Consider the following 57,671-nt stretch of genomic DNA (forward strand, 5'->3'; position numbering starts at 1 on the left):
CAGCGGACATGTTCCATTCCGACAATTCACCTAACCGATTGATATTGAATACGGCAACAAACGGAGAACCTGACGGAACAGTCGTTGAAAAAATAGGGTAAAATGCGGCCTTAAAATCCGCCTTCCCCTGGAAATGCGGGTTCAAGTCCCGCCGTCCGCACCATTTTTTTAAGTCTCAAGCGCCAGCGCAGGCATCCGCCCGCTTGGCTGTCCTCGCATTAAATCGGGCGGCCGTTCGACCTTGCGAACCCTGACGGGTTCGAAAACTCGCTTATATTCCTCACCAGCATCCATAACGGTATTTCCCGACATAAGCGCATCGCAGGTCTTTTGGACGCTCGCTGGATGGTTCAAGCCCTGCGCGAAGATTGTGCGCGGCCGATGGCCATTACTGAACCAACCCGCCCGCCATCCCTGCACCTGCCTGCCGGCGACTCAGCGCACTAAAAGGCCCATTTCCATGCGCCTTAATATAAATCAATATTCGATATTATAAATCAGACAGATTTTACAGATGCAGACAATAGCCACTAGCACAAATCCATGTGCTATTCGGCAAAAATGCTTCAAATCGAAATAGTCCTGCTCTCAAATGTTAACTCATGATTAACCGCGTTGACACTCCACATCGAAGTCTACAGACGAATTGTCGGGACGCATGACTTGGGGAACTATTCATGGCTGTTAGCGTTAAGCCTGTTGCAGGCGATGACTATCTGACTTTTTTCGAGAATGAGGCGATTGGCGCCAATCTGCTCGTCAACGATACCGCCGGGGCGAACGGCAATAAATTCTTGCGTTTCTTCGACAACATCAGTGTCGGCGCCAAGACCGCCGGGCAGACCACAGCAATTGCGGGCGATTATGGCACTTTCTTCGTCAAGGCGGACGGTTCGTTCACCTATGAGCTGAGCGCAGCATCAAAGGCTGGCTTCTTTGCCGGCATGACGCTGACCGAAAATCTGAGCTACAAGATTTCCGACGGCAGCGGCAACACGGATGTCGCCACGTTCAGCATGGACATCAAGGGCGTCACCGTAAAGCCGGTCGCCGTTGACGACAATTTCAGCTTCGCCGAAAATGACGTGATTGGCGGCAACGTGCTGACCAATGACATCGCCGGGGAAACGGGCGTGCTTTATCTGCGTTCCGTCGAAGGCACGGGCGTTGGGGCCAAGATTGCCGGTCAGGTTACGGATGTAGCCGGCGAATTTGGCGTTTTCCACTTCAAGGCTGACGGCAGCTTCACCTATGACCTGAATGCCACGGTCAAGGCCGGTCTGGACGCGGGCGAAACCGTCACCGAAAAGCTGGAATATTACAAGATTTCGGACGGCCAGGGCCATACCGATGTCGGCATTCTGACCGTCACCATCGACGGCGTAACTGATTCTTCGACCAAGACGCAGGTTTTGCTCGATTTTGAAGATTTTGACTTGTCGAGCAATACCGAAGCTACCGCTACCGCACCTTTGCCCGCGGATTATCACGGCTTTAGCCTCACCGGTCCCAGCGATCCGGTATATGTTGTGGATGAAGGGCTTTATCCAACTTCGGGCTATGCAGCAGGCTCGGTAAATCCTGGCGAGAATGTCGCCCTTGGATGGTTCGCGCGTAGTCCCATCGTCATCAAGCAGACCGATGGTGCCGATTTCGATTTCGACAGCATGTACCTTACCTCCGCGTGGGACAGCGCTCAGACCGTGCATCTGGAAGGCAAGCAGGACGGCGCTGTGCTTTACAGCCTGGACGTTGCAATTAACAATATTGCGGCCACCTTCGTCGATGTCGACTGGTCGGGGATCGACGAATTGACGATCTCCCACCCAGGTCAGCACATCGCCATGGACAATATTTCCCTGTTCGTCGGTGACGTGCCGCTGGTCTGATCTCGTCGGATCAACAGGATATGGCAAGGCTCGCTTCCGAAAGGGGGCGAGCCTTTCTTTTTTGAATTGGCAGGCATAGCCGGACGGTGCCGCAGTTGGGCAGTTGCCCGGAAATCGCGCAGCAAACCGACCCACCACGCCTTTCTACCAAATGACTGGATATTTCGCTGCGTTGCCGCAATGATGCGGGCATGGCCGGTGCGATCAATCCCAATAGTTTCAGCGACTCCCTCGTTATCCTTGGCGCAGCGGGGCTGGTTATTCCCGGTTTCGCAAGGTTTCGCATCAGCCCGGTGATCGGGTTCATTCTGGTCGGGCTGGCAGTGGGTCCGGCGGGCCTTGGTGCGCTGGTGGGGCAATATCCCTGGCTATATCATGTCACCATTTCCAACAGGGAAGCGATCGAGCCATTTGCCGAACTGGGCGTCATATTGCTGTTGTTTTCGATCGGTCTGGAACTGAGTTTCAAGCGGTTGTGGACGATGCGGACGCAGGTGTTCGGCATGGGCGCGGCCGAATTGCTGGGCAGCGGAGCGTTGATTGCGCTGGGCCTCTATCTGCTGGGGCAACCTTCGGCGGGTGCCGTGGGCCTGGGCCTGGCGCTGGCGCTGTCGTCCACTGCCGTCGTGCTGCCGATGGTCGGCACGCAAAGCACCGTGGGCAGAGCGGCTTTTTCGATGCTGCTGTTCGAGGATCTGGCGCTGGTGCCGATCATCTTCATGCTGGGTGCGCTGGCGCCCTCCGTAGCGGCCAGTCCCGATGGGGCATGGGGCGAAATGGCCAGCACATTGTTGCGCGGTGGCATTACCATCGGCGTGATGCTGGTGCTGGGGCGGGTGTTCCTGCCGCATATTTTCAGCCAGGCGGCGCGGACTAAAAGCCCCGAAGTCTTTCTGGCCGCCAGCCTGCTGGTCGTCATCGTTTCCAGCCTGGCGACGTCAATCGCGGGGCTTTCCCCCATCGTCGGCGCGCTGCTGGCGGGGTTGATGATCGCCGAGACGGATTATCATGGCGAAGTCGAGGTGATGACCGCGCCGTTCAAGGGGCTGGCGCTGGGCGTGTTCCTGATCACCGTGGGGATGAGCCTGGACATTCGCGTCATCCTGGCCAACTGGCCCAGCCTGTTGACGGCAGTGATGGGCGTGGTGCTGGCCAAGACGCTGGTGACGGCGGGGCTGCTCTATTTTTCCGGGGCGCGCAAGGGGGTGGCGCTGGAGGTCGGGGTGCTGATGTCCAGCCCGTCCGAAACGACGCTGATCGTGCTGTCCACGGCGGCGGCGGCGCAGTTGATCCTGCCATCGACCGCTGCCTTCTGGCAGATCGTGACTGCCATCGGCCTGACCATCACGCCGTTGCTGGCGCGGGTGGGCCATGATGTCGCCCGGCGGCTGGAAATGGGAAGCGGCGATGAATTGCCCGAACCCAAGCAGGAGCAGACGCAGGCAGCGGCCGTCGTGATCGGCTTTGGCCGGGTCGGGCGAATGGTGTGCGACCTGCTGACGACGCACAAGCAGCGTTTCATCGTCGTCGAATCCGATGCCGATGTCGTCGCGGAGGCGCGGCGCAATGGCTATCCGATCCTGTTCGGGGATGTGGCGCGCGTGGAGATGCTGGACAAACTGCGGCTGGGCCATGCCCGCGCGCTGATCCTGACGATGGACGATCCGGTTCTGTCGGTGCGGTTGACGAAGCGGGTGCGCGGATGGGTGCCGGATTTGCCGATCATCGCGCGGGCGCGCGATACCGATCATGCCGCGCAGCTTTACAAGGCGGGGGCGAGCGACGCCGTGCCGGAAACGCTGGAAAGCTCGCTGCAACTGGCGGAGACGGCGCTGGTCGACCTGGGCGTGGCGATGGGTCCGGTGATCGCGTCGATCCATCAGATGCGCGAGGATCTGCGCGTGGGCATCAAGGATGCGGCGCAGATGGAGACGGCGCCGAAATTGCGGCGGTTGCGGCCCGATGAGGTCGGCTGATTAGCCGATGAGCGCTTCGACCAGCGCCTTGACCTTTTTCTGGCGCCATTGCGGCAACGGGGCGATGAGCCAGTAGGACAGAGTCGTGGGGGTGGTATCGCCCACCTGACGCACGCGGCCCGACGCAAGGTCGGCCTGCGCCAGCAGCAGCGGCACGCTGGCCCGGCCAAAGCCATTGGCAGCCGCTTCGATCGCCAGCCCGCCATCGGCGACACGAATCACCGCAGGCTGATCGCCACCGGGGCAACCGGGCCATTCGATCCGCTGGTCCGGGCCGCCATCGGCCGCTTCGACAGTGACGAAGGCGGCCTCCCCCAGTTTCAGCCCTTCATGCTCCCCTGCCCCGTCGCCAAGACGCAGGGCAAGGTCGAGATTGGCTTCGGTGAAGTCGAGCATGTCGTCAGCCGACACCAGCGAGAATTTCAGGTCCGGCTTGCCAGCGGCATAAGCGGCGAGGCGCGGTTGCAGCCATTTGGCGGTGATGTCGCGCGGCGCGGCGATGGTGAGCGCGCTGCTGGACTGGCCCGCCTGCATCGCGCGGACGGCCTCCTCAAATTCCAGAAAGCCCGCGCGCAGGGCGTCCAGCCCGCCTTCGGTTTCGGGGGTGAGTTCCAGCCCCTTGGGCGTGCGGCGAAACAGGACGACGCCCAGCATATCTTCGAGCGCGCGAATCTGTTGCCCCACCGCAGCGGGGGTGACGGCCAGTTCGTCGGCTGCGCGAGTGAAGGACAGGTGCCGGGCCGCCGCGTCCAGCACGCGCAGGCCGTTGAGCGGCAAATGGGTGCGCTTCATTCGGCGACTGCCGGGGCGATGAGGGCGAAATGGGGAATGGCCACGTCGAATATTTCTCCGGCGGCACCGATCATCTGGTAGCTGCCCTTCATCGAGCCGGTCGGCGTGTTGAGCGGGCAGCCCGACACATAATCATAGCTTTTGCCCGGTTGCACCACCGGCTGTTCGCCGACCACGCCGTCACCATCGACGCGATGTTCGCCGCCGCGACCGTCGGTGATGATCCAGTGACGGGTGAGCAGTTGCACCGGCTGATCGCCCTGATTTTCAATACGAATATGATAGGCCCAGAACCAGCGCCCCCGGTCCGGCTCCGACTGTTCGGGCAGGAAAGAGACAGCGACATGGACAATGATGTCGCGTGTCGCGGCGTGGAAGGGAAACAGGGCGTTCATGACCGCAAGTGATGCGCTTGGCCGGTGCCTCCCGTCAACGCCCTATCGCGCTCAACGCCTGATCGAGGTCGGCGATCACGTCGTCGGCATCCTCCAGCCCGACGTTCAGGCGCAGCATATCCTCTGTGATGCCGACTTCCAGCCGCGCCGCTTCGGCCATGCCGAAATGGGTGGTGGAGGCAGGATGCGTCATCAGCGAGCGCGAGTCGCCGATATTGTTGCTGATGTCGACCAATTGCAGGCCGTTGAGCAAGCCATGCGCCTCCGCCCTGCGGCCGCCGACATAGAGCGAGAAGATCGGCCCGGCCATGTCCATCTGGCTCATGGCAAGGGCGTGCTGGGGATGGCTTTCAAGGCCCGGATAGAGGACTTTGGCGACGCGGGTTTCGAGGAAGGCAGCAACCTTGAGCGCATTTTCGCTCTGGCGGCGGATGCGCAGGTCGAGCGTTTCCAGCCCCTTCAACACCACCCAGGCATTGAAGGGCGACAGGGTCGGCCCGGTGTTGCGGTGAAAGGGCAGCAGGACATTGTCGATCCAGTCGCGGGTGCCGCAAATGGCGCCGGCGAGGACACGGCCCTGCCCGTCCATCATCTTGGTCGCGCTGTAGGCGACGACGTCCGCGCCAAATTCCATGGGCCGCTGAAGCGCGGGGGAGGCGAAAGCATTGTCGACGACAGTGGTGATGCCATGCGCCTTGGCGATCTTACAAACGGCTGCAATATCAACCACATCCATGGTGGGGTTCGCAGGTGTTTCGAAGAAGAATACTTTGGTATTGGGCTGAATCGCCGCTTCCCATGCGCCGGTTTCGCGGGCGTCGATAGTGGTCGTTTCGATGCCGAATTTGGGCAGCAACGTGTCGGTGAGCCAGCGGCAGGAACCAAAGGCTGCCTTGGCCGCGACGACATGATCGCCCGCCGACAATTGGCACAACAGAGCGGCGGTCATGGCAGCCATGCCGGTTGCAGTGGCGCGGCACGCTTCCGCGCCCTCCAGCAAGGCGATACGCTGTTCCAGCATCTCCACGGTCGGGTTTTGAAGCCGGGAATAGGTCATGCCCTGCTGATCGCCCGCGAAGCGCGCGGCGGCATCCTCCGCCCGGTCGTAGCTGTAGCCGCTGGTCAGGAACAGGGCTTCGGAGGTTTCGCCATATTCGCTGCGCGCGGTGCCACCCCGGATCGCCAGCGTCGCAGGCTTCCAGTTTTTGGTGATGTCCGGGTTCTGACCGCTTTTCCGCTTCATATCGTTTTCCGCATGTCCATTGTCACGCGCGGCGTTGCGCCGCCCAATATTTCCGCCATCTGGCTCATATCGCCATTACCGCCCGACAGGATAACCGCAACCTTCTTGCCCGCCATCGCGTCTTTTTCCTGGCAAAGGGCAGCGAGCGCGACGGCCCCTGCCCCTTCGGCCAGATTGTGGGTGTCCTGCCAATAATGGCGAATCGCGGCGGCGACTTCATCATCCGTGACGGAAACGAAACGGTCGGCGCGGGGGCCGAAATAGTCGAGCGCGGCCTGCACCGGGGTGCAGACGGCCACGCCATCGGCAAAGGTGTAGGCGGTGGGAGAGGCAAGGAGCTGCCCCGCCTCGAACGATCGCTTGGCCGCGTCGACATGCGCGGACACGACGCCGACGACCTTCGTTTTCAGGCCCAGCGCGTCGCGCGCGGCAATGGTGCCGCACAGGCCGGAGCCGCAGCCGACGGGAACGTAGACAGTGTCGAGGCCCGGCACCGCGTCGAACAGTTCAAGGCCGTAGCTGGCGACACCGCGCACCAGTTCGTCATGATAGGCCGGGACCATGAACAGCCCCTGTTCCGCCGACAGGTGCAGCGCGTGCGCCTTTGCGCTGTCGAAATCATGGCCATGTTCGATCAGGGTCGCGCCGAATGCGCGCATGGCGGCGTTCTTTTCCAGCGCATTGCCGTGGGGGACGACAATGGTGGCCCGAAGCCCGGCGGCGGTGGCAGCGCGGACCTGCGCCTGACCATGATTGCCGCGCGTGGCGGTGATGATGCCCGTGACATGCGGGTGAGTGCGGCGCAGCCAGTCGATATAGATGATCGCGCCGCGCACCTTGAACGCGCCGGTGGGCGTGTGATTTTCATGCTTCACCCAGACGTCGCAGCCGGTGCGGCGCGCGAGCAAGGGCCAGGCGAATTGCGGCGTCGGCGGCACCTGCGCATGGACCATGGCGGCGGCGGAACGGAGCGAGGCAAGCGGGAAATCTGTCATCGCCCGCCCCTATCGAAGCGGGGCGGGCGGCGACAGGACCGATGCGGCGGAACTGGACCGCTCAAGATTGCGTGGCGTGTTCCCGTGAGGGCGGGACTGGGTTCCCGCCTTCGCGGGAACACGGGCGTATCAATCAGAGTGCGGCGAGGACCGCGTCGCCCATTTCCACCGTGTTCATCGTGCCGCCAAGGTCGGGCGAGCGTGCGCCGTTCGCCAGTGCCTTTGCCACGGCGGCCTCGATCCGGTCGGCCTGTTCGGACAGGTTAAGCGAATAGCGCAGCATCATTGCGGCGGACAGGATGGTGGCCAACGGATTGGCCTTGCCCGTGCCGGTGATGTCGGGGGCGGAACCGTGGATGGGTTCATACAGCCCCTGCCCGCTGCCGTTGAGCGTCGCGGACGCCAGCATACCGATGGAGCCGACGCACATGCTGGCCTGATCCGACAATATGTCGCCGAACAGGTTGCCAGTGACGATGACGTCGAACTGGCCGGGGTTGCGGACCAGCTGCATCGCGGCATTGTCCACATACATATGGCTGAGCGCCACGTCCGGGTATTCGGCCGAGACTTCGATCACCACGTCGCGCCACAACTGGCTGGTTTCCAGCACATTGGCCTTGTCCACCGAGCAGAGCTTGCCGCGCCGGGCGCGGGCGGCCTGAAACCCGGCATGGGCGATGCGGCGCACTTCGGCTTCGTTGTAGGACATGATGTCATAGCCTTCGCGCAGGCCGTCGGTGGTGGTGCGGAAGCCTTTTTCGCCGAAATAGACGTCGCCATTGGTTTCGCGCACGATCAGCAGGTCGATCGCGCCGGCGACTTCGGGCTTCAATGCGGATTCGCCCGCCAGTTCGGGGAAAACCTTGGCCGGGCGCAGGTTGGAGAAAAGACCCAGTTCCTTGCGCAGGCCAAGGATCGCCTGTTCCGGGCGCAGATGGCGTTCGAGCGAGTCGCAATCGGGATCGCCCACTGCGCCGAACAATATGGCGTCGGCGCGCTTTGCAATGTCCAGCGTTTCGGGGGGCAGCGGATGGCCGACCGCCTTATAGGCTGCGCCGCCGACAAGGCCATGTTCATAGGTCAGGCCGTCAATCGCCAGCGCATCCAGCACCCGCTTCGCCTGATCGACGATTTCGGGACCAATGCCATCTCCGGGGAACAGGGCGATCAACATGAAGATACTCCTTGGAAACTGCTTGCCGCCCCTTATGGAAGCGGGCGCTGTCAGGCAACCGCCCTTTTCAGCCGGTCGACCAGCCTTTCGCGTGCGGCCAATATGTCGGCGCGCCAGTCGGTGAGGAGCGAGCGTTCGAGGAAGAAGCCGGTGAGGCGCAGACCGTCGATCACCTGCGCCCAATCGCCGCTGCCGCCATGGAGCAGGAAGGGCGGAAGCGGCAGGAGCAGGCTTTCATAGCCGAGCGCCCCGGCGCGGCTGACGGCGGCGGCGCTGCGGGGGCTGACGAAGGCGAGATCGTCGGCATCGCCCAGCGCGGCGCAGCGGCTGAGATCCAGGCCAAAGCCGAGTTCGGCGAGCAGCAGCAGTTCATAGCGCACCAGTGCGGCGGCCCATCCGCGTGCGGCAGGCGCGGCCTCCACTGCGCCCAGCACGCCGTCGAGCGCGGAATAGAGCGCGGGATAGGGCGTGCCTTCGGGTAGCGTCGCGGCGGTCAGGGCGCAGCTCCATTCGATGGCGGCGGCGGGTAAAGGCTCGGCGTGGAGCGGCGCGCGGCTATGAGACAGTTCGACGCTCAGCCCGGCCAGTTGATCCTCCGTCCGGGCGCGAAAGTCCGCCATGACGGCATTGCCCGCCAGCAGCACGGGACGCATCGCCCGCGACCGGCCGCCGCGCACATAGCCCGCGATCAGGCCGTGGTCGGGGGTGAGCAGCCGCGCGATCGCGCCATGTTCGCCATGGGCGCGCAGCGAGCAGACAAGGGCGGGCGTGGTGAGCGATGGCACGCCGCCGTCTTAGCGGGCCTTTCGCCGGGCCGCCACCGTCAGGCGGCGCGCAGTTCGCGCAGGACGGTGCGGACCGTTTCCTGCAATTCTTCCGACCGGCTGGACAGCGGGCTGGCGGCGGAGTCGGTCTGGTCCATTGCGCCCTGCGCCTCCACCAGTGCGCCGCTCAACGCTTCGGCCTGGGCCGCCGCATTGGCGATGTGGCGGGCCATTTCCTCGGTCGCGGCGGCGATTTCGCTGGTTGCGCGAATCTGGTCCGCGACTTCTTCGGCAATGGCGGTGGCGGAGCTGTCCATGGTTTCAGCGGAGCGCGCGGCAACGTCGATCGCGCCCGACACGCTGCGCGCGGCAAGGCGGATGTCCTCCAGATATTGGTCGATCTGGCGCGTGGCCTGAGCTGTCTGGGTCGCCAGGCTTTTCATTTCGGACGCGACCACCGCAAAGCCGCGCGCGTCGCCATGGGTGCGGGCCGCTTCGATGCCCGCGTTGAACGACAGGGTGCGGCTTTGCGCCGCGATTTCGGAAATCAGCGCGACGATGGTGCTGGCCGCATCGACGGTGGTGGCGAGCGCCGTCACTTCGGGCGTGAGCGCGCGCGTCGCTACTGCCCCCTGATGCGCGCTTTGACGGGTGCGACCCGCGCTGCTGCCGACCTGATTGATCGAGACGGCGAGCCGTTCGGTGTCCTGCGCCACGGCGCGCACGTCGCCTTCCGCCCTGGCATGGGCGGCGCGCAGGTCGGCGGAGCGGGCGGTGGTGCGATCGAGCAGGTCGAACAGCCATTGTTTGCTGGTCGACAATTGGCGGGACAATTGGCCAAGATCACCGACGACGGCGCCAAGCCGTGCCTCCAGCGCGTCGGCGACGAGGCGGCGGCGGTCGGCCGCTTCCTCTGCCCGGCGCGCGGATTCTTCCACCATGCGCTGACGGTCGGCGGCGATTTGCGCCTTTTCCAGTTCGGCAAGCGCCGCTTCGGCCCGCGCCTTGGCATCGTCCGCCACGATGCGCAGCGCGTCGCTGCGGGATTTTTCGGCAGCCTGCGCGCGGATCATCTGGTCCAGGCGATCGACGATCCAGAGCAGCATCGCCGTCTGCAACACCACGACCAGCGCATGGAGCAGCACGCGCGGCAGGTCGGTGGGGCTGGAAAAGACCCAGGCGGGATGGACATAGTTGAGAATGAGGTGATGCACCGCCGTGACGCCCGCCGCAGCGAGCAGCGCGCGCCGATCCAGCAGGGCCGTCAGCATCGCCAGCGCGGCGAAGAAGGTCATGTGCATGTCCATCTGCCACGGATGATCGCGCAGCAGGAACACATAGAGCGCGGGGAAAGTCATGGTCGTGACCGCCATCGCCATGCGCGCGGGGCCGCCGACGTCATGGCGCAGGACCGCAATCGTCGGCAACAGCGCCAATGCGGCAGCGGCCAGCGCCGCCAGCAGCGCGTCGGGCGATCCGGCCAGCGTCGCGACAAGGAACAGCGCGGGGACGTTCAGCCAGAACAGGCACATCAACATGCGCGCGCCGGACAGGCGGATCGCCCGCAGGGGATCGGTCGGGATCATGCCTATGCTTTCTCCATGGGGCCGCAAAATCGTTCGGGCGCAGCGAGCGGGATGATGGCGTGAGGCAGCAGTGCAGCCGCCAGTCGGCGGCGGTCGCCGCGCACGATGAGCGCGCCATTGGCGGACCGTCCGACCGGGAAGGCACCGGCGGCGATCGCCATTGCCGCGACGCCATGGTGCCGATGGGGACCGAAAGGTTGCAGCAGCATCGTCCCGCGCGCAGGCGGCAGGACCGTCAAGATACCAAGCAGGCAGAATGCGCCGAGCAATTGCGCGGACGCAATCAGATAAGTCCCTTTCACCACCGACGCTGCTCCTTTCATCGAGCAATATGTCTGAAAGGGAAGCTGTCAGGAAAAACTTAAGAGGAAATTAGCTTTGATCCATATTGCATGTTTCTCTGGTGCAACGACTTAACCGTGGAAATAATCATAGACTTGTTGCGCGACGGCGGTGGATACGCCGGGCGCCTTGGCGATATCTTCCAGAGCGGCGTCGCGGACCGCGCGGGCGGTGCCGAAGTGCATGAGCAGCGCTTTCTTGCGCGCGGGGCCGATGCCGGGGACTTCGTCCAGCGACGACACGGTGATGGCCTTGCTGCGTTTGGCACGGTGCGCGCCGATGGCGAAGCGGTGGGCTTCGTCGCGGAGGCGCTGGAGGTAGAAAAGGACTGGGTGGTTGAGCGGGAAGGTGATTTCGCGGCCATCCATCAGGTGGAATATCTCGCGGCCCTCCCGGCCATGATTTGGCCCCTTGGCCACGCCGATCATCGTGACGTCCTCTATGCCCATTTCCTCCAGCATAGTGCGGGCGGCCGATAGCTGGCCCTTGCCGCCGTCGATCAGGACGAGGTCGGGCCATTCGCCGCTGTCGCGATCGGGGTCTTCTTTCTGTGCGCGACCGAAGCGGCGTTCGAACATGTCGCGCATCATCGCGAAATCATCGTTCGAGATTTCGGGGTTCTTCATGTTGAACTTGCGATAGGCGTTCTTGCGAAACCCCTCCGGCCCGGCGACGACCATGGCACCGAGCGCATGGGCGCCCTGAATATGGCTGTTGTCGTAGATTTCGATGCGGTCGGGCGCACCATCCAGCCCGAAGGCTTCGACCATTTCGTCGATGATCTTGCCCTGGCTGGTGGTTTCGGCGAGGCGGCGGTCGAGCGCTTCGACAGCGTTGCGCTGCGCCTGCTTGATGAGGCGGGTGCGGTCGCCGCGCTGGGGAATTTCGATCCGCACCTTTGCGCCGATCCGTTCGCTCAATGCCTGCGTCATCAGCTCACATTCGGCGGGCGCGCGGTCGGACAGGATCAGGCGCGGGGGCGGCACTTCCTCGTAAAATTGCGCCATGAAGCTGGCCAGCACCTCATCCTCCGCCACGTCGGCGGTGTGGACCGGGAAGAAGCTACGATGGCCCCAATTCTGCCCGCCGCGAATGAAGAAGGCCTGGATGCACATCGCGCCATTCTTCGCCGCCAGTGCGAAAATGTCGGCGTCGCCCAATCCTTCGGCATTGATCGCCTGCGAACCCTGAATGAAGGTCAGCGCTTTCAGCCGGTCGCGGATGACCGCCGCCTGTTCGAAATCGAGCGATTCAGCGGCCTGTTCCATTGCGGTGCCGAGCTTTTTCTGGACGGCGGTGGACTTGCCACCCAGGAAATCCTGCGCGTCACGGACCAGTTCGGCATAGCCGTCCGGGTCGATGCGGTCGACGCAGGGGGCCGAGCAGCGCTTGATTTGATAGAGCAGGCAGGGGCGCGAGCGGTTGGCAAAGAAACTGTCGGTGCAGGAGCGCAGCAGGAAGAGTTTTTGCAGCGCATTGATGGTGCGCGTGACCGATCCGGCGCTGGCGAAGGGACCATAATAGCGCCCCTTCGCCTTGCGCGCGCCGCGATGTTTCTGAACGCGGGGGAAGGCGTGATCTTCCCGCAACAGGATGAAGGGGAAGCTTTTGTCGTCGCGCAGCAGGACGTTGTACGGCGGGCGATAGCGCTTGATCAGTTGCGCTTCCAGCAGCAGCGCTTCGGCTTCGCTGTTGGTGGTGACGATGGTCATGCTGCGCGTCTGAGCGACCATGCGTTGCAGGCGGCGGGGGAGCCGGTCGACCTGCGTGTAATTGGCGACGCGGTTCTTGAGCGCGCGCGCCTTTCCCACATAGAGAACGTCGCCGCGCGCGTCGTGCATCCGGTAGACGCCGGGCCGGATGGGCAGCGTCTGAAGCGTGGTGCGGATCGCTTCCACCCCCATGTCGATGTCCGGCTGGCTGCCGGTGACGGTGAAGCTGGCTTTGTCTTCGTTGAAGCGATCGGGGGATTGGGGGCCGGACATGGGGGAGAGATAGCGTGCCGGGCGGGGAGCGCAATGGGGCGTGTGGGGCGCGGAATGACTGTATTGGGAAATCCTCCCCTGCAAGGCCAGTGTTATCGCATATGGCCTTTCGTTATCCCTACAACGTCATCCTGAATTTATTTCAGGATCCATCATGCCCCAAAAGCCGCCGTTCGTGACGAGAAATGGATGCTGAAACGAGTTCAGCATGACGATTAAACGTAAGACTTGTTCATATGTGATAGTCCTGCCTGCAAGAGGGGGGATAGCCGCAGGCCAGGCCGGGAGTGTCGCGCTATCGAGAGGGTGACACCCCTCCGTCAACGCTTCGCGTCGCCATTTCCCCTTGCAGGGGAGGATTTTCGTGCCGCCAACGAAAAAGGGCCGGGATTGCGCCCGGCCCTTTTTTCATTGTCTCTGGCGCGGTGCGATCAGTTGATCGTACCCAGACGGCCGATCGCGCCATCGACCAGTGCCTTGTCCGCCTTCGCATCATGGCCCTGCGCGATCAGGACCGTAGCGGCCGTGGTTGCGGCGTTGACGGCGCGGGTGCGGATGGCGGCGACGGCGGTGCGTTCGGCAGCGCCGATCTTGTCCTCGGCCATTTTCTGGCGGCGGACGATCAGAGCTTCGGCGTTCACCTTTGCGTCGGCGATCAGCGTTTCGGCTTCATGCTCGGCGGACTTGCGCATGGCGTCGGCTTCACCGACCGCAGCGGCCAGTGTCGCTTCATATTCCGCCTTGAGCGCGTCGGCTTCGGCACGGAGCCGCGAGGCTTCGGCCAGTTGTTCGCGGATCTGCGCGATCCGGCCGTCCAGTACGCCGCCGATCAGGGCAGGCACTTTCTTGAACAGCAGGATGCCGATGAACACGGCCATGGCCAGGCTGACCCAGGCCGTGGCGTCCATGCCGACAGCTTGTGGGTCGGTATGCGGGGCCACGCCTTCATGCGCGACGGCGCCGACCGGCTCCAGCCCTTCGGCATGGATCGCCTGATCGAGCGTCGGGGGCGTTTCCGCCGAATGCTGTGCTGCTGCCTCAGCCATGGGCCAGTGCTGCCTTTACTGCGTTGCGGGCCGCATCGTCCGACGCTTCCACGCCGGAAATACGCGCCACCATGTCGCGCGCCGCGTCGGCGGCAACGGTTTCGATTTCTGCCAGAGCCGCGTCGGACGCGGCCTTGATACGGGCTTCGGCTTCGGCGATTTTGGCCGCGACCTGCGCATCGGCGATGGCGAGTTGCGCTTCGGATGCCTTGGCAGCGTCGCTCTTGGCTTTCGCCAGCGTCGCCTGGGCAGCGGTGCGGCTGGCCGTGTCGCGGACCCGATAGTCGGCCTCCGCTTCGTCGGCGCGGGCGAAAGCTGCCTTGGCAGCGTCCAGATCACCGGTGATCTTCGCGTCGCGCGCGTCCGCCGTGCCTTGAACCTTTGGCACCATGCCGAGGCCGATGACAAAGAAGACGAAGCCGAAGGTCAGCAGCAGCCAGAAAATCTGGCTGGAGTAGGTTTCGGCAATTTGCGCGATTTGAGGCATATCTATCCGTCCGATCAGGGCGCTGTCATGGGAGGAGAGCGGGCGGGACGACCATCGGCCGCCCTGCCCGCTCCACTAAATCAGGCCACGAACACCAGGATCATGGCGATAACGAACGCCAGCAGACCCAGAAGTTCCGCCGCAGCGAAACCGATGAACAGACGACCCTGCTGGCCATCAGCGGCACCCGGATTGCGCAGCGCGCCTTCGAGGAACGCGCTGAACACGTTGCCCACACCCAGGGCAGCGATGCCCGCACCGATGGCGGCCAGGCCAGCACCGAGCAGCTTTGCGGCTTCTGCGTCCATGTCGTAAACTCCTTCGTTAGAATAATGATAATGTTGACGAACTCAGGTAAAACTCAGTGCAGGTTTTCGGCATCGTTGAGATAGACCGAAGTCAGCAGCGCGAACACATAAGCCTGGATGACCGCGACCAGCATTTCCAGCGCGCTGATGCCGATCATCAGAATGAAGCTGGCGGTGCCGACGGTCAGGCCCAGAGCGGGCGAAGCGTTAGCGCTGTTGATGACGAAGCCCGCAAGCACCTTCAAGAGGACGTGTCCGGCGGTCATGGCGACGAACAATCGCAGACCCAGGCTGAACGGACGCACCATGAAGGAGACGAGTTCGATGAAGAAAAGCGGCACCACCATCGCGACGGGCGTGCCGTGCGGGATGAAGAGCGAGAAGAAGTGGAAGCCATGCTTGGCGAAACCGACGATCAGGACGATCGAGAAGCTCATGATCGCCAGCACGCCAGTGGCCGTGAAATGGCTGGTGAAGGTGAAAGGGTGAAGCCCGACCAGACCCAGCGGCAGCAGGCCCAGAAGGTTGGCCAGCAGGATGAACATGAACAGCGAAAAGACGTAGGGGATGTACTTCTTGCCACCCTCACCCACGTTGGAGATCAGCAGATTCTTGATGAAGCCGGTGAAATATTCCACCGCCATCTGCCAGCGACCGGGGACCAGTTCGCGCTTCATGCCGCCGATCACGAAGATCCACAGCACGACGGCGGCCAGCACCATATAGAGCGCGCTGTTGGTGAAGGCGATGTTGAAACCGCCAATCGACAGATGATCCGTACCGAACAGAGGTTCGATCGCAAACTGGTGCATCGGATCGATTTTGCCGGATTCTGCCACGCTGGACCCCTGTAACGTCTTTAATCGGACTAAGATAAAAGCGCCCCTATTGTGGAGGACGCTTCGTCGTCGTCAATCTGATGATGTTCCTGAACGCCGCCACGATACCAAGACCGAGGAACATAAGCAGGAGCCATGGGGATGTGCCAAGCAGCCGGTCAAGAACCCAGCCGATCAACGCACCACCGACAAGACCGCCGATCAGTTCCGCAAGAACCCTGTTGCCGAGGCGAGACCCATCGTCCGCCGCTTGCTCAGTAGCCCCCTGCCTGACCTTTTCGACATGTTCGGCGCGCGCGATCCGCTCCTCAAGAGACGTGATGCGCGCGTCCTCCCCCGCCGGGTCCTGTCCGGGTCCATCCGCAACCATGTTCATCCTCCATCCGGGTTTGACCCCATATGGCAGGCGGCATGGCGCTTGCGGCTGCACCCGTCAAGGCGCGGCCCGTTTAGAAAGGGGATTGCCGATAGTCAACCATGGTTGGGGCATAAGAATAGCCCCCCGGACGAAGGAACGAGAAAAGTCCGCCAGAAGGTAATTCAGCCAGCGTTCGCACAATAGGATGGCAGGGCGATGGCGTCGCCGCCCTTTGTCTGCCACGCGCCTGCGCCGATGCGATAGGCCTGACCCGGCTTTACCCGGCTGCTGAGCGTCTGGCACCCGGTGGCGGCGGCGACATCCTGCACCGTGACGCCGCGCTGGCTGGCAAGGTTGGTATAGGCGGCGCGGCGTTTGATGTTGATCGATTCGACTTCGGAACGCACGTCGGCGCTTACCGTCCCGGCGATGCCGAGATAGCCATCGGCCTGTTCGCCCACCGTCCCGGCCGCCATGGCGGCAGCGACGGGGCCGGTCTGCGCGCGCGCAGGCGCTGTCATGGCAAATCCGGTGGCCAGCGCGACGACGGCACCGGCGGCGAACAGGATCATCTTGCGTGTCATTGCGGGAACAACTCCGGGTTATTCTGAATAAGATCCTGCGCGTCGCGTTGCAGGCGCACGACCACTTCCTGCTGCACCTTGACGTTCAGGTTGATTTCGATCGGCCGGTCGGGCGCCTTCACCTGGATACAGCCACCCAGTGCGAAGAGGCTGAGGCCTGCGATGAGGATCGGTCTTTTTGTCATGGCTGCCCCTTTGTTGGCATCTTGTCGCTTTCCGCAGGCTGAACCGCAAGCCCCTGCGCAGCTTGCGCCCGCATCTTTTCCTGCGTCTGCTTGCCGATTTCGTCGCGGATGGTCTGGGTCGGGTCGATGAAGGATTGGGCGGTGCCGAGCAGTCCCCGGAACGGCGCGGAAATGCGGACGTTGAAAATGAAGGGCAGGCCGACGAAATTGCGCGCAAGGCCCGCCGGTGCGCCGCCGAGCTGGCCGCGATTGACGCCGTTGAACACGACGTTGGTGACCATTTCGCCGTCCAGCGCGCCATCCATCAGGATTGTCAGACATTTATATTGCAGGTCTTTGAGCGCGTCGAAGGCGATCCGCCCCATCACGCCGACCTGCTCGTTCGACACCGGACCGACATAGGACAGCACGCCCGACTGGCGGGTGGGGTCGCAGGGAATCGAGGGCAGTACGCCTTCGGGCATAATGAGTGCGGGCATCCCCTGTTGCCGGGCGACCAGCACGCCGCCCGCGACCCGCCCGCCCTGCGCGTTGAAGATCAGCGGCATGATGCCATCGAAGGTGCCGGTGGCGGAGATATTGTCCAGTTCCATCGCCTGAATGAAGGCGCCCGCATCCAGCCCGATGACGCGGAAAGTCATGTAACGGTCAACATCCGCGCTGAAATCCATGGTGGTGGGCAACAGGTCGAGCTTGCCGCCGGAGAAGGGCCAGCCGCCGCCCTCGATTCGCACCTTTTGCCCGGCCTCCAGGCGGTAGCGGACAGTGCCGTCGCGCACTCCCACGCCCGGATTGACCGATTTGATTCGCGCTTCCTGCCCCGGCGCGGTGACCATGCCGATCAGGTCGGTGAAACGGATTTCGCCCGACAGCCCCTGCACCGGGCCAAAGGCCGCAGCGAGATTCGCATTGTCGGTGCGGAAGGTGCCAGTGGACGTGACATTTGATCCGGTCCAGTCGATTCGCCCCTGCCCCGTCACTGTCGCAGCCACATTGGCGACGACGCCCTTGGCCAATTTGGTGACGTCTTCGGGTTGAAGCCTGGAATTGAACAGGAGGCCGGGGACGGCAAGGTCGGCATGGCCCCGGCCAGTCGAGAGTTGATGCGCGATGGTGGCCCGGGCCACGGTCGCGCCGTTGCCGGGCGCGGCGAGCGTGCCGGTGGCGGCGATGGCGCCGTCTTTCAGGGTCAGGGCGAAATCGGGGACGGCGAGTGGCTCGAACCGGGCTGGCCCTTGCGAATCGCGGACCGTCATGGCCGCGCTCAGGGACAGTGCGCCCCTGATGAAGCGCCAGTCGCCTGCACCATTTTCGACGATCAGCGGGACAGTGCCGATCTGGCCCCCTGCCCCGGCCAGTTTCCCGGCGAAACCCTGCGCCGTCATGCGCCCGTCGAGCGTGGCGGCGGACAGGCGCACGGGGGCGTCCTGCGGGCCAAGCGACAAGGCCGGGTTGGCGAGGCTGAAGCCCGTCCGGCCCAGCGCGATACGGGCATGGTCGGCGGTGAGGCGCAGCGGGCTGTCGCCATTGCGGCCAATGAGCGCGAGTTTCTGAATGTCTGCGCCGCCGCTGATGCCTTGGGCGTTCATGGCGAACAGAGCGCCGCCGTCGAGCGGGCAGAGCGTCTGGCGCGTCTGGCCAATGGCGAAGCTGCCATAACGGGCTTCTAGCAGGGAAAGCGGGACGCAGCGGCGGTTGATTGCCAGCGCGCCATTGGGAGCCAGCGTTCCTTCGACCGGCAGGCTGAGGCCGCGCAGGCGACCGTCGGGCAAGGGACCGTCCAACCGCAGCGACGTGGCGAATCGTGTTGCGCCGCCCCGGTCGGCGGTAAAACGGACAGGATCGAGCGCCAGCCGGGCGTCGCCCTCCACATAGGGCGCGACGAACAATTGCCCGCCAAAGCCGCCGCCGGGACGACGGGCGAGGCGCAGTGCCGCTTCGGGCAGGCCGCCGCCCTGCGTCGTGAGCGCGCCGTCGAGCGCCCAATCAAGCGCGGCCCCGGCGCGGCCGGGCCAGGCGAGAGTCATGCGGCCCTGTGGCGACAGGCCCGCCTGCGCGCCGCTACGCGCGGCAAAGCGGCTGTCGGTGAGGATCAGGCCACCGCTTGCCCCGCGTTGCGCGAAAGCGAAGCGCGTGTCGAAGCGGTTGTCGGTTCCGGCCTGACGCACGGCATCGGCGAGGCGCGCGGCGAGTGGGCCGACGGGCGTAGCCGCCGTCGATGTGCGCAGCGCGGCAAGCGGATCCCGCCCGGTCATGCGCAGATTGCGGCCTGATAGCTGCCCGTCGAAGGTCGCGTCCGCCCCTTTGATCGCCCATGCGCCCGACAGGTCGGCCTGTTCGACCAGCGCGCCATTGCCCGACAGGGTGCGCGCTGCGATGCGGGCGCGGCCCTGCGTCGTGGCGCTGGTGCCGTCGAAATCGATCCGGCCAGTCGGCGCGGCGAGCAGGACGCCGCCGGACCGGAGCGCGTCGCCGGTCAGGTCGGCATGGCCGGTCCAACGATCCAGCGCCTTGCCCAGCGTCAGGTCGATCGTGGCGGCGGGGGCCGCCAGCGTGGTCGCGCCCGCGCGGCAGGCAAGCGCCGTTGCGCGGGCGGGGCCGGTCAGATGGGGCTGCCCCTGACGCATGGCGATGTCGAACATTCCGGTCGGGCGGGTCAGGATGCACCCGGCGAGCGCCGCCTGCGGCATGGCGGCGGCGACATTACCCCGGAAGCCGGACGCGATATTGCCGGTGCCATCAATCTGCATCCCCAACGGTCCCGCGTCCGTGGACAGGCTGAGCCGTGCATCGGCGAGCGACAGGAAAATGTCGGGCAGGCTGAACGGTGCGGTGGAATCGGGGTCGCTGAATTTATCCAGTTCGCCCAGCGCCAGCACGCCGTCATGAAGCGATCCGCGCAGGCGCACGCCCCCGGCCCGGATCGCCGCGACCTGCGGCGTCAGGCCGGCAAAGGCGATGTCGACTTCCACCCAATGCGCCGTCAGGTCGGGCCGGGCGGGATTGCCCAGGACGATATTTTCGATACGCTGAGTGCGCAGGCCGAGATCGACCAGATCATAACTGGCCTGCACCCCACGCCGGTTGAGTTCGCGGCTGACGAAATTTTCCGCGATCGGCGCGCGTTGCGTCCACAACCCCGCCAGCACCAGCGCGAGCGAACCCGTGCCGACCCCCAGCCAGCGCAGCCAACCCCGGCGAACCGCCGTTTCGCCGTCCTGATCTTCCATGCCTATCGCCAACCCCGGCTCTTGTGCGACGTTACAGTCCGTAACGGGTGCATAACGTCTGAGGCTCCGTAAATATCCTTGCCGGGAAATTCCGCAACTTATAGCGTAGGATTGTAGCGTTCGGGGGGCCGCAACAGGGGATCAGCTTTGGCCGAACGGGATGCGAATATCACGCAGGATGGCGTGGGACACCGGGCGCGGTTGCGCGCGAAACTGGCGACAGGCGGCGGTGAGGCGCTGCATGACCATGAACTGATCGAATATCTGCTGGCGCTGGCGATTCCCCGGCGGGACACCAAGCCGCTGGCCAAGGCGCTGTTGCGCGAATTTGATGGCATCGGCGGATTGATGACGGCCGATTGGGAAGCGATCGGCCGGGTGCCGGGCATGGGCGACACCAGCATCGCGGCGATCAAGATAGTGCAGGCGACATTGCTGCGGATGTTGCGCAACGAAGTCGCCGCGCGGCCGGTGCTGGCCAGTTGGCAGGCGCTGCTCGACTATCTGCGCGCGGACATGGCGTTTCTGGGGGTGGAGCGCGTGCGCGTGCTGCATCTGAACGCGCGCAACATGCTGATCCGCGACGAGAATATGGGTGACGGGTCGATCGACCAGGCGGCCATCTATGTGCGGGAAGTGATCCGCCGGGCGATCGACCTTGGGTCAGCGGCGATCATATTGGTGCATAACCACCCCAGCGGATCGCCCGAACCCAGCCGTCAGGACATAGATGTGACGCGGCAGATCATCGAGGCCGGCAAGCGGCTGAACATCGGCGTGCATGACCATATCATCATCGGCGCGCAGGGGCATGTGAGTATGCGGGCGAAGGGGCTGTTGTGAGGCGCATGTGCCAAGCCCCCAGCCGTCATGCCAGTGGACGATGCCATCCCATATTTCTTCAGTGACAGCGATTTAGGCAGAGAGATCCCGGCATCCGCCGGGATGACGGGTGGAAGGTGCCGATTCCTCTGGCATTCAGCGTCGTTCGACTTTCGATGAGGCCGGGCGCCTGCCCTTCTCTCTCGAAAGAGAAGGATAGGCGCGCGGTTATTCCGTGAAGCCGAAGTTCAGGAATTCGGGGACGGGACCGTTCCAGCCTTCGTCCGGGCCGTCATCGTGACGGTCGTCGCGGCGCGCGCGGGCGGGGGCTTCCTGCCGGCGCGGGGCGGCGGCGGGACGTTCCTGACGATCTTCACGCGGGCGTTGCTGGCGCGACTGTTCCTCGCGCGGGGGATCGGCGCGGGGGCGTTCGGCGGCGGGGGCTTCTTCGCGCGTTTCCTGAGCGACAGGCTGGACGGCGGGCTGTTCCGCGACCGGCCGATCCGCAACCGGCTTTTCCGCGCGGGCAGCAGGCTTGCGGCCACGCGGCGCGCGGCGCGGTGCTTCTTCCGCAGGTGCAGCGGAGGCGACGACTTCGGCCGCGCCGACGACTTCGATCTTCGTGCCGATCAGCTTCTGGATATTGTCGATCGCTTCGGCGTCCGCTTCGGTGACGAAGGTGTAGGCGACGCCCGATGCGCCCGCGCGGCCGGTGCGGCCGATGCGGTGGACATAATCGTCCGGGTGCCAGGGCGCGTCATAGTTGAACACATGGCTGACGCCCTTGATGTCCAGCCCGCGCGCCGCGACGTCCGACGCGACGAGGATGTTGACGGTGCCGGCGCGGAAGCGTTCCAGTTCGGCGATGCGCGAACCCTGGTCGATGTCGCCGTGAATTTCGCCCGATCTGAAGCCGTCGCGTTGCAGGCTCTTGTTCAAGTCCCGCACCGTCGTCTTGCGGTTGCAGAAGATGACCGCGCTGGTGACGTCGGCTTCGCCCAGCATTTTGGACAGGACATCGCGCTTCTTGCGCGCTTCGACCTTCACCAGACGCTGGGTGATGTTGATCGAAGCGCTGGCGGGGCGCGCGACTTCGATCGATTTGGGGTTGGACAGGAATTTGTCGGCCAGCTTCTTGATGACCGGGGGCATCGTTGCCGAAAACAGCAAGGTCTGGCGCTGCGCGGGCAGCTTGGTACAGATTTCCTCGATGTCGGGGATGAAGCCCATGTCGAGCATCCGGTCGGCTTCGTCGATGACCAGCAGCGAACAGCCGTTGAGCATGATCTTGCCACGGCCGAACAGGTCCATCAGGCGGCCCGGCGTCGCGATCAGCACGTCCACGCCCTTTTCGAGCGCAGCCAGTTGATCACCCATGGAAACGCCGCCGATCAGCAGCGCCATGGAGAGTTTGTGATATTTGCCGTATTTCTCAAAATTCTCCGCCACTTGGGCCGCGAGTTCGCGGGTCGGCTCCAATATGAGCGAGCGCGGCATCCGTGCGCGGCTGCGGCCATGGGCGAGGATGTCGATCATCGGCAGCACGAAGCTGGCGGTCTTGCCCGTCCCTGTCTGGGCAATGCCGATGATGTCGCGCATCATCAGGACGGAAGGAATTGCCTGCGCCTGAATAGGGGTGGGCGTGTCATAACCGGATTCGGTTACGGCCCGCAGCAATTCGTCGGAAAGGCCGAGATCGGCAAAAGTCATTCAATGGTCCGGTACAGGAGGTTTTTCCGGCCCGCATCATAGCGAACGGAAATCCGCCGCGCATTGCGGAAATATTGGCCGCTTGTCAAGGAAATCGCGCCATTTACCGGTGCCGCATGATGGTTCAATCGTCTGGTTCGGCAGCGACCAGTCGCTTGAAGCTGTCGATGGCGCAACTGGTGCCGCTGCGCGCCTGCAATTCGTCGCGCCCCGAACAGAGCGACCCGTCGCTGTCGGGTTCCACATAAAAGCCTGAATAGAAGCCTGCCGCATCGCACCCCTTTTCCAGCCGGGCGCGATAGCGATGCTGGTCGGCCAGAATGAGATCGACGCCGTTATGCACCACGATGCTGGCGGCGCGGATGGAGCGCAGGGCAACGCAGCGCGGCCCCTTTTTCTCATCCCATGCCTGCCCCGAATCGGGCGTGATTCGGGCGGGCGCCTTCCCCTTGCGCACCGATGGGACGCGAATGATGACGCGCTGCTGAATCGATAATTGCGCCCATTGCACGGTTTCCCCGACAGGCGCAGCGAGCAAAGACATGGGCAACAGGACGGAATGGAACAAATCAGACCCCTTTTGGGAAAGGCACGCTATCGCGATATGGTTGAACCGTCGATGAATTCCGGGGCATAGGTGCGTCCCATGATCGGACAGGATAATATCGCGCGCTTTATGGCGCTGCTTGGCCCCAAGGGCGTCGTCACCGATCCCGAAGATATTGCGCCATGGACCAGCGACTGGCGCGGGCGCTTTCATGGGAAGGCGGCGGCGATCCTGTCGCCTGCCGATGTGCAGGAAGTGGCCGCGACCGTGGCGCTGGCGGCGGAACTGGGCATCGCATTGGTGCCACAGGGGGGCAATACGTCGATGGTGGGCGGGGCGACGCCGCCTGCCGACGGGTCGGCGCTGATCCTGTCGCTGCGGCGCATGAACCGGATCCGCAGCCTGTCGCCCGACGACAATCTGGCGATCTGTGAGGCAGGCGTAATCCTGAGCAACCTGCACGACGCAGCGGCAGCGGCAGAGCGGCGCTTTCCATTGAGCCTGGGGGCCAAGGGTTCAGCGACGATCGGCGGGCTGGTGTCGACCAATGCGGGCGGCACGCAGGTATTGCGCCATGGCACGATGCGCGCGCTGGTGGAGGGTATAGAGGCGGTGTTGCCTGACGGGCGCATCTTCAACGGATTGGATGCGCTGAAGAAGGACAATCGCGGTTACGACATCAAGCAATTGCTGATCGGCGCGGAAGGGACGCTGGGCGTGGTGACGGCAGCAGCATTGCGGCTGGTCCCCGCGATCGCCGCGCGGGCGGTCGGCTGGGTCGGTGTCGCTTCGCCTGCCGACGCACTGGCGCTGCTGCGGTTGGCGGAGGCGGAACTGGGCGACAGCGTCGAAGGGTTCGAGGTGATCGCGGACGAGACTTTGGGCTTCGTGCTGGGGCATATTCACGGCACGCGCAGCCCGATAGCCACGCGCACGCCCTGGCATGTGCTGATCGAAGTGGATCATGGCGACCTGCGCGATCCGGGGCCGGGCGAGCGGCTGGAGGGTGCGCTGGCGCTGGCGTTCGAACGGGGGATTGCGATCGACGCTGCGATTGCCGCGAACGAGGCGCAGGCCGAGGCGTTCTGGCGGATCCGCGAATCGCTGTCGGAATCGGAAAAGGCGCAGGGTCCGGCGCTGCAATATGACATCAGCGTGCCGGTGGCGCGGATGCCCGCCTTCATGATCGAGGCGGCGCAGGCAGCACAAGCGCGCTTCCCCGGCACCACGGCTTCGTCTTTCGGGCATCTGGGCGATGGCAACGTCCATTTCCACGTCCGCGCGCCCAAGGGGACCAGCGATGGTCCGGGCTGGATCGCCGATCAGGGGCAGGCGATCAATGCTTTCGTCCATGACGCGGTCGTGGCGGCGGGCGGCTCCATATCGGCCGAACATGGCATTGGTCAGATGAAGCGCGCCGAACTGGGACGGCTGGCGGAACCGGCGCGGATCGGCGCGATGCGCGCGATAAAGGCAGCGTTCGACCCGCATGGGCTGTTCAATCCGGGCAAGCTGATCCCCCTGCCCCACGAAACGACGCAGGGATAAGCGCACGAGCGAAAGCAATTGCCTAGCCCGCGCTAGGTCTTTATCGCCCTCATCCAGTTTTACGCCCGGCGGCGCGCATCTCAAGCACCGCTTCAATGACAGAATGGACCCCGGATCATGGCCAGCGCGCCCGCGAACAACCTGCCGATCTTTTACAACGACCTGCTGCCGCTCAGCAGCGTGGATCATATCGACTTCCGTAGCCGTGCGGTCGATTCCGCACCGTTTTTGACGACGCAGCACGCCATTCCGCTGACCATCGACGAATTTGTGACGGCGCAGCGGTTCGTGCCGATCATCTTTTCGGCGGGACAGGATTCGGTGCCGCTGGCGCTGATGGGCCTGAACGAAGGCGTCAACATCTTCGTCGATGACGAAGGCAAGCTGCGTGGCCCGGCCTATGTCCCGGCCTATGTCCGCCGTTATCCCTGGATGCTGGCCAAGCTGCGCCCCGATTCGGACGAATTGTCGCTGTGCTTTGACCCTACCAGCCCGGCGATCGGCACGTTCGAGGACGGCGAAGCGCTGTTTGCGGATGGCAAGCCGAGCGAGTTGACGCAGGGCGTGCTGAAATTCTGCGAGGATTTCGAGCAGGCAGCGGCCCGCACCGGCCAGTTCGTGCGCGAATTGCAGGAATTGGACCTGTTCATGGACGGCGAAGTGTCGATCCAGACGCCAATCGCCGACCAGCCCTTCGTCTATCGCGGTTTCCGCATGGTGAATGAGGAAAAGCTGCGCGAACTGCGCGGCGACCAGCTGCGCAAGATGAACCAGAGCGGCCTGCTGGCGCTGGTCTATGCGCATCTTTTCTCGCTCCAGCTGATGCGCGATATTTTCGAAGCGCAGGTCAGCCAGGGCAAGGGACCGATCGCCCTGCCCGCACAGCCGGCGGTCGAAGCTGCAAATGCCTGAATGAGAAATTGACCCGAAGCGGTTAAAATAATTGATGGATCGGGCATGGCACCCCCCTTGTCAGGCCAAGGTGCCTGCCCTATCTATCAATCATGCGATGCACCTGCCCCCCTTTCGGGTGTGTCGTATGGATGCCTCCTTCATTGGAGGTGTCTCCTCCCTGAACCTAGGCCACCCCGTGCATTGCATGGGGTGGTTTTTTATGGGCGGCGTGGGAACGGCAGTTTTGCTTGACGGGTGTATACCCGCTGCGTAGAGCGCACCCCCTGCCCTACCGACCGCCAACGCGGTCCTATGGCCCCTTCGTCTAGCGGTTAGGACGCGGCCCTCTCACGGCTGAAGCACGGGTTCGATTCCCGTAGGGGTCACCAAAATACTCTCCCGGAGAGTATCAGAATGTGATCTTCAAATCAGGATGTTGCACGCGCGCCCGGCCACGAGCATTGGATGCCTTGCCGTCCCGGACAGGCGCGCTTCGGGCGTGCTGGCAGCTATGTTTCCATGGATCGGTGAACGCTGGCGGCAGTTGGCGGACGACGGCGGGCGACGGCGTAGCCTTTGGCCTCGTCACGGTCGGTAGGCTCGAACGCTGACCAGAATCCGCTACTTTCCGGGGTTACGCCTTCCCTTTGTTCACTCGAAAGCCTATCTAGATGATGCCCAAAGAGGCGATAATAAAAGGATGAGAGGATGTTGAAGAACCCCCTGATGGGCGCGGCGCTGGCCACGCTTCTGCTACCGATGGCCGCAACTGCGCGGTCAGGCGGCAACGACATGCTGGTGACGGGCGAATATCGCGGCGAAACGCGCAGCATCACCGTAGCGCTGGCGGACCTGAACCTGCGTCACGATCGCGCCGTGGACCGCGCCGAGAGCCGCATACGCTATGCTCTCAAGCAGGTTTGCGACATCAACAGCGCGCGCGAACTCTACGAAAAGCGCGACTATAAGGCATGTTACGATCCAGCGATGGACAGCGCCAGAAGCGATCTGGACAAACGCATCGCAACTGCGCGCGCGACCTGAGCCTCAGCCTCCGAGCGGGGGGCCTGGCGGCATCGGGAAGCGCGAGCGCGGCCCCTTGCCCCAGGGCGAGGAGGAGGATTTGGGCGCATGGGCGACCGGGTCTTCCAGATATAGCGCGATGTCGCGCGCGGCCTGCCGGTAATGGGCCGTCGTGATCGGATCGGCATCCTTGCGTGTCTTTAGGTCGCCTGCAAGCTGGACGAGTCGTTCGGTGATATAGGCGCGTGCGTCGGCCGATGCTGTCGCGTCGCCACCCAGGATCATCATCGATTCCAGCGCCACCCGCTGCGTCACCCGGCGAAGCGCCTGTCCCTGCGCATCGGCGTCACGCGGCGCGCCCCAGCTGTGCGCCATCACCGCATCCACCATTTCGGGCAGCGTCAATGTGTCGGGCCTGCGCGCGGCCAAGGCAATCATCCGCGTCGCCCGCTTGCCCTCGAACAATGGTTCCAGCACCAGCGCCGACAGGATGCGCGCAGCTTTAAGCTGGTCGAACGCATCGTCGCTCGACAGATCTTCGAGATTATTGCCCGGATCGGGCGTCAACTGGGCCAGCAGTGTTTCGGGCAGAGTCAGGTTGGCCGGTTCGATCGCATCCATCAGCAGGCCCAGCACATCGCGTTGCAGGGTCGCAGGTACGAACTCGGTGGGCGGGATCGTCTCGCCCTTCACCACGATATTCTCATACAGGCCACCGACATATTTGAGGCCCGATTCTATCGCGTAGCGGTGGTGCAGATAGGCCATCCATAACCGCCCGTTGCGCAGCGACCCGATCGGTTCGCCGGGCGACAACATGTCGGGACCATAATGGGCGATCATGATCTTGCGGGCTGCCATCGCTTCAGTCAGATTTTCGGTCGGCGTCGCCCGGTCGTCATACCAGGTCCAGCGCGGATCGGTATCCGGCACATAGAGCAGTCCCTGCCCGCGCATGTCCGCGATCACCCCGTTCAGGCCCGCATTTTCCTGCGCAGCGGGAAAGACGCTGTAAGCATAGCGCGCCATCGCCATGTCATAGGCACCGATCTGCTTCTGGAAGGATTCGCTGATGTCCAGCTTGCCGTCGACCACCTTCACGCGGGGCGTTGGATATTCCATCACCGACGCCCGGTCGTTCAGGCTGGAGGCGAAATTATGCCCGAAACCGACAGCATGGCCCAATTCATGCGCCGTCAGCAGCGCCTGACGCAGCAGCACCATGTCGCGCTGGCCCGCAGGCATGTCGGTCATGGCACCGGGCGTCAGCAGGCTGGGGTCGGCCACCGTCACGCCGCTGCCATCGGCGGGCAACCCGGCCATATAGGCGTCCCAATAATTGCCGATCGTGCGGATGCGGTGGGTGTCCATCCGTGTCTTTGACCCGATGATCTCGCCCGTGCGCGGATCGCGATAGGTGCCGCCGCTCGAAAAACTCCGTTCGTCGCGGTTGATCCACAGGACATAGGCATAGCGTATGTCCATCGGGTCCATATCGACCGGCGCGTCCTCCGCGCGGATCGCATTGACGAACCCCGCCGCTTCGAACGCCTTGTTCCACCATAGCAGGCCAGCCTTCATCGCATGGCGGATCGGACCGGGAATGGCGGGATCGAAATAGAAGGTGATGGGCTTGACCGGCTCGCTCATCGCGGCGGACGGATCCTTCTTTTCCAATCGCCAGCGGGTGATCCACTCGGTTTCCGGGCCTTGACTGAACGGCCTGGAATAATCGTGGAACTTCATCGTGCTGACGCCGATGCGCGGATCGCCCGTGCGCGGGGTATAGCCCATGGGGGCGCGCAGGAAGCTGTGATGGATCCGCATCGTCATCGCGCGCGGTTCGGGCGTCGTGTTGCGGACCAGCGCGCCGGAGGCATCGCCCGTGAAAGTCGCTACCGTCTCGATCTCGCTATTGTCTGGAAAGGCTTTGGTCCGGGCAGGGTAGAAACTGCTGCGCGCGGCGTCGAACTTATATGTTCCCTGATTGGCACGCTTCAAAGTCGCTTCGATATTGGCGGCGTCGCGCATGAATAGCGTGGTGGCGTCCACCACCACCTTGCCCCCAGCGTCGGATTCGATCGGCAATGCCGCCAGAACCGAGGTCGGAAAGGATTCCGCAACGCCCAGCGCGTGAGCGCTATCGCCACCCAGCGAGCGGTAATCCTGATTGATTTCCGTGACCAGCACCTTGGCCCCGACCCGCTGGAAACGGATGACCGCGCTGTACATGACGCCCCGGTCCAGCGGCAACTCCACTGAGCCGCCGCCTGTCGCCGCCGAGACATAATAGAGAATGTCCTGATCGAAGGCCGAAATTTCCAGCAGCATCCGCCCCTTAGCTGCGTCCCAGCGCAGCGGAATGAAGCCGTCCATTTGGGTCGTCGCGGCGGCGTTGCTGGCCACTGCCGGTCCAGCCGGAGCCGCGCCAGCCGTGCCGCCGAGCGCGATCAGGGCCAGCGCCATCGCCCCGGCGGCGTGGACCGCTTGGCTGTGTGCGCGTGAAACTGAACGTGGACCCCTTGCAGCCATGTGCGACTCCCCCAGCCATGGGCGACCAGGATGATCCCCTGCATCTGTCAAACGCGCAACACACCGCAATCCGCTATCGCGATCCGACTGTCGGCCGTTCGAACAGGATTGGCACATTGGCGCGGCGCGCGACTTCGCGCAGGATGATGCTGCTCCTGATCTTCGCGACATGAGGCAGAGTCGACAATTCCTTTCGATAAATGGAATCATATTCGTCGAGCGAGCTGACATGGATCATCAGCATGAAGTCGGTGTCCCCCGACACGAAGCCGCAAAAGGAGACGGAAGGGCATTTGACCACCTCCTTTTCAAATTCGTTCAGGACATTTTCGGCTTGCGACACCAGTTCGATCATTACCATCACCACCCCGCTGAAACCCAGCGCGCGCAGGTTGAGACGGGCGGTATAGCCGTCGATCACGCCTGATTCCTCCATCATCCGCCGCCGCCGTGCGACCGCCGTGCTGGACAGGTTGATCTGTTCCCCCACCGACACGTCGGACGCGCGCCCATCCTCCGACAGTGCCTTGAGGATTCGATAATCAACGGAATCTAGGGAAGGATTGTTGGAATACATCAGGAATCCTTCATTTTTTGATGGATATTAAAAATCTCTTAGTAAAAATTGCGACAAATTAGCAGAAATCGCAACAGAATTTCTGTTAGTCTCGATGGTGCGCAAGAAATGGGCGAAGGGGCGATAGTGGATTGACGAAGCCGGCTTCGTTTCTGTCTGCGAGGGATTACCAACAAGAACCTTCGGGTCGCAAATAAGGCAATATAGACGTATAAAATATAATAATAACAATAATATATGGAAGAGGTGCGTGGAGGCCTGGGGGCAGTAGCAACAGGGGGGTCACACATGAACATCACGCAATCCGACCATATCGGTCACGCATCCAGCCGACGCGCGCGCCGGCTACTGGGAACGGCCTGCGCTGCAGCCCTGTGCGCAGCGTCGGCAATCGCCACGGCGCAGACCGCCGCGTCCCTGCCCGACGAGCAGGCGACCGCGCCCGACAGTTCGAGCGACATCACAGTCACCGGATCGCGCATCGTCCGCGACGGATATGACGCGCCGACGCCCGTCAGCATCATCAGCACCAAGGAGTTGAAGGCGGAAGCGCCGGCCAACATCTCCGATTTCGTCAACACCCTGCCTGCGGTGCGCGGCAGCGGCACGGCGGCCTCTTCCAACGGTTCGCTCAGCAACGGCGCGGCGGGCATCAACAGCGTCAACCTGCGCAATCTGGGCGCGAACCGCACGCTCGTGTTGTTCGACGGCCAACGCTCCGTCACATCCACCACGACCGGCCAGGTCGACGTGAACACATTCCCGCAGGCGTTGATCGAGCGAGTCGAAGTAGTGACCGGCGGCGCATCGTCCGCTTATGGTTCGGACGCCGTTTCGGGCGTGGTCAACTTCATCCTCAACCGCGACTTCACCGGCCTCAAGACCGAATATGAATATGGCGTCACCACCCGCGACGACGGCAAGAATTACAAGTTCAACGCGACCGGCGGGAAATCCTTTGCCGATGGCAAGGGGCATATCCTGGTATCGGGTGAATATTTCGAGCAGGCGGGGATCCAGTCGATCGATCGCGACTGGAACGACAACGGTTATTTCTTGGCCAACAACCCGGCCTATAGCGGCGCGCGCTGCACTGATGCGGCATCGCTCAATACGCCCTGCGTCCCCGAATATATCGTCGAGGCGGGCATCGGCACCGGCCAGTTCACACCCGGCGGCCTCATCAGCACAGGCCCGCTGCGCGGCACCTATTTCGGGTCGATCAACCCGACCACTGGCAAAGCGTCGGTCAACCAGCTCAATTTCGGTGCGACCAGCGGGCAGTGGATGATCGGCGGCGACACCGACATCACCACCAAGGGACATCGCGGCAGCGCGACGCTGTTGCCGTCGGAAAAGCGGCATAGCGCCTTTGGTCGCCTGAGCTATGAATTTTCGCCGTTGATCGAAATATTCGGCCAGTTTTCCTACAGCCGCTATAACGGCCAGAGCTTCTATCAGCAGACCCCGACCGTTGGCGTCGCCATCCAGCGCGACAACGCCTTCTTGCCTGACAGCGTAAGAGCGGCGATGGTCGCCAACAACCTGACGTCGGTCCAGATCGGCACCAGCCACATCTTCCTGCCGCCGCAGGGCAGCGACAATACGCGGCAGGTGTTCCGTTATGTCGCGGGCGGACGCGGCGAATTTTCGGTCGCGTCGAGCGACTGGACCTGGGACGCCTATTATCAGCTTGGCAAGACCAAGACGAGCGAACTGCTGACGAACGCATGGAACATCGCGCGCATGGCAAGCGCCACCGATGCGGTCGTCGCGGCGGCGGGCAATAACGGCGGCTATGCCCCCGGAACGATCGTCTGCCGCATCAATGTGGATGCCAATGCGAACAATAATGATCGAAGCTGCGTCCCGCTCAACCGCATCGGCACCAATGGCGCATCGGCGGCGGCGATCGACTATGTGCTGTACAACGGTCTCCAGCCGCTGCGTAAGCAAGACCTCAAGCAGGAAGTGGCGGCGATCAATTTTTCGACCAACAATCTGCTCGACCTGTGGGCCGGGCCGATCTCGATCGCGTTCGGCGGCGAATATCGCAAGGAATCGGTGACCGGATCGGTCGATAGCCTGTTCCAGCCGATCGTATCGAACGGGGTCACGACTGGCACCTGGATCTATGGCAATTATCTGCCCACGATCGGCCGATACAATGTGAAGGAAGCCTATCTCGAAACCATCGTCCCGATATTCCGGGGCATGGATTTCAACGGCGCGTTTCGCATGACCGATTATTCGACGTCGGGCAGCGTCAACACCTGGAAAGCGGGCCTGACCTGGCAGCCGATGGACGACATCAAGTTCCGTGGCACGGTGTCCCGCGACATTCGCGCGCCCAATCTGAGCGAATTGTTCGCACCCGGCACCGGGCGTACCAACACGGTCAACGTCCCCAGTGGCGCGACGGTGCGCGCGGACCAGTTCAACGAATCCACCGTCGGCAACCCCACCCTGCAACCCGAAATCGCCAAGACCTATGGCGCGGGCGTCGTGTTGACGCCCACCTTCCTGCCGGGCTTCGCCATGTCGGTGGATTATTATAATATCAAGATCGACGGGTCGATCTCCTCCCTGGTGGCGCAGACGCTGGTGGATCAATGCTATCTGCAAAATATTGCGCTGGCCTGTACCGCCATATCGACCAGCGGCGGGCGGGGCGTCGTCACCCCAGGGCTGGCCATCACCAGCATCGAAATCAAGCCGACCAACTTTGTGACCGAAAAAACCAGCGGCATCGACATCGAAGCCAGCTATCGCAGGCAGGTCGGTCCCGGCAACATGACGCTGCGCGCGCTAGTCAGCAAGGCGTTCGAACTGAAACTGGACAATGGCGTCACCGCAACGACGGACGCGGCCGGCCAGAACACTGGCGGCCTGCCCGACTGGACCTATCGCTTCACCGCCGGATACGACATGGACGCAGGCTTTAGCATCCAGGGCGTTGCGCGCGGCGTGTCCAGCGGCGTGTACAACAATAATTATGTCGTCTGCGACACCGCCTGCCCGCTTTCGACCGCCGACAATCGCACGATCAACCTGAACAAGATCAAGGGCGCTTTCTACTTCGACCTTAACGCGAGCTATAATTTCGAAATGGGCGGATCGAAGACGCAATTGTTCCTGTCGGTCCGCAACATATTCGACAAGGATCCGGTGCTGGTCGGCATCGGCCCGACGGGCAACAACACGCCCGCTTATCCGCAGACAAACCGCGCCCTCTACGACGTTTTGGGCCGCGTGTTCCGCATGGGCGTGCGCCTGTCCATCTGACCTGCCTCTTGCGGTCGGCGGCCCGCGCCGTCGACCGTACCAAATACATAATCCGTCCGTTCGGGAGATATTCGTGATGCTGAAATCCGCCGCCCCATCGCTGCCCGGCAAGTCGATTGCTGCCCTGCTGGTTTCGACCATGCTCGTCACCGTCGCCCTGCCCGCCGCCGCCAAGGCACCCGCCGCGCTGAAGAAGGAAGTCGCGACCGCGATCGACGGGGAAGCCAAGCTGGTGCAGGAAATGGTCGATAGCGTCTTCAGCTTCGCCGAACCGGGCTTTCAGGAATTCAAGACAGCCGATTATCTGACCGCCATTCTGGAAAAAAATGGCTTCACCATTACCAAGGGCGTGGCGGGCATCCCGTCGGCCTGGACGGCAACCTGGGGCACAGGTGGTCCACTCGTCGCACTAGGCTCGGACGTGGACGGGTTGCTAGGCCTTTCCCAATATCCCGGATCGCCCACGCTCAAGCCGATGGTCGCAGGTGCGCCGGGCCATGGCGAAGGGCATAATTCGGGTATGCCGCTCATCGTGGCCGCCGCCATCGCGACCAAGAATGTGATGGAAAAGCGCGGGATCAAGGGTCGCCTGATGCTGTGGCCGGGCGTTGCGGAGGAATTGCTGGCGACCAAGGCCTTTTACGTCCGCGCAGGCCTGTTCAAGGATGTCGACGCCTCCATCTTCACGCATGTCGGTTCGGGCTTCAGCACCGGCTATGGCGAGATGGGCAATAACGGGATGGTGTCGGTCGAATATAATTTCCACGGCAAGACATCGCACGCCGCTGGCGCTCCCTGGGCCGGGCGGAGCGCCCTTGACGGCGTCGAACTGATGGACATCGCCTGGAACATGCGCCGCGAGCATCTGCCCATCACCCAGCGTTCGCATTATGTCATCACCAATGGCGGGGGCCAGCCCAACATCGTGCCGGGCGAGGCCACCGTCTGGTATTATTTCCGCGAACAGACCTTCGATTCGATCCGCAAGCTCTACGAAACCGGCAGCGAGATCGCAGACGCGGCGGCCAAGGCGACCGGCACCACCGTCACCCGCCGCATCCTGGGCTATGCCGCGCCCAATTTCGGCAACAAGCCGTTGGCCGAGGCGGCCTATGCCAATATCCAGATGGTCGGGATGCCCAAATGGACCGCGCAGGACCAGGCCTTCGCCAAGGCGGCGCAGGAGGCCAACAAGTTGGAGATCAAGCCGCTGGAGGACAAGGTCAGCGCACTTTCCACACCCGAATCGCGCGGCAAATCGAACGGCGGCGGGTCCGATGACATTGGCGACATCATGTGGACGGTGCCGACCATCACCATCCGTTTTCCGTCCAACATTCCGAGCATGATCGGCCATAATGTCACGTCGGCGATCGCGATGGCGACGCCCATCGCGCACAAGGGCGCGGTCGCGGGGGCCAAGGCAGTGGCCATGACCGTCCTCGACATCATGACAACGCCGACATTGGTGAGCGAAGCCAAGGCCTATTTCACCAACGTCCAGACCAAGGACCAGAAATATGACCCGGTGCTGACGGCAGAAGACAAGCCGGCCATCCACCTGAACAAGGAAATCATGGACCGGATGCGGCCGGAGCTGGAGAAATATTATTATGATCCCGCCAAATATAGCAGCTATCTGGAACAGTTGGGCATCGCCTATCCCAATACGGATATTGGTGTCGCGAAATAACCGCACCTGCATAAAGCCCTGCATCCATACTCATCTTCGGAGCGCCCATGCCCGCCCCATCGCGTCATAATATCCTGTCCACGATCGGCCTGTTGCTGGCCGCCTCCAGCCTGTCGCTGAGCATCCCGGCCATGGCCAAGGCACCCGCCGCGCTCAAGACGGAAGTCGCGACCGCGATCGACGAAGAGGCCAAGCTGGTGCAGGAAATGGTAGATAGCGTCTTCAGCTTTGCCGAACCGGGCTTTCAGGAAGTAAGGACTTCGGCATATTTGACCGCCATCCTCGAACGGAACGGTTTCACCGTTACGCGCGGCGTCGCGGGCATCCCGACGGCGTGGACCGCGACCTGGGGCACGGGCGGCCCGCTGGTGGCACTGGGATCGGACATTGACGGGCTGCTTGGCCTGTCCCAGACGCCAGGATCGGCGGTCATCAAGCCGATGGTCGCGGGCGCACCGGGGCATGGCGAGGGGCATAATTCGGGTATGCCGCTCATCATCGCCGCCGCCATCGCCACCAAGAATGTGATGGAAAAGCATGGGATAAAGGGACGGCTGATGCTGTGGCCCGGCGTTGCGGAGGAATTGCTGGCGACCAAGGCCTTCTATGTGCGCGAAGGGCTGTTCAAGGATGTCGACGCCTCCATCTTCACCCATGTCAATGCAGGTTTCGGCACGGGTTGGGGCGATCTGGGCCTGACCGGCATGGTTTCTGTTCAATATGATTTCCACGGCAAGACTGCCCATGGTGCCGCGCCATGGAATGGCCGCAGCGCGCTCGATGGAGTCGAATGGATGAACGCCGCATGGAATTTCCGGCGCGAGCATCTGCCGCTAACCCAGCGGTCGCATTATGTAATCACCAACGGCGGGGGCCAGCCCAACATCGTGCCGGGCGAAGCGAGCGTGTGGTATTATTTCCGTGACAAGGATTTCGCTTCGGTCCGCAAGCTGTACGAAACCGGCAACGAGATTTCGGAGGCTGCGGCCAAGGCGACCGGCACCACCGTCACCCGCCGCCTGCTGGGCTATGCCGCGCCCAATTTCGGGAACAAGCCAATGGCCGAAGCCGCCTATGCCAATATCGAAATGGTTGGGATGCCCCAGTGGAGCGAGGCGGATCAGGCCTTCGCAAAAGCGGTACAACAGGCCAACGGCTTCACGCTCAAGCCCCTGGACAGCAAGGTAACCCCCCTTTCGACCCCTGAAACACGCGGCGGCGCGAGCTTTGGCGGGTCCGACGATATCGGCGACATCATGTGGACCGTGCCCACCATCACCATTGGCTATCCATCCAACATTCCCAATACGATCGGACATCATGTGACCGCCGCGATGGCGATGGCGACCCCGATTGCGCATAAGGGCGCTGTCGCAGGCGCAAAAGCGGTAGCCATGACCGTCCTCGACCTCATGACCACGCCCACACTGATCAGCGCGGCCAAGGCCTATTTCACCAATGTGCAGACCAAGGACTTGAAATATGATCCTGTCGTCACTGCGCAGGACAAACCCGCCATCCATTTGAACAAGGAAGTGATGGAACAGTTGCGCCCGAAGATGGAGCAATATTATTACGACCCCGCAAAATATGGCAGCTATCTTGAGCAGTTGGGTATCGCCTATCCCGATACGAGAACCACTGGCGCGAAATAACGAATCAGGTGCGCGAAGAAATTCGTTGCCGAGGATTCGCAGAGGAGGCAGGAACGCTATAACGATGCTGTTCGGTTTGTGGGGATTTAGGATGCCCAATTTACCGGAGATGTGATTCACATTCTGGATGGGCCGCCTTATCTATATTGCGCGACATTATCAAGCCGCGCGATGTCAATTCGACCCATATGGACCCGATGGACAGATGGCATTCATGGTGGCGTCAAAATCATGCATCGAGTAAATGTCGATGTAAAATCCTTATCTTGCGATGACTGCCGGGCGCCCGCAGGTCACTACCTTCGCTTCTCATAAGGTGTCGAGGCCCGGTGCCGATCCCGCCGCAATTCCAACATTGCCCAGCCGATACCCAAGCCTGAACAGCGCGGCGATCTGTTTGCGTGTTTTGTCCTGTCGCGTCGCGGGATCGGGGTCGTTTGACCTGTAAAAGTTCATGCAGCAAAAGCAGGCATTTATGATAATGACTTGCAATATAGGACCATGGCGTTATGGGAGCAGTCCAATTTTATGGGGGTTCCGCCATGTCTGCCATTCTCTCGCTCCTCGCCGCTGCGGCTGCTGCCGCCCCGGCGGATGCTGCCGCTGATCCTTCTGGTGCCGATGTCATCATCGTGACGGGGCAGCGCACCGAAGGGCAGGACGGCTATGCTGTCAAAAAGCAGACCACCACGATGCGCGTTCCCCTGTCGCTGCGCGAAACGCCACAATCGGTCAGCACCGTCACGCGCGCGCAGATCGAGGATTTCAAGCTCAACGACATCAACGACCTGCTAAAGACGGTGCCGGGCGTGCAGGTGCAACCCAACGACACCGACCGAGTGTCCTATTCGGCGCGCGGGTTCGACATTCAGACGTTCCAGATCGACGGCGTCGGCCTGCCCTTCGCATTCGGTATCCAGACCGGGTCGATCGACACGGGCGTTTACGACCATATCGACGTGGTGAAGGGCGCGCCCGGCCTGCTTTCGTCCACCGGCAATCCGTCCGCCGTGGTCAACTTCATCCGCAAGCGCCCGACCACGACGTTCCAGGCTTCGGCCAACGCCCAATATGGATCGTTTAACGACCTGCGCATCGACGGCGACGTGTCGGTGCCGCTGACCAGCGACGGTTCGGTGCGTGCGCGCGCCGTGGGGGTGTTCGTCGACAAGGACAGCTATCTGGATCGCTATCACCTGCGCCGCTGGACCGGCTATGGCATTGTCGAGGCCGATATCGGTCCCGATACGACGTTGACCGCGGGCTATGGCCATCAGGATCATCAGAGCCAGGGCGCGATGTGGGGCTCGCTGCCGCTCTATTACACCGATGGCACCCGCATCGACCTGCCCCGGTCGGCCAATACCGGCCCGGAATGGGCGGGATGGGGCGTGATCGACCGGCAGATTTTCGGCGATATCGTGCATCATTTCAACGAGGACTGGCACGCCAAGCTGACGGTCGTGCGCCGCGCCATGAGCGAGCAGGACCAGCTATTCTATGTCTATGGCAATCCGGAGCGTGCTTCGTTGCCCAGCGGCATCAACGCGGCGACCTTCGCCGGGGTCTACAGCTATCCCGGTGCGTTCAAGGCGCAGACGCGCAACCTGACGCTGGACGGCTATGTCGCGGGCAAGGTGTCGCTGTTCGGTCGGCAGCATGATGTGATGATCGGTGCCAACCGCAGCGCGCAGGATTATCAGCAACTTTCGAGCTATGACAACAGCACGATCAACGTCGCCGTGCCGCTGCCCAATGTCTATGACGGCAGTTTTCCCCTGCCCAACTTCCCGACCACCTATGACCTCAGCCTCGACCAGCATAGCCGACGGGAATCCATTTATGGGATGGTACGGCTGAATCTGGCCGACCCGTTCAAGCTGATGGTGGGGGCAAATTATACCCACGCCATGGCGGAGGGGTTTTCCTATGGCACGCCGACCAGTTTCGACCGCAACCGTTTCCTGCCGTTCGTCGGTGCGACGCTGGACCTGAACGAGACATTCAGTGCCTATGCCAGCTTTGCGACCATCTTCAACCCGCAGAGCGAAGTCGATATCAACAACCAGATATTGAAGCCGATCGAGGGCAGCAATCTGGAAGCGGGGCTGAAGGGCGAATGGTATGAAGGGCGGCTCCACGCCAGCATCGCCCTGTTCCAGACGCGGCAGGACAATACGGCCCAGTCGGTCGGCTTCGTCAATGGCCGGACGATCTATCAGGGGTTCGACGCGAAGTCGGAAGGGATCGAATTTGACTTCGGCGGCGAAATCCTGCCCGGCCTGCAAGCGACCGGCGGCTATACGCTGATGCGTATCCGCGACGAGGATGACCAGCCTGCCCGCACCTTCGTGCCGCGCCATCAGGGCAAGCTGAACGTCAGCTATAGCCCGCCCGCGCTGCCCGCGCTCAAGGTCGGCGCGTCGCTCCAGTATCAAAGCCAGATCTACTTCAAGACCGCGACGATCAAGCTGGTGCAGGAAGATTATGCCGTAGTCGACCTGATGGCGAAATATAGCTTTACCGATAATCTGTCGGTCAGCGCGAACCTGAAAAATGTCACCAACGTCAAATATCTGGGGGCGCTCAACTATGATCAGGCCTATTATGGTGCGCCGCGCACGGTGCTTGGCACGGTCAGCCTGAAATATTGAGAGAGACGATGTCACCCAAGTCGCGCCGCTGGATCCGCATTGCGCTCGCCGGGCCGGGGGCCGTGATCGTTGCCCTGGTCGTCATGGCGGGCATGGCGCTGTGGCTGCCGGGCGGCGCGGCGGGGATCGACAATCTGGTGTTGCCGCTGGTGCTGGTGCCGCTGGTCTGGGCCGGGCTGTTCTTTCACGCCTGCCTCGACCGGCGGCTCACACGGGTTGCGATCATCGCTGGCGGGCTGTTAGTGATCCATGGCGGGCTGGTCGCGCAGAAGTTCAGCGAAAATCAGCCCGTCGCAGCGGAGGCGCATCCATGATCCACCTGCCCAAGGATGAAACCAAGGCGATGGTTGCCGTGCATGGCTGGTCGGGCATATTGCTCGGCCTGCTGCTCTATGCCGTGGTGCTGACTGGCACGGCGGCGGTTTTCGCGGAAGAAATCGGCATCTGGTCGGCGGGCCACGTCGCATCGCAATCCGCGTTCGAGCGGCCGATGGCCGACACGATGCGGACGCTGGGCGCGCGGACGCCCGCAAAATATCACGAAGCGATCGACCTGTTCGAGGTCGGCGATCATGATCTGGGCGCGTTTTTCCACCGGCATGAGATGGACGGGGGCGTGCCAGTCAGCCGGGGCATCTTCTATGTCGTCGGCAAGAACGGTCAGGTGATCCACAGCCAGGCGGGAACGGACGAAACCGTGTTCGGCCCGCGCAACGACAATGCGCTGAGTGCCTTTCTGGTCGACACCCATGTGCGGCTGCATGTCCCCAACCCCTGGGGGCTGTTGCTGACTGGCGTCGTGGGTTTGTCCATGCTGGTCGCGGCGGTATCCGGCCTGCTGATCCATCGTCATTTGTTCAAGGACATCTTCACGCTGCGCCGCAGGGCGAAGCCCGTGCTGGTCAACCGCGACAAGCATAGCGTCGCCGGGACATGGAGCCTGCCCTTCGCCTTCATCCTGGCCTTTACCGGCAGCTTCTTCTCCTTCTTTGGCACCATCGGCGTGCCGATCGTCGCGATGGCGGCCTTTGGCGGGAATGTCACGGCATTGAACGAAGCGGTGTTCGGCACCCCCGGCAAGCCCGACCCGCGCCCTGCCCCCATCGGCAATTTCGACCGTATCACCAGCGACGCCATCACGCGCGCCGGGGCAGTGCCGACCTTTGTCGCGGTCGAGAATTTCGGCCGCGCCGATACCAGGGTGACGACCTATCACCCGCCCAAAAGCGGCGGCCTTGCGCCGATCTCGCTGCTGTATAATGGCGCGAGCGCGCAGTTCGATCAGGTCAAACCGCTGATCGGTCCCAAACCATCCGCCGGTGGCACGCTGGCGGCGATCATGTCGCCGCTGCACTTCGGCAATTTTGCCGGGATGCTGTCCAAGGCGATCTGGTTCGGACTGGGCTTTGCCATGTGTTATGTCACCTATACCGGCATCCGCCTGTGGCTGGTGCGGCGGGAGGATGGCGCGCGGTCGATGGGCTGGCTGGATCGGTCGCTCGTCATCGTCGGGCTTGGCCTGCCAGTCGCCCTGCTGGCATCGACCGCCACATTCCTTGTCGCCATGCCGCTGGGGAGCGCGATTTACTGGACGCCTGCCAGCTTCGTGATCGGCTGTGCGGCGCTGATCCTGGCCGGGTTCCTGTGGCCGACCAGCGCCGGGTTCGCGCGGGTTTTGCAACTGGCGATGGCGGTGATCATGATCGTCCTGCCGCCGCTTCGCCTGCTGACGGGCGGCCCCGGCTGGACAATAGCGATCGCGACGGGGCAGCCCGTGATCGTGGCGCTGGATCTGGCCTTCCTGCTGGTTGGCGGATGGTTGCTGTGGCGGACCATAGGCGCGCGGCGGACCGTCGCCGGCACCAGCCACCAAGCCCTTGCGGCGGCGGAATGATGATGGTCCTGCTTTCCATTGCCTTTTCCACCGCGATTTTGGCCTTTTTGTGCCTGGGCGATCCCAAGCGGCGACGCAGCGTCAAATTGCCCGGAGCAGCGCAGGGCGTAGCGGTGCGCCGCCTGTCGGCGGTGGCCAGCCTGCTGCCCGGCATGGCCTATGCGATACGGGGGGATGGCGCCGCCATATTCCTGTGGCTGGGGGGATATGCCATGGCCGGATGGCTGGTCACGCTGGCCTTTTCAACGATGCGCAACAATGCCGGATAAACGGGCAGGATTAAGGCGATCGGCTCAGTATATTCGATGCTTTTGCGACAGCGAGATGGACAATGAGTCGCTGTTTTTTTGCGAGGCTGGATGAGCAGTCTGAATCATGATCGGGCAGATTGCTCATACCGACCGGGCGGCAGCGTCCCTAACCGGCGCTGCCGCCCCCATGTTCAGACCTTGCGCACCCGATATAAGGCTGCGCCATGCGGGGGCAGATGTGCCGCGACCCTGTCCGTCAGGCGCCCCAGGGGCGTGTCTTGCCACAGATCATGGCCATCGACCGGGCCAGCAATGCCAAGGGCGGGCAGGCCGATGCCGACATCGCGTGGCTTGTCGCCAGTGTTGAACAGCGCGACATAGCGGTCCCCGCTCCCTTCCGCCTGCGCCGACCAGATGCGCGCGCCATCCTCCACGAAATGGGGGCGATTGTCATGGCTGGCCTGATTGACGGCCAGCACCGCGCGATTGGTGAGCAGCGCCAGCGTTGCGGCGTCGAGATGGCGCAAATCCCCGCCCATGATGAGCGGCGACCGCGCGATCGCCCATAACGTCATCAGGCTGCGCTGTTCGTCGGAGGTGAAGCGCGTGTCGCGTTCGCCCAGCGCCAGCCGACCAAGCGGCAGCATGTCCGCGTCGGGCCAGGAACCGGGACCACGCCAGGGCGTCCAGTTTTCCAGCCGGGTAAATTGCGCCTCCAACATGGTCCAGTCATCCCAGAAATCGTCGGAGATACGCCACATCTGTGCAAAACGCCGCACATGGTCGCCCCGGATCACCGGGGTTTCGCCCGGCGACAGGCTGAGCATGATTGGCCGCCCGGTCGCGACGATCGCCTTGTGCGCGGCCTCTATTTCCGGCGCGTGCGCGTCATAGGGGCGGCTCATGTCGTCCATCTTGACGAAATCGACGCCCCAATCGGCGTAGAGGCGAAAGAGGCCGTCATAATAGGCCTGCGCACCGGGTTTGCGCATATCGACGCCGAGCATGTCCGGGTTCCACGAACAGATGCTGTCCCGGTCGGCAATGTCGGCGGCACGATAGCGCGTGCCAAGGATCGGCAGATTCTGCTCCACCGCCGCGCGCGGGATACCGCGCATGACATGGATGCCAAATTGCAGGCCCAGCGCGTGGATATCGCGCGCAAGTGGGGCAAAGCCCCTGCCCCCGGCGCTGGATGGAAAGCGGTTGGGCGCGGGGATCATGCGGCCATAGCCATCCATCGCCGGTTTGGGCCGGGCATTATAGGTGTAACTTGATGCTTCGGGTTCATACCACTGGATGTCGACGGTGAAGATGCTGTAGCCAAAAGGCAGCAGCTTTTGCGCCATGATGGCAGCGGTTTCGCGCGCCTGTGCTTCGGTGATGGTGGTGGCAAAGCTGTTCCAGCTGTTCCACCCCATCGGCGGACGCGGGGCCAGCAGCGCAGCGCCCTGCCCGGCTTCCGGTACGGACTGCGCCATGCCGGCCGCAGCAAATCCCGCCATGCCGCCTGCCAGAATCCCGCGACGGCTGGCTTTCCATGTCTTATCTATCATTTGTCGGAGTTAATAGGAGGCCGACGCGAAGATCAAGATATAATGCCTGCAAGCCACTCGCCAATCATCGCTCGCCCGGCAGCAACTGCGCCCGGACCATGATCGTCATGATCGCGGCGCAGGGCGATGCCGCACTGGCCCGCCACGTCCAGGTCCGCCCAGAAATGAGTCAGCCAATCGTCAAAGCGGGGATCCTGGCCCATTTCGGCATGGAATTGCAGCGCCAGCAGATTTGGGCCACGCCGGAACGCCTGATGCGCGTAGCGATCCGTCGATGCGAGCAGATCGACATTGTCGGGCAGGTCGAACGTGTCGCTGTGCCAGTGGAGCAGCGGCACGCCGTCGACATGACGCAGCGGCGATGCCGCGCCCGTGCCGGTCACCGTCACCGGCGCGAAACCCAGTTCCATATGCCCGCCGGGATAGACTCGCGCGCCCAGTGCCGCTGCGATCATCTGACTGCCCAGGCACACGCCCAGCGTTGGCCGGTCCCGCTCCAGCCGCTGCGCCAGCTTGGCGAGTTGCACGGGAATCCAGGGATGCACGTCCGTTTCATACACGCCCATCGGCCCGCCCATCATGATGAGCAGGTCGGGATCGCACAGGTCCACGCCCGCAAAATCAGGGCTGGCGACGTCGATACGGTCGATATGATAGCCCGCCGCCTCGATCGGCTGAAGATAACCGGCCGCGCCTTCGCGGGGGAGATGACGGACGATAAGCGCTCTTTTCATTGCCGGCCCATAGCTAGGCAGAGATTGGGACGAGCGCCAGCCCAGCCTTTCTTGGGGGCGGTCAAAATAGGCTATGGGCAAAATGGACTATGAACGCGATGTCCGGCGGTGACGCGCGATGCGCCACAGCGCAGCCACGCCAATGCCGCTCCAGATGATGTTCAGCACCATCGACGGGATCGCGCCATGCCACCAGGTATTGAGGACGAACAGCGCCGCGCCGAGCGCGTTCATCCCCTGAAATACAGCGGAATCGCCCGTCATCCGCCCGCTCGATACGCCCAGATATGCGCCCAGCACCAGCAGCGCGCCGGTCCAGCCGACGATTTCGACAAAGATGTTCACTATAGTCCCCGACGGAAAAAGGGCGCTGCCCGGTCGGGAAGCGCCCTTCATTCCTAGCGCAGCCTATGCTGCGATCAAGCGGCCAGCTTGCGCAGCACATATTGGAGGATGCCACCGTTCAGGAAATATTCCAGTTCGTTGATCGTGTCGATCCGGCAGAGCGCAGTGAAGGTGAAGGTCGAATCGTCGGCGCGGGTGACCAGCACCGTCACGTCCTGGCGGGGTTTGAGGTCCGCGACACCTGTAATGGTGAAACTTTCGTCGCCGGTCAGGCCCAGCGTGTCGCGCGTATCGCCATCCTTGAACTGGAGCGGCAGCACGCCCATGCCGACCAGATTGGAACGGTGAATACGCTCGAAACTTTCAACGATGACCGAGCGGACACCCAGCAGGTTGGTCCCCTTGGCCGCCCAGTCGCGCGATGAGCCGGTGCCATATTCCTTGCCGCCGATGACGACCAGCGGGGTGCCGTCGGCCTTATGCTTCATCGCTGCGTCATAGATCGGCAGGACTTCGCCCTGATAGCTGGTCATGCCGCCTTCGACGCCGTCCAGCATCAGATTTTTGATGCGGATATTGGCGAAAGTGCCACGCATCATGACTTCGTGATGGCCGCGCCGCGCGCCATAGCTGTTGTAGTCGGCCTGCGCGACCTGGTGTTCGCTCAGCCATTGGCCAGCGGGCGAGGACGCCTTGATCGAGCCTGCGGGCGAGATGTGGTCGGTGGTGATCGAATCGCCGAAGATCGCCAGCGGCCTGGCTTCGATGATGTCGTTGACCGCCGCCGGGGTCATGCTCAACCCTTCGAAATAGGGCGGGTTGGCGACATAGGTGGAGCCTGCGCGCCAGCTATAGGTGTCGCTGCCGGTCACGTCGATCGCCTGCCAGTGCGCGTCGCCCTTATAGACATTGGCGTAGCGCGCCTGAAACATGGCGCGGTCCATGCAGCCAGCCATCGTGGTGGCGATTTCGTTGTTGGTCGGCCAGATGTCCTTGAGATAGACATCGTTGCCCGCCGTGCTGACGCCGATCGGGGTGGTGATGAAATCCTCGATCACCGTGCCTTTGAGCGCATAGGCGACGACCAGCGGCGGCGAAGCCAGGAAGTTGGCGCGCACGTCAGGTGACACGCGGCCTTCGAAGTTGCGGTTTCCGGAGATGACGGCAGCGGCGACAAGGCCGTTTTCATTGATAGCCGCGCTGATAGCAGGCGCGAGAGGGCCGGAGTTGCCGATGCAGGTCGTGCAGCCATAGCCTACCAGGTTGAAGCCGATGGCATCGAGATGCGTCTGAAGGTTGGCTTTTTCCAGATAGTCAGTGACGACCTGGCTACCCGGTGCGAGCGAAGTCTTGACCCAGGGTTTAGGCTTCAGGCCCAGTTCGTTCGCCTTTTTAGCGACCAGACCGGCAGCAACCATGACGCCGGGGTTCGATGTGTTGGTGCAACTGGTGATCGCGGCGATCGTGACGTCGCCGTCGCCAATGTCGAAATCCTTGCCCTCTACCGGCACGCGCTGCTGCGCCTTTTTGTAGGTGTTGACGAGGTCGGCGTTGAACACGTCATCGACTTCCGGCAGCGCAACGCGGTCCTGCGGGCGCTTGGGTCCGGCAAGGCTGGGGACGACGGTGGCAAGGTCGAGTTCCAGCGTGTCGGTGAATACCGGATCAATAGCGGGGTCGATCCAGAAGCCCTGTTCCTTGGCATAGGCTTCGACCAGCGCGAGGTTTTCCTCGCTGCGGCCGGTCAGGCGCATGTAGTCGATCGTCTTGTCATCGATACCGAAGAAGCCGCAGGTTGCGCCATATTCGGGTGCCATGTTGGCCAGCGTCGCGCGGTCGGCGAGCGACAATGAGGCAAGGCCGGGGCCGAAATATTCCACGAAGCGGCCGACTACGCCACGCGCGCGCAGCATCTGGGTCGCGGTGAGGACGAGGTCGGTGGCAGTGACGCCTTCTTTCAGTTCGCCGGTGAATTTGAAGCCGACGACTTCGGGGATCAGCATGGAAACCGGCTGGCCCAGCATCGCGGCTTCCGCTTCGATGCCGCCGACGCCCCAGCCCAGCACGCCCAGGCCGTTGACCATCGTGGTGTGGCTGTCGGTGCCGACGCAGGTATCTGGATAGGCGACGGTCACGCCGTCCGGGCCTTCGCTCGACCAGACGGCCTGCGCGATATTTTCCAGATTGACCTGATGGCAGATGCCGGTGCCGGGCGGCACCGCGTAGAAATTGGCAAGGGACTTGCTGCCCCATTTCAGGAAATCATAGCGTTCCATATTGCGCTGATATTCGATTTCCACATTCTGTTCGAATGCCTTGGGCGTGCCGAATTCATCGACCATGACCGAGTGGTCGATGACGAGATGGACGGGAACCTGAGGGTTGATCTTGCTGGCGTCCGCGCCCAGCGCGTTCATCGCGTCACGCATGGCGGCCAGATCGACCACGCAAGGCACGCCGGTAAAGTCCTGCAACAGCACGCGGGCGGGGCGATACTGGATTTCGCGCTGCGCCTTGCCCCGGTCATTCTGCCAGTCGACGATCGCCTGAATATCGTCTGTGGTGACAGTGACGCCATCTTCGAAGCGGAGCAGGTTTTCCAGCAGCACTTTCATCGAAAAAGGCAGGCGCGAAACGTCTCCAAGTTTCGCGGCGGCCTTCTTGAGCGAATAAAAGGCAATGTCCTTGCCGTCGACATGCAAAATGTCGCGCGTGCCAAGTGTGTCCTGTCCGATGGCGGTCATAAGATGTGCGTCTCCTCGCATGGCCTCGGCCAGAGGATGGCGCGGTTCCACCAGAAGCTCGCAGAACGGTGATCAACAACCGATCGGCAAGGTGGCAGGGATGCGCCCCAACCCGTGGTCGAAGCAGGTATGTCCCGATGCTGCGGTGCCATAACATTTGAGAGGTTCAAGTCAAATGGCGACGCAGCCTGAAATCCCTATGTAGGGATATGTTTCGCGCATTCAAACGTTGCATGGGCAGAAAGGGGAGACAGCCATGGAAGTAGGTTTTTCGCCCATTGGAACAGGGGTTTTTGCTATCAATCCGCAATATCGGGAAGGCCAGAAAATGCCCTGCCCTGATTGCGGTGGCAATCAGTGGATCGTCGGTCGGGTGGTGGCGGAGTGCGCGCGATGTGAAACGCTACTGCCGCTTGCTGCATCGCAGCATCGAGGGTGGATGGGCGGCTGGTCCTGACGCGGCGTCAGGTTGATAGCCTGACAGATTTGCGATCGCTTGCCAGTCGGCAGAACGATCGAAACAAAAAGGCAATGCCGCCGCCGCATTCCCCGCACAGGGAGAGTGCAGCGGCGGCATTATCATAGCGATCGCCGGATCAGTGGGCCACTGGCGGCGCGAACTTGGTCAGGTCGATGCCCATGACCGCGTTCTTATATTCGTCCATGTTGGGCGTGCGGCCCAGGATAGTCGACAGCACCACGACCGGGGTCGAGGCGAGGAGCGATTCGCCCTTCTTCTCGGCGGTATCCTCCACGACACGACCCTGGAACAGGCGGGTCGATGTGGCGAGGACAGTGTCGCCCTTGGCGGCCTTTTCCTGATTGCCCATGCACAGGTTGCAACCCGGACGCTCCAGATACAGCATATTTTCGTAGCTGGTACGCGCCGCATTCTTGGGCGCTACGTCGTCAAATTCGAACCCGGCATATTTCTTCAGCACATCCCAATCGCCTTCGGCTTTCAGCTCATCGACGATATTATAGGTCGGCGGGGCGACGACCAGTGGCGCCTTGAACTCGACCTTGCCTTCGCTGGCTTCGATATTCTTGAGCATCTGGGCTAGGATCTTCATGTCGCCCTTATGCACCATGCACGATCCGATGAAGCCCAGATCGACCTTCTTGGTGCCGCCATAATAGGAGACAGGACGGATGGTGTCATGAGTGTAGCGCTTGGACACGTCGGCATTGTTGACGTCCGGGTCGGCGATCATCGGCTCGTCGATCAGATCGAGGTCGACCACGATTTCAGCGAAATATTTGGCGTTGGCCTCCGGCGTCAGTGCAGGCTTTTCGCCCGAACGGATTTGCGCGATGCGCTTGTCCGCCAGCGCGATCAGGCCGCGTAGCGTGCCGGCGGCATTTTCCATGCCCTTGTCGATCATGATCTGGATGCGCGACTTGGCGATTTCCAGCGACTCGATCAGCGTTGCGTCTTCCGAAATGCAGATCGACGCCTTGGCCTTCATTTCGGCCGTCCAGTCCGTGAAGGTGAAGGCCTGATCGGCCAGCAGCGTGCCGATATGCACTTCGATGATACGGCCCTGGAACACATTTTCGCCGCCGGACTGGGCCAGCATCTGCGCCTGGGTCGCGTGGACGACGTCGCGGAAATCCATATAGGGCAACATCTTGCCCTTGAAGGTGACCTTGACCGACTGCGGGATCGGCATGGTCGCCTCGCCCGTGGCCAGCGCCAGCGCCACCGTGCCGGAGTCCGCGCCGAAAGCCACGCCCTTCGACATGCGGGTGTGGCTGTCGCCGCCGATGATGATCGCCCAGTCGTCCACGGTGATGTCGTTCAGCACCTTGTGGATCACGTCCGTCATCGCATGATAGACGCCCCTGGGGTCGCGCGCGGTGATGAGGCCGAAATTGTTCATGAAGGACATGAGCTTCGGGATATTGGCCTGCGCCTTCTTGTCCCACACCGACGCGGTGTGGCAGCCCGACTGATAGGCGCCATCGACCAGCGGCGAAATGACGGTGGCCGCCATGGCTTCGAGTTCCTGCGCGGTCATCAGGCCAGTGGTGTCCTGCGACCCCACGATGTTGACCGTGACGCGCACGTCCGACCCGGCGTGCAATATCTTGCCCGGCGCGACGCCCACGGCGTTGCGGTTGAAGATCTTTTCCACCGCCGTCAGGCCCTGGCCCTCGACCGTGATTTCCTTGTTCGGGGCGAACACCAGCGGCGCTTCGACGCCCAGCGTTTCGGCGGCGAAGGTCTGGAGCTTCTTGCCGAAGACGATGGCGTAGCTGCTGCCCGCCTTCATGAACTCCATCTTCTGCGGGGTGAAGGCGGCGGCGACATCGACCAGTTCGTTGCCAGCCTCGTCGGTCAGCTTCTTGTTCTTGACGTCGATCTTCAGAACCGTGCCGGTTTCGACCGAGAATTTCTCCTCCAGCACCGGATTGCCGTCATTGTTCAGGATCGGCTTGCCGTCCGGGCCAGTCATCTTGACCCAGTTTTTCAGGTTGATGCCGATGCCGCCGGTCACGTCCACGGTCGTCGCGAAGATCGGCGAAATGCCGTTGGTGCCGCCGACGACGGGGGCATAGTTGACGAAGGGGACATAGGGGCTGGACTGCTTGCCGGTCCACAGCGCCACATTGTTGACGCCCGACATGCGCGAAGAACCGACGCCCATCGTACCTTTTTCGGCGATCAGCATGACGCGCTTGTCGGGGTGCTGGGCTTTCAGCGCCACGATCTGCTGCTGCGCTTCCGGCGTCATCATGCACAGGCCATGCAGTTCGCGGTCGGAGCGCGAGTGCGCCTGATTGCCCGGCGAGAGCAGGTCGGTCGAAATGTCACCTTCACCCGCGATGAAGGTCACGACTTCGATCTCGTCCTCGACATCCGGCAGTTTGGTGAAAAACTCAGCCTTGGCGTAGCTTTCCAGCACGCCTGTCGCAACCGCGTTGCCCGCCGCATGGGCGTCACGCAGGCGGAACATGTCGGCGTCGTACAGGAAGAATTGAGTCTTGAGGACGTTGCCCGCCTGAGCCGCGAGTTTGGCGTCATCGCCCAGCGCAATGTCGAGCAGCACGGCGATGGAAGGGCCGCCCTTCATGTGGCTGAGCAGTTCGAAGGCGAAGGCGACCGTGATTTCCGGGACGATTACCTGTCCCTGGACGATCTGCTTGAGGAACGCTGCCTTGACCGCCGCTGCGCTCGTGGTGCCGGGCAGCGTGTTGTAGATAAAGAATTTCAGCGCGTCGGCGCGATTTGCGTTCCCCGCATCCTGGATCAGGGCGATGATGTCGCGGACCAGCGCTCCGTCGTCGATTGGCTTGGGCGCAAGTCCCTGAGTCTTTCGGCTGTCGATTTCGGACAGATAATCCAGGTAAATGCTCATCTTTTCCCCAACGTCATAAAGTATACGGAGTCGACGCGCAGCGCCACTTGCCGATCTTTATGCCCGGTCTGGGAGCTGACGAGGCTCCGGTACGTCAACCGGGGCGGATTGGCAAGTCGCGGCAGCGCAGCAAACTGCCTTTCGCAGGGCCGCTGATCGGCTTGAGATCGGGACTTTTCGCTAACCTGCTCGAAAAGATTGGACTTAAGTAGGACGCCCGGCCCCTGCCCTGCGCAATGCTGCGCGGGCGATCAACGCGCTTTTTCCGTCGCGATCCAGCCGTCGATCTGGCTTTCCAGCACCGTCAGCGGCACGGCTCCCTGCGCCAGCACTATGTCGTGGAAGCGGCGCAGGTCGAATTTCGGTCCCAGCGCGGCTTCGGCCTTGTCGCGCAATTCGCGGATTTTGATTTCGCCCAGCTTGTAGCCCAGCGCCTGCCCCGGCCAGCTGATATAGCGGTTCACCTCCGCATCGATATTGGCGGCGGACAGCGCGCTGTTTTCCGTCATGAACGCAACCGCGCGCGCCTTGTCCCAGCCCTTGGCATGGATGCCGGTGTCCACGACCAGACGGCAGGCGCGCCACATTTCGTAGGACAGGCGTCCCATCATCTTTTCGGGCGTGTCGTACAGGCCCATCTCCTCCCCCAGATATTCGGTGTAGAGCGCCCAGCCCTCCACATAGGCCGTAAAGCCCGCCAGATATTTGCGGAAGGGTGGCAGCGGCAATTCCTGTTGCAGGGCGATCTGGTTGTGGTGACCCGGCACGGCTTCATGCGCGGTCAATGCGGGCAGTTCCCAGAAGGGGCGCTGGTCGAGGCGCGATGTATTGACGAAATAGGTCCCTGCAATGCCGCTTTCGGGCGAACCGGGCATGTAATAGGCCGTGGTCGTCCCTTCCGCTTCGGCGGCGGGAATGGGTTTGAGGCCATAGGGCAGGCGCGGCAGCGTGCCGAAATAGCGCGGCAACAGACCGTCGATCGCCTTTGCCTGACGCGCGGCGACTTGCAGCAGTTCCTCCGGCGTTTTGGCATAATAGCGCGGATCAGTGCGCAGATGGTCAGTGAAGGCGGCGCGGGAGGGATAGCCAGCCTTGGTCGCGACTGCATCCATGCGGGCGCGGATGCGCGTGACTTCGGACAGGCCGATGGCGTGGATCTGGTCCGGCGTCAGGTCCGTCGTGGTGTGCGCCCGCACCCGGCTGGCATACCAGGCTGCGCCGCCCGGCAGAGTGGAGGCGCTATCGCTCTTGCGGCAATGGGGGAGATAGTCAGTGACGAACAGGTCGTGCCAGGCGCGATATTCAGGGGCGATGACGTCCTTGATCAGACTTTTGGCGCGCGCCTGCATCGTCACCCAGTCCGCGTCGCTGATGTCGCGGGGTTTGGCGCGGGTGAAGGGTTCGTAGAAGCGCGTCTCCTCCGGCTTGCCCGCGACGATGCCGCTGATGCTGGCGGCATATTTGCCCAGCACCGAACAGGGCTGAACATAGCCGCCCTTGATCGCCTGCCGCGTGATGGCAAGGGCATCGCTATTCTGCTTGGGGTAGAGCGACAGGCGAGTGAGATAGCTGTCATAGTCGGCGCGGTTGTAGAATGGCAGGCCGTCGGCCATTCCGGCAAAACCCTGATGCCAGCCATAATAGCTGGTAAACAGCATCAGCCGTTCGGCGGGATGGGTATCTCCGGCAATATCGTCCCGCAGCATCCACAGCAGGACCGAACGGTTGACTCGATCGGCAGGGGTCAGGCTGGCGTCGGCAATGGCTTCCAGTCGGGCGACAAAGGCCTGCTCCGCCTTGATCTGCGCGGCGCGGGCGGGGAGCAACATGTCATAGATGCGGTCGTCATAGGTGCGCACGCCGCGTGCAGTCGCTTCGGTCGGGTGGACGGAGAGCCACCAGGCCCAATGATCGTCCATGATGCTTTGCAGTTGATCGCGGGGCGTTGCCTGCTGCGCCATTGCGGGCGTGGCGGCGAGGAGGAGAGCGGCGGGGAGCAGGGACAATATGGTGCGCATGGGTGTAAGGCATTGCGCCTAAATGCCGGTTTGGCAAGAGCGTGTCAGACAGGTGCCACGCCGTCAGCTTCTACTATGCCATCGCCCGCATGATAGCCGCGCACCCGGACCCGCTTTTCGACATGGTCCACCGGCACGCGCAGCAGCACGAGCCGGTAGACGCCGCCCAGATCACGCTGGAGCAGGAAGCCCGCATCGTCGCGTAGCAACCTGCCTGTTTCATCTACGCCAGCGCCAATTTCCGTCATTGGGTCAGTCTATGGCATCCTTGATGCCCTTGCCAGCCAATAGACCCAGCACGAGGAACAGGGCGAAGATGGCGATGGCGATGAAGAACAGGATCTTGGCGATGCCGACGAAGGTGCCGGCCGCGCCGCCAAAGCCCAGGATCGCCAGAACGGCGGCGATGACGAGTGAGATGACTGCCAGTTTCAACATGATGGTCCGTTCCTACGATAGCGAAAGGTTACGGTAGCCCAACGGATGGAACGGGATGCGGTTCCGTTCAGACCCAGCCTTCCAGCACCTGATTGGGCGGGCGGTGGCCATCGACCCAGCTGCGGATATTGGCGATGACCCGCGCGCCGGTGGCATCGCGCCCTTCGAACGTGGCAGAACCCATATGCGGCAGCAGGACCACGTTGGCGAGCGCGAACAGGCGGGCATCGACCGCCGGTTCATGGGTATAGACGTCCAGCCCGGCTCCTGCGATGCGCCCTTCGTCCAGCGCGGCGATCAGCGCGGCTTCGTCCGTGATTTCCGCGCGGGAAGTGTTGATGAGATAGGCGTGCGGCGGCATCAGCGCGATGCGGCGCGCGTCGATCAGGGCGCGGCTGTCGCCGTTGAGCGGGCAATGGATCGACACGATGTCGCAGGCGGCCAGCATGGCGTCGATGTCGCCATACCATTCCGCCTCCAGTTCCTGTTCGACTTCGAACGGCAGGCGGTGGCGGTTATGATAGGCGATCGACAGGCCGAAGGCGCGGGCGCGGCGGGCGACGGCGCGACCGATGCGGCCCATGCCGATAATGCCCAGCTTCTTGCCGCCGATGCGATGGCCGAGCATTCCCGAAGGACTCCAGCCGCGCCATTGGCCAGACCGCACCAGCTTCTCCCCCTCCGCCAGGCGACGGGGGACCGACAGGATCAGCGCCATCGTCATGTCGGCGGTATCCTCCGTCAGGACGCCGGGGGTGTTGGTGACGATGATGCCCCGCGCGCGAGCGGCGGCCAGATCGATATGATCGACGCCGCTGCCGAAGCTGGCAATGAGTTGCAAGCGTTCGGGCGCGGCGGCGATAAGCGCGGCGTCGATCGGGTCGCTGATGCAGGGGACCAGCACGTCGCATTGCGCCATCGCACGGGTAAGGTCGGTGCGGGTCATCGCGCCGTCGCCGACATTGAAGCTGGCGTCGAACAGCTGCGCCATCCGCGCCTCTACCTGAGGGGGCAGGCGGCGCGTGACGACGACGCGCGGCTTGGCGGGGCGCTGTTGGGTCTTGCGCGGTTTCTGGGCCATGATCCTAGCCGCTATGCCCCGTCGCGGCATCGGTCAAGCGGATATGGCGGTGCGGGTCATTCAAAGGCTGTCGCGGAACGATCCAACGGGCTAAGGACAGGCGATGGGATATTTGGGAAATGGCACGGGCATGAAGCGGATATTGCTGGGCGCGGGCATCGCGCTGGCCACAGTCGGAACGGCGTTCGCTGCGCCGGGCAAGCCGGTGCCATATTGGGCATCGCTGTCGCAGGACGAGGCGCGGATGCGGGTGGGACCGAGCCTGGATTACCCGTCCAACTGGGTCTATCGCCGCCGCGACCTGCCGGTGAAGGTAGTGCAGGTGCTGGGCCTGTGGCGCCGGATCGAGGATGCCGACGGCACGCAGGGATGGATGCACGTCCGCCTGTTGAGCGACACGCCGACCGGGATCGTGCGGGCCGGTGTCGCCCCATTGCGCGAATCGCCGCGTGAGGGCGCGCGGGCGCTGTTCCGGGCGGAGCGCGGCGTCGTGGGGCGGCTGAGCGACTGTTCGGGCGGCTGGTGCAGCTTCGACGTGAAGGGCCAGCGCGGCTATGTGAAGGCCAGCGATGTGTGGGGCGCGGTCGGAAACTAGGTAGGGAGGGCTGGAAATGCGCTTTTTGGGCGAGGTTTCCGGGGTTTCGCGCGCTTGATTTTATTGTATTTCAATGGGTTAGTTTTGGAACTTTACTAAGTTCGGCCATATCGCCCCTGAAAGTTGCGTTTGAACGGCTGCACCGGCGCAATGGCGAGGGGTGCGTCGGGGGGCGTGCGTGGACGATGACAAGGAGCCGGAATCGCGAGGGTCGCGCGGTTGGTGGTGTGTAGGACAGGGGTGGTGCGGGGTGTCTGACTTGGGTGGGAAGCAGACTTTTCGAACACCGTCATGCTGAACTTGTTTCAGCATCCATCAAGCCTCATGAAGCCCTGCCCAATCTGGAGAAATGGACTCTGAAACCAGTTCAGGGTGACAGAAAAGATTAGGTCTGATTTTGCTCGCTCTCAGTCATCCTCCCCTTGCAGGGGAGGTGGCTGGCCGTAGGCCAGACGGAGGGGTGTCACCCTCTCGATAGCTGGACACCCCTCCACCGGCTTCGCCGGTCCCCCTCCCCCCTTCGACTGCCCGCCTGCGGCAGGCGCTCAGGACAGGCTTGCAGGGGAGGATTCAGGTCGTGCTTACCATTCATAGGCCTTGGGCAGCGCGCCTTCGCCCGGTGTGGCGTAGCGATCGCGGAGTTTGGTCTGGCGGTTGTCGAGGGGTTGGGCGATGCCGTCGATCCATACCGCGACCGGGGCGGATGTCATTTCCAGCGGGTCGCCGTCCCACATCACCACGTCCCCTGCCCTCCCGGCCTTGAGCGAACCGATGCTCTCGCCAAGGCCCATCGCTTCGGCGGGAGCGCTGCTGATGGTGCGGAGCGCCTGACCCCAGCTGAGGCCCGTTGCGCCCGGCACTTTGTTCAGCGCCACCATATTGCCCGCCTGTTGAGTGGCGAGGCGCAGTTGCAGCCCCTCGTCACGGTCCATCAGCCCCATGGAGACGGCGACGCCTGCCTTCACCATGCGCCCGACATTGCTTTGGGTGGCGGCGAGTTTTTCGAAGCTGGAGGGGAGATCGTCGAGGCCGCCCGCGATCACCGGCACTTTGGCGGCGGCGATCTGGGGCGCGACCATCCAGCCTTCGGCGGCGCCGGCGATGATGACCTTAAGCGCGGGGAAATCCTGCCGCAGCGACAGGACGGTCAATATGTCGCGCGCGCTTTCGACATGGACCATCAGCGGCATCGCGCCGGTGACGACGGGGACCAGCGCCTTTGCGTCGACACGGTTGAGCAGCGCATCCTTGGAGCGGCCGTCATAGCTGGCGGGGGCTTTGGCGAACTCCTGCGCTTCTTGCAGCATCGTCTTGAAGAGGAGGATGTTGGCGGCACGGCTGCCGCCCGCATCCTCCGCGCCCGCTTCGCCCATTTCGACATATTGGAAGGCGCGCGCCTTGGTGATCGGGTTCATGTCCGCGCCGAGATCGACCACCGCGCCCTGCCCGGCGAAAATGCCGGTGCCGGTCGAGGGAACCACGACGGCGCGAGTGATGCCCGCCGTGCGGCTGATCGCGATCGGGTTGGCGAGCGGGTTGATGGCCGGGGCCACGTCGATCGCAGCGGAAAAGGGCGATCGGGCGCTGGCGTCGTTGGTCTCCTTGACGCCGGGGACTTCGACCAGACCCACGCGCGAATAGCCGGAAACGAGGCCGGGCGTCACCCATTTGCCGCCCGCGTCGATGACCTTGGCACCGGGCGGGACGGCGATGCCAGCGCCCGCCGCCACGACCTTGCCCGCGCTGATGACGACTGTGCCGTTGCGCATGGGTTCGGAGCCGTCGCCGATGGCGAGCGTCGCGCCGGTGATGGCGAGGGATTGGGCGAGCGCGGGGGTGGCGAGAGCGAAGGTCAAAACGCTTAGCGCCATTCGAACTGAACCCTTCGACAAGCTCAGGGCGAACGGGGGGAGAGGATGGTGCTTGTTGTTCATTTTACGTCTCCCGCGCCGATCTGGCCGAGTTCAAAGTCGCTGACCGGGCGGCGTTTGGGGTTGGCGCTGTCGTAGAGAAGCGCGCCGTCGATCCAGACTTTTTCGGGCCGCGTGTAGGTGCTGAACGGATTGCCGTTCCACAGCACCACGTCCGCCATTTTGCCGACTTTCAGGCTGCCGGTCTGGTCCGCGATGCCCATGGCGCGGGCGGGGTTGATGGCGAGCCAGGTCCAGGCGACCTCGTCGGCTATGTCTATCCCCATGCGGCGGCCCGCGCCCAGCGCTTTGGCCGCTTCCTGATTGAGCCGCTGGATGCCGTTTTCATCGTCGCTATGGACGATGGTGCAGGCACCGGCGCGGTGGACCAGCGGGACATTTTCCTTGATGCCGTCATAGGCTTCCATCTTGAAGCCATACCAGTCGCCCCACAGCGCCGAACAGATGCCATTGTCGCGCAGCAGGTCGGCGATCTTATAGGCTTCGACCGCGTGGTGGAAGGTCGACACTTTATAGCCGAACTCCTTGCTCATATCGATGACATTGGCCATTTCGTCGGCGCGGTAGCAATGGTTGTGGACCATGATCTTGCCTTCCAGCACGTCGGCCAGCGTTTCCATGCCAAGGTCGCGGGTCTGGTCCTTTCCGGCGGCGCGCTTCTTTTGATATTCACGCGCCTTGATCCAGGTCTGGCGGTTGACCGCCATATTGCCCATGCGCGTGGACGGTTCGCGGCCCTTTGAGCCATAGACGCGCTTGGGGTTTTCGCCGCACGCCATTTTCAGCCCCTGCGGCGCGCCGGGGAATTTCATCCCCTGCATGGTGCGGGCGGGGACGTTTTTCAGCGTCACGCTGCGTCCGCCGAACAGGTTGGCCGAGCCGGGGAGGATCTGAAGGCTGGTCACGCCGCCATTGGCGATGGCGCGGCCGAAACCTGCGTCCTGCGGCCAGATGCTATGTTCGGCCCAGACATGGGCAGTGACGGGCGATGTCGCTTCATTGCCGTCGGACAGGGCGTCCACGCTGGGCGAGGGATAATCGCCCAGATGGCTGTGAATGTCGATGACGCCCGGCGTCACATATTTGCCGGTGCCGTCGAATAGCGCGATGTCGGCGGGGACCGGGGTGTCGGGACCGCCGATGGCCGTCACCTTGCCATCCGACAGGAAAATCACGCCATTGTCGATGCGGCCCCCTTCCCCGTCGAAGATGGTCGCGCCCCGGATCGCCGTGGCGACGCCGGGATAGGCTTTGTAGGTCGAGGGGTAGGGATTTTCCGGTTCCGCCGAGCTGCCCTGCGTCGGGGCGGATGCTTCCTTGTCCTTCTTTGCGACCGCTGGCCCGGCGGCCCCGGCCAGCAGCGCGGCGATGAGCAGCGCGCTTCTTGTTTTCTTCATGGTTTTTCCTCCGACGCGATCAGATCGAGGTGCATCAGTCGCTTGATATAAGGGGAGATGAGCAGCACTGCGCCGCCCACGATGATCGAGAACCAGCCGATGCGAGTGTAGACGTCCAGCACCTGGGCAACACCGCCTGCCTCCCCGCTGCCGGTCGCGCGGGCAATGAGGCCGGCGATGAAATTACCCGCCGCCATGGCCAGG

The 57,671-nt window shown here is 62.9% G+C and carries 48 protein-coding genes and 1 tRNA gene (2 of these 49 running past the window's edge); 16 read left to right on the forward strand and 33 right to left on the reverse strand.

Going from position 1 to position 57,671, the window contains the following annotated elements; genetic code table 11:
• The 3 genes from SPBM01_RS07715 to SPBM01_RS07725 form a co-directional block, all read left to right on the forward strand.
• Positions 1–42, forward strand: the end of a protein-coding gene (locus SPBM01_RS07715; protein WP_188064798.1) for a hypothetical protein. The gene continues 240 nt to the left of window position 1, outside the view; only the last 42 of its 282 coding nucleotides appear in the window; its start codon lies off the left edge, out of view; its stop codon occupies positions 40–42.
• 635 nt (positions 43–677) lie between these two features.
• A complete protein-coding gene (locus SPBM01_RS07720) occupies positions 678–1,889 on the forward strand; it encodes an Ig-like domain-containing protein (protein ID WP_188064800.1) in 1,212 nt (403 codons plus the stop codon).
• Positions 1,890–2,080: 191 nt separating this feature from the next.
• The gene (locus SPBM01_RS07725) at positions 2,081–3,865 is read left to right on the forward strand and encodes a cation:proton antiporter (protein ID WP_188064801.1); all 1,785 of its coding nucleotides are present in this window, start codon (positions 2,081–2,083) and stop codon (positions 3,863–3,865) included.
• Here SPBM01_RS07725 and SPBM01_RS07730 read toward each other — a convergent pair whose 3' ends face one another.
• From SPBM01_RS07730 to SPBM01_RS07810, 17 genes are all read right to left on the reverse strand, one after another.
• Positions 3,866–4,657, reverse strand: coding sequence for a LysR family transcriptional regulator (locus SPBM01_RS07730; RefSeq protein ID WP_188064804.1), 792 nt, complete (start codon positions 4,655–4,657; stop codon positions 3,866–3,868).
• On the reverse strand, positions 4,654–5,052 hold the full coding sequence (gene apaG / locus SPBM01_RS07735; RefSeq protein ID WP_188064806.1) for a Co2+/Mg2+ efflux protein ApaG: 399 nt from the start codon (positions 5,050–5,052) through the stop codon (positions 4,654–4,656). Before apaG ends, SPBM01_RS07730 begins: the two co-directional genes overlap by 4 nt.
• A 34-nt stretch (positions 5,053–5,086) precedes the next feature.
• Entirely contained in the window at positions 5,087–6,295 is a 1,209-nt protein-coding gene (locus SPBM01_RS07740; protein WP_188064809.1) for a trans-sulfuration enzyme family protein, read from the reverse strand.
• Entirely contained in the window at positions 6,292–7,290 is a 999-nt protein-coding gene (locus SPBM01_RS07745; protein ID WP_188064811.1) for a threonine dehydratase, read from the reverse strand. Before SPBM01_RS07745 ends, SPBM01_RS07740 begins: the two co-directional genes overlap by 4 nt.
• A gap of 133 nt (positions 7,291–7,423) precedes the next feature.
• On the reverse strand, positions 7,424–8,467 hold the full coding sequence (gene leuB, locus SPBM01_RS07750) for a 3-isopropylmalate dehydrogenase (RefSeq protein WP_188064813.1): 1,044 nt from the start codon (positions 8,465–8,467) through the stop codon (positions 7,424–7,426).
• 50 nt (positions 8,468–8,517) lie between these two features.
• Positions 8,518–9,252 (reverse strand): DNA repair protein RecO, encoded by a 735-nt coding sequence (recO, locus tag SPBM01_RS07755; RefSeq protein WP_188064815.1) that lies wholly within the window; start codon positions 9,250–9,252, stop codon positions 8,518–8,520.
• A gap of 38 nt (positions 9,253–9,290) precedes the next feature.
• The gene (locus SPBM01_RS07760; RefSeq protein ID WP_188064817.1) at positions 9,291–10,817 is read right to left on the reverse strand and encodes a methyl-accepting chemotaxis protein; all 1,527 of its coding nucleotides are present in this window, start codon (positions 10,815–10,817) and stop codon (positions 9,291–9,293) included.
• A 2-nt stretch (positions 10,818–10,819) separates the two neighbouring features.
• Complete coding sequence (locus SPBM01_RS07765; protein ID WP_262504357.1) at positions 10,820–11,119, reverse strand: hypothetical protein; 300 nt, start codon at positions 11,117–11,119, stop codon at positions 10,820–10,822.
• 111 nt (positions 11,120–11,230) lie between these two features.
• Entirely contained in the window at positions 11,231–13,144 is a 1,914-nt protein-coding gene (uvrC, locus tag SPBM01_RS07770; protein ID WP_188064819.1) for an excinuclease ABC subunit UvrC, read from the reverse strand.
• Positions 13,145–13,575: 431 nt separating this feature from the next.
• Positions 13,576–14,190, reverse strand: a complete 615-nt coding sequence (locus SPBM01_RS07775) for a F0F1 ATP synthase subunit B (RefSeq protein ID WP_188064821.1) — start codon at positions 14,188–14,190, stop codon at positions 13,576–13,578.
• Complete coding sequence (locus SPBM01_RS07780) at positions 14,183–14,677, reverse strand: ATPase (RefSeq protein WP_188064823.1); 495 nt, start codon at positions 14,675–14,677, stop codon at positions 14,183–14,185. The genes SPBM01_RS07775 and SPBM01_RS07780 overlap by 8 nt, the downstream gene beginning before the upstream one ends.
• A gap of 80 nt (positions 14,678–14,757) precedes the next feature.
• Positions 14,758–14,985 carry a F0F1 ATP synthase subunit C gene (locus SPBM01_RS07785; RefSeq protein WP_006961951.1) on the reverse strand — a complete coding sequence of 76 codons (228 nt, stop codon included), beginning with the start codon at positions 14,983–14,985 and terminating at the stop codon, positions 14,758–14,760.
• 53 nt (positions 14,986–15,038) lie between these two features.
• Entirely contained in the window at positions 15,039–15,824 is a 786-nt protein-coding gene (locus SPBM01_RS07790) for a F0F1 ATP synthase subunit A (protein ID WP_188064824.1), read from the reverse strand.
• A gap of 46 nt (positions 15,825–15,870) precedes the next feature.
• A complete protein-coding gene (locus SPBM01_RS07795; RefSeq protein WP_188065611.1) occupies positions 15,871–16,194 on the reverse strand; it encodes an AtpZ/AtpI family protein in 324 nt (107 codons plus the stop codon).
• A 170-nt stretch (positions 16,195–16,364) separates the two neighbouring features.
• On the reverse strand, positions 16,365–16,766 hold the full coding sequence (locus tag SPBM01_RS07800) for a YdbL family protein (protein WP_188064827.1): 402 nt from the start codon (positions 16,764–16,766) through the stop codon (positions 16,365–16,367).
• Positions 16,763–16,951: a YnbE family lipoprotein gene (locus tag SPBM01_RS07805; RefSeq protein ID WP_188064828.1), complete on the reverse strand. Its 189-nt coding sequence runs from the start codon at positions 16,949–16,951 to the stop codon at positions 16,763–16,765. Before SPBM01_RS07805 ends, SPBM01_RS07800 begins: the two co-directional genes overlap by 4 nt.
• On the reverse strand, positions 16,948–20,181 hold the full coding sequence (locus SPBM01_RS07810; protein ID WP_188064830.1) for a YdbH domain-containing protein: 3,234 nt from the start codon (positions 20,179–20,181) through the stop codon (positions 16,948–16,950). Before SPBM01_RS07810 ends, SPBM01_RS07805 begins: the two co-directional genes overlap by 4 nt.
• Before the next feature lie 147 nt (positions 20,182–20,328).
• Between SPBM01_RS07810 and radC the strand changes: the two genes are divergently transcribed.
• Positions 20,329–21,024 carry a RadC family protein gene (gene radC, locus SPBM01_RS07815; protein ID WP_188064832.1) on the forward strand — a complete coding sequence of 232 codons (696 nt, stop codon included), beginning with the start codon at positions 20,329–20,331 and terminating at the stop codon, positions 21,022–21,024.
• Positions 21,025–21,231: 207 nt separating this feature from the next.
• Here radC and SPBM01_RS07820 read toward each other — a convergent pair whose 3' ends face one another.
• Together SPBM01_RS07820 and SPBM01_RS07825 are read right to left on the reverse strand one after the other, a co-directional pair.
• Positions 21,232–22,713, reverse strand: a complete 1,482-nt coding sequence (locus tag SPBM01_RS07820) for a DEAD/DEAH box helicase (protein WP_188064833.1) — start codon at positions 22,711–22,713, stop codon at positions 21,232–21,234.
• A 124-nt stretch (positions 22,714–22,837) separates the two neighbouring features.
• The gene (locus tag SPBM01_RS07825; RefSeq protein WP_188064835.1) at positions 22,838–23,281 is read right to left on the reverse strand and encodes a hypothetical protein; all 444 of its coding nucleotides are present in this window, start codon (positions 23,279–23,281) and stop codon (positions 22,838–22,840) included.
• Between the two features lie 78 nt (positions 23,282–23,359).
• Here SPBM01_RS07825 and SPBM01_RS07830 point away from each other — a divergent pair, with 78 nt between their 5' ends.
• The 4 genes from SPBM01_RS07830 (at position 23,360) to SPBM01_RS07845 (ending at position 26,746) form a co-directional block, all read left to right on the forward strand.
• Positions 23,360–24,808 (forward strand): FAD-binding oxidoreductase, encoded by a 1,449-nt coding sequence (locus SPBM01_RS07830; RefSeq protein WP_188064836.1) that lies wholly within the window; start codon positions 23,360–23,362, stop codon positions 24,806–24,808.
• A 117-nt stretch (positions 24,809–24,925) separates the two neighbouring features.
• Complete coding sequence (locus SPBM01_RS07835) at positions 24,926–25,720, forward strand: SapC family protein (RefSeq protein WP_188064838.1); 795 nt, start codon at positions 24,926–24,928, stop codon at positions 25,718–25,720.
• Between the two features lie 296 nt (positions 25,721–26,016).
• Positions 26,017–26,091: transfer RNA gene (locus SPBM01_RS07840), tRNA-Glu, on the forward strand.
• A gap of 319 nt (positions 26,092–26,410) precedes the next feature.
• Positions 26,411–26,746: a UrcA family protein gene (locus SPBM01_RS07845; RefSeq protein ID WP_188064840.1), complete on the forward strand. Its 336-nt coding sequence runs from the start codon at positions 26,411–26,413 to the stop codon at positions 26,744–26,746.
• A gap of 3 nt (positions 26,747–26,749) precedes the next feature.
• On the opposite strand, the gene SPBM01_RS07850 is transcribed toward SPBM01_RS07845, so the two are convergent.
• Together SPBM01_RS07850 and SPBM01_RS07855 are read right to left on the reverse strand one after the other, a co-directional pair.
• Entirely contained in the window at positions 26,750–29,257 is a 2,508-nt protein-coding gene (locus SPBM01_RS07850) for a zinc-dependent metalloprotease (protein WP_188064842.1), read from the reverse strand.
• 73 nt (positions 29,258–29,330) lie between these two features.
• Entirely contained in the window at positions 29,331–29,834 is a 504-nt protein-coding gene (locus tag SPBM01_RS07855) for an Lrp/AsnC family transcriptional regulator (RefSeq protein ID WP_188064844.1), read from the reverse strand.
• A gap of 288 nt (positions 29,835–30,122) precedes the next feature.
• On the opposite strand from SPBM01_RS07855, the gene SPBM01_RS07860 reads away from it, so the two are divergent.
• The 7 genes from SPBM01_RS07860 (at position 30,123) to SPBM01_RS07890 (ending at position 41,284) form a co-directional block, all read left to right on the forward strand.
• On the forward strand, positions 30,123–33,119 hold the full coding sequence (locus SPBM01_RS07860) for a TonB-dependent receptor domain-containing protein (protein ID WP_188064846.1): 2,997 nt from the start codon (positions 30,123–30,125) through the stop codon (positions 33,117–33,119).
• 76 nt (positions 33,120–33,195) lie between these two features.
• The gene (locus SPBM01_RS07865) at positions 33,196–34,812 is read left to right on the forward strand and encodes an amidohydrolase (protein WP_188065612.1); all 1,617 of its coding nucleotides are present in this window, start codon (positions 33,196–33,198) and stop codon (positions 34,810–34,812) included.
• A gap of 131 nt (positions 34,813–34,943) precedes the next feature.
• The gene (locus SPBM01_RS07870) at positions 34,944–36,467 is read left to right on the forward strand and encodes an amidohydrolase (protein ID WP_410483048.1); all 1,524 of its coding nucleotides are present in this window, start codon (positions 34,944–34,946) and stop codon (positions 36,465–36,467) included.
• 542 nt (positions 36,468–37,009) lie between these two features.
• Complete coding sequence (locus tag SPBM01_RS07875; RefSeq protein ID WP_188064850.1) at positions 37,010–39,121, forward strand: TonB-dependent siderophore receptor; 2,112 nt, start codon at positions 37,010–37,012, stop codon at positions 39,119–39,121.
• 8 nt (positions 39,122–39,129) lie between these two features.
• On the forward strand, positions 39,130–39,435 hold the full coding sequence (locus SPBM01_RS07880; protein WP_188064852.1) for a hypothetical protein: 306 nt from the start codon (positions 39,130–39,132) through the stop codon (positions 39,433–39,435).
• Positions 39,432–41,015: a PepSY-associated TM helix domain-containing protein gene (locus SPBM01_RS07885; RefSeq protein WP_188064854.1), complete on the forward strand. Its 1,584-nt coding sequence runs from the start codon at positions 39,432–39,434 to the stop codon at positions 41,013–41,015. The genes SPBM01_RS07880 and SPBM01_RS07885 overlap by 4 nt, the downstream gene beginning before the upstream one ends.
• On the forward strand, positions 41,012–41,284 hold the full coding sequence (locus tag SPBM01_RS07890) for a hypothetical protein (RefSeq protein ID WP_262504358.1): 273 nt from the start codon (positions 41,012–41,014) through the stop codon (positions 41,282–41,284). Before SPBM01_RS07885 ends, SPBM01_RS07890 begins: the two co-directional genes overlap by 4 nt.
• A 173-nt stretch (positions 41,285–41,457) precedes the next feature.
• Here SPBM01_RS07890 and SPBM01_RS07895 read toward each other — a convergent pair whose 3' ends face one another.
• From SPBM01_RS07895 to SPBM01_RS07940, 9 genes are all read right to left on the reverse strand, one after another.
• Entirely contained in the window at positions 41,458–42,771 is a 1,314-nt protein-coding gene (locus tag SPBM01_RS07895) for a glycoside hydrolase family 27 protein (RefSeq protein WP_262504359.1), read from the reverse strand.
• An 83-nt stretch (positions 42,772–42,854) separates the two neighbouring features.
• Complete coding sequence (locus tag SPBM01_RS07900) at positions 42,855–43,556, reverse strand: glutamine amidotransferase (protein WP_188064857.1); 702 nt, start codon at positions 43,554–43,556, stop codon at positions 42,855–42,857.
• Positions 43,557–43,643: 87 nt separating this feature from the next.
• Complete coding sequence (locus tag SPBM01_RS07905; protein WP_262504360.1) at positions 43,644–43,901, reverse strand: CBU_0592 family membrane protein; 258 nt, start codon at positions 43,899–43,901, stop codon at positions 43,644–43,646.
• A 74-nt stretch (positions 43,902–43,975) separates the two neighbouring features.
• The gene (gene acnA, locus SPBM01_RS07910; RefSeq protein WP_188064861.1) at positions 43,976–46,645 is read right to left on the reverse strand and encodes an aconitate hydratase AcnA; all 2,670 of its coding nucleotides are present in this window, start codon (positions 46,643–46,645) and stop codon (positions 43,976–43,978) included.
• A gap of 596 nt (positions 46,646–47,241) precedes the next feature.
• Positions 47,242–50,007, reverse strand: a complete 2,766-nt coding sequence (locus SPBM01_RS07920) for a bifunctional aconitate hydratase 2/2-methylisocitrate dehydratase (RefSeq protein WP_188064865.1) — start codon at positions 50,005–50,007, stop codon at positions 47,242–47,244.
• A 251-nt stretch (positions 50,008–50,258) separates the two neighbouring features.
• Positions 50,259–52,025 (reverse strand): DUF885 domain-containing protein, encoded by a 1,767-nt coding sequence (locus tag SPBM01_RS07925; protein ID WP_188064866.1) that lies wholly within the window; start codon positions 52,023–52,025, stop codon positions 50,259–50,261.
• A 44-nt stretch (positions 52,026–52,069) separates the two neighbouring features.
• Positions 52,070–52,273 carry a DUF5818 domain-containing protein gene (locus SPBM01_RS07930; RefSeq protein WP_188064868.1) on the reverse strand — a complete coding sequence of 68 codons (204 nt, stop codon included), beginning with the start codon at positions 52,271–52,273 and terminating at the stop codon, positions 52,070–52,072.
• A gap of 4 nt (positions 52,274–52,277) precedes the next feature.
• Positions 52,278–52,463, reverse strand: coding sequence for a DUF1328 domain-containing protein (locus SPBM01_RS07935; protein ID WP_188064871.1), 186 nt, complete (start codon positions 52,461–52,463; stop codon positions 52,278–52,280).
• A gap of 67 nt (positions 52,464–52,530) precedes the next feature.
• Positions 52,531–53,544: a 2-hydroxyacid dehydrogenase gene (locus SPBM01_RS07940; protein WP_188064873.1), complete on the reverse strand. Its 1,014-nt coding sequence runs from the start codon at positions 53,542–53,544 to the stop codon at positions 52,531–52,533.
• Between the two features lie 103 nt (positions 53,545–53,647).
• Between SPBM01_RS07940 and SPBM01_RS07945 the strand changes: the two genes are divergently transcribed.
• The gene (locus SPBM01_RS07945; RefSeq protein WP_188064874.1) at positions 53,648–54,139 is read left to right on the forward strand and encodes an SH3 domain-containing protein; all 492 of its coding nucleotides are present in this window, start codon (positions 53,648–53,650) and stop codon (positions 54,137–54,139) included.
• 581 nt (positions 54,140–54,720) lie between these two features.
• Here the strand turns inward: SPBM01_RS07945 and SPBM01_RS07950 are convergent.
• The 3 genes in view from SPBM01_RS07950 to SPBM01_RS07960 are tightly spaced (at most 59 nt apart) and all read right to left on the reverse strand, a layout consistent with a single transcriptional unit that may run on beyond the window.
• On the reverse strand, positions 54,721–56,010 hold the full coding sequence (locus SPBM01_RS07950) for an amidohydrolase family protein (protein ID WP_188064876.1): 1,290 nt from the start codon (positions 56,008–56,010) through the stop codon (positions 54,721–54,723).
• A 59-nt stretch (positions 56,011–56,069) separates the two neighbouring features.
• A complete protein-coding gene (locus tag SPBM01_RS07955) occupies positions 56,070–57,467 on the reverse strand; it encodes an amidohydrolase (protein ID WP_188064878.1) in 1,398 nt (465 codons plus the stop codon).
• On the reverse strand, positions 57,464–57,671 hold the end of the coding sequence (locus SPBM01_RS07960) for a peptide MFS transporter (protein WP_410483029.1). Its footprint extends 1,328 nt past the window's final position; the window shows 208 of its 1,536 coding nt (coding positions 1,329–1,536); the start codon falls outside the window, past its right edge; the stop codon is at positions 57,464–57,466. The genes SPBM01_RS07955 and SPBM01_RS07960 overlap by 4 nt, the downstream gene beginning before the upstream one ends.

The organism is Sphingobium sp. KCTC 72723 (assembly GCF_014280435.1).
Lineage (GTDB): Bacteria > Pseudomonadota > Alphaproteobacteria > Sphingomonadales > Sphingomonadaceae > Sphingobium.

What these genes read in the sequence shown, in the direction of transcription:
- SPBM01_RS07720 (WP_188064800.1), top strand. Translation starts at nt 678, where the DNA reads ATGGCTGTTAGCGTTAAGCCTGTTGCAGGCGATGACTATCTGACTTTT.
- SPBM01_RS07725 (WP_188064801.1), top strand. Translation starts at nt 2,081, where the DNA reads ATGGCCGGTGCGATCAATCCCAATAGTTTCAGCGACTCCCTCGTTATC.
- SPBM01_RS07730 (WP_188064804.1), bottom strand. Translation starts at nt 4,657, where the DNA reads ATGAAGCGCACCCATTTGCCGCTCAACGGCCTGCGCGTGCTGGACGCG.
- apaG (WP_188064806.1), bottom strand. Translation starts at nt 5,052, where the DNA reads ATGAACGCCCTGTTTCCCTTCCACGCCGCGACACGCGACATCATTGTC.
- SPBM01_RS07740 (WP_188064809.1), bottom strand. Translation starts at nt 6,295, where the DNA reads ATGAAGCGGAAAAGCGGTCAGAACCCGGACATCACCAAAAACTGGAAG.
- SPBM01_RS07745 (WP_188064811.1), bottom strand. Translation starts at nt 7,290, where the DNA reads ATGACAGATTTCCCGCTTGCCTCGCTCCGTTCCGCCGCCGCCATGGTC.
- leuB (WP_188064813.1), bottom strand. Translation starts at nt 8,467, where the DNA reads ATGTTGATCGCCCTGTTCCCCGGAGATGGCATTGGTCCCGAAATCGTC.
- SPBM01_RS07760 (WP_188064817.1), bottom strand. Translation starts at nt 10,817, where the DNA reads ATGATCCCGACCGATCCCCTGCGGGCGATCCGCCTGTCCGGCGCGCGC.
- uvrC (WP_188064819.1), bottom strand. Translation starts at nt 13,144, where the DNA reads ATGTCCGGCCCCCAATCCCCCGATCGCTTCAACGAAGACAAAGCCAGC.
- SPBM01_RS07775 (WP_188064821.1), bottom strand. Translation starts at nt 14,190, where the DNA reads ATGGCTGAGGCAGCAGCACAGCATTCGGCGGAAACGCCCCCGACGCTC.
- SPBM01_RS07780 (WP_188064823.1), bottom strand. Translation starts at nt 14,677, where the DNA reads ATGCCTCAAATCGCGCAAATTGCCGAAACCTACTCCAGCCAGATTTTC.
- SPBM01_RS07785 (WP_006961951.1), bottom strand. Translation starts at nt 14,985, where the DNA reads ATGGACGCAGAAGCCGCAAAGCTGCTCGGTGCTGGCCTGGCCGCCATC.
- SPBM01_RS07795 (WP_188065611.1), bottom strand. Translation starts at nt 16,194, where the DNA reads ATGGTTGCGGATGGACCCGGACAGGACCCGGCGGGGGAGGACGCGCGC.
- SPBM01_RS07800 (WP_188064827.1), bottom strand. Translation starts at nt 16,766, where the DNA reads ATGACACGCAAGATGATCCTGTTCGCCGCCGGTGCCGTCGTCGCGCTG.
- SPBM01_RS07805 (WP_188064828.1), bottom strand. Translation starts at nt 16,951, where the DNA reads ATGACAAAAAGACCGATCCTCATCGCAGGCCTCAGCCTCTTCGCACTG.
- SPBM01_RS07810 (WP_188064830.1), bottom strand. Translation starts at nt 20,181, where the DNA reads ATGGAAGATCAGGACGGCGAAACGGCGGTTCGCCGGGGTTGGCTGCGC.
- SPBM01_RS07820 (WP_188064833.1), bottom strand. Translation starts at nt 22,713, where the DNA reads ATGACTTTTGCCGATCTCGGCCTTTCCGACGAATTGCTGCGGGCCGTA.
- SPBM01_RS07830 (WP_188064836.1), top strand. Translation starts at nt 23,360, where the DNA reads ATGATCGGACAGGATAATATCGCGCGCTTTATGGCGCTGCTTGGCCCC.
- SPBM01_RS07835 (WP_188064838.1), top strand. Translation starts at nt 24,926, where the DNA reads ATGGCCAGCGCGCCCGCGAACAACCTGCCGATCTTTTACAACGACCTG.
- SPBM01_RS07845 (WP_188064840.1), top strand. Translation starts at nt 26,411, where the DNA reads ATGTTGAAGAACCCCCTGATGGGCGCGGCGCTGGCCACGCTTCTGCTA.
- SPBM01_RS07850 (WP_188064842.1), bottom strand. Translation starts at nt 29,257, where the DNA reads ATGGCTGCAAGGGGTCCACGTTCAGTTTCACGCGCACACAGCCAAGCG.
- SPBM01_RS07855 (WP_188064844.1), bottom strand. Translation starts at nt 29,834, where the DNA reads ATGTATTCCAACAATCCTTCCCTAGATTCCGTTGATTATCGAATCCTC.
- SPBM01_RS07860 (WP_188064846.1), top strand. Translation starts at nt 30,123, where the DNA reads ATGAACATCACGCAATCCGACCATATCGGTCACGCATCCAGCCGACGC.
- SPBM01_RS07865 (WP_188065612.1), top strand. Translation starts at nt 33,196, where the DNA reads ATGCTGAAATCCGCCGCCCCATCGCTGCCCGGCAAGTCGATTGCTGCC.
- SPBM01_RS07870 (WP_410483048.1), top strand. Translation starts at nt 34,944, where the DNA reads ATGGCCAAGGCACCCGCCGCGCTCAAGACGGAAGTCGCGACCGCGATC.
- SPBM01_RS07875 (WP_188064850.1), top strand. Translation starts at nt 37,010, where the DNA reads ATGTCTGCCATTCTCTCGCTCCTCGCCGCTGCGGCTGCTGCCGCCCCG.
- SPBM01_RS07880 (WP_188064852.1), top strand. Translation starts at nt 39,130, where the DNA reads ATGTCACCCAAGTCGCGCCGCTGGATCCGCATTGCGCTCGCCGGGCCG.
- SPBM01_RS07885 (WP_188064854.1), top strand. Translation starts at nt 39,432, where the DNA reads ATGATCCACCTGCCCAAGGATGAAACCAAGGCGATGGTTGCCGTGCAT.
- SPBM01_RS07890 (WP_262504358.1), top strand. Translation starts at nt 41,012, where the DNA reads ATGATGATGGTCCTGCTTTCCATTGCCTTTTCCACCGCGATTTTGGCC.
- SPBM01_RS07895 (WP_262504359.1), bottom strand. Translation starts at nt 42,771, where the DNA reads ATGGCGGGATTTGCTGCGGCCGGCATGGCGCAGTCCGTACCGGAAGCC.
- SPBM01_RS07900 (WP_188064857.1), bottom strand. Translation starts at nt 43,556, where the DNA reads ATGAAAAGAGCGCTTATCGTCCGTCATCTCCCCCGCGAAGGCGCGGCC.
- acnA (WP_188064861.1), bottom strand. Translation starts at nt 46,645, where the DNA reads ATGACCGCCATCGGACAGGACACACTTGGCACGCGCGACATTTTGCAT.
- SPBM01_RS07920 (WP_188064865.1), bottom strand. Translation starts at nt 50,007, where the DNA reads ATGAGCATTTACCTGGATTATCTGTCCGAAATCGACAGCCGAAAGACT.
- SPBM01_RS07925 (WP_188064866.1), bottom strand. Translation starts at nt 52,025, where the DNA reads ATGCGCACCATATTGTCCCTGCTCCCCGCCGCTCTCCTCCTCGCCGCC.
- SPBM01_RS07930 (WP_188064868.1), bottom strand. Translation starts at nt 52,273, where the DNA reads ATGACGGAAATTGGCGCTGGCGTAGATGAAACAGGCAGGTTGCTACGC.
- SPBM01_RS07935 (WP_188064871.1), bottom strand. Translation starts at nt 52,463, where the DNA reads ATGTTGAAACTGGCAGTCATCTCACTCGTCATCGCCGCCGTTCTGGCG.
- SPBM01_RS07940 (WP_188064873.1), bottom strand. Translation starts at nt 53,544, where the DNA reads ATGGCCCAGAAACCGCGCAAGACCCAACAGCGCCCCGCCAAGCCGCGC.
- SPBM01_RS07945 (WP_188064874.1), top strand. Translation starts at nt 53,648, where the DNA reads ATGGGATATTTGGGAAATGGCACGGGCATGAAGCGGATATTGCTGGGC.
- SPBM01_RS07950 (WP_188064876.1), bottom strand. Translation starts at nt 56,010, where the DNA reads ATGGCGCTAAGCGTTTTGACCTTCGCTCTCGCCACCCCCGCGCTCGCC.
- SPBM01_RS07955 (WP_188064878.1), bottom strand. Translation starts at nt 57,467, where the DNA reads ATGAAGAAAACAAGAAGCGCGCTGCTCATCGCCGCGCTGCTGGCCGGG.